General features: G+C 69.1%; 49 protein-coding genes and 2 pseudogenes (1 of these 51 cut by a window edge). 28 read left to right on the forward strand and 23 right to left on the reverse strand.

Annotation, left to right across the window (positions count from 1 at the left end):
• Window positions 1-523, reverse strand: a pseudogene (kgd, locus tag DMC64_RS16770) (multifunctional oxoglutarate decarboxylase/oxoglutarate dehydrogenase thiamine pyrophosphate-binding subunit/dihydrolipoyllysine-residue succinyltransferase subunit); the annotation flags it as partial.
• Window positions 524-895: 372 nt separating this feature from the next.
• Here kgd and DMC64_RS16775 point away from each other — a divergent pair.
• Window positions 896-1162 carry a hypothetical protein gene (locus tag DMC64_RS16775; RefSeq protein WP_037341106.1) on the forward strand — a complete coding sequence of 89 codons (267 nt, stop codon included), beginning with the start codon at window positions 896-898 and terminating at the stop codon, window positions 1160-1162.
• Here the strand turns inward: DMC64_RS16775 and DMC64_RS16780 are convergent.
• Entirely contained in the window at window positions 1159-1728 is a 570-nt protein-coding gene (locus DMC64_RS16780) for a DUF4291 domain-containing protein (protein ID WP_125734298.1), read from the reverse strand. The genes DMC64_RS16775 and DMC64_RS16780 overlap by 4 nt on opposite strands.
• Window positions 1729-1802: 74 nt before the next feature.
• Here DMC64_RS16780 and DMC64_RS16785 point away from each other — a divergent pair, with 74 nt between their 5' ends.
• The gene (locus tag DMC64_RS16785) at window positions 1803-2114 is read left to right on the forward strand and encodes a hypothetical protein (protein ID WP_125734299.1); all 312 of its coding nucleotides are present in this window, start codon (window positions 1803-1805) and stop codon (window positions 2112-2114) included.
• A gap of 104 nt (window positions 2115-2218) precedes the next feature.
• On the opposite strand, the gene DMC64_RS16790 is transcribed toward DMC64_RS16785, so the two are convergent.
• From DMC64_RS16790 to DMC64_RS16800, 3 genes are all read right to left on the reverse strand, one after another.
• Window positions 2219-5884 carry an ABC transporter ATP-binding protein gene (locus tag DMC64_RS16790; RefSeq protein ID WP_199755000.1) on the reverse strand — a complete coding sequence of 1222 codons (3666 nt, stop codon included), beginning with the start codon at window positions 5882-5884 and terminating at the stop codon, window positions 2219-2221.
• Window positions 5885-6074: 190 nt separating this feature from the next.
• Entirely contained in the window at window positions 6075-6959 is an 885-nt protein-coding gene (locus DMC64_RS16795) for an ABC transporter permease subunit (protein ID WP_063272212.1), read from the reverse strand.
• The gene (locus tag DMC64_RS16800; protein ID WP_007033854.1) at window positions 6959-8122 is read right to left on the reverse strand and encodes an ABC transporter ATP-binding protein; all 1164 of its coding nucleotides are present in this window, start codon (window positions 8120-8122) and stop codon (window positions 6959-6961) included. The genes DMC64_RS16795 and DMC64_RS16800 overlap by 1 nt, the downstream gene beginning before the upstream one ends.
• Before the next feature lie 581 nt (window positions 8123-8703).
• Here DMC64_RS16800 and DMC64_RS16805 point away from each other — a divergent pair.
• The 4 genes from DMC64_RS16805 to DMC64_RS16820 are packed head-to-tail and all read left to right on the forward strand — an operon-like array spanning window position 8704 to window position 10346.
• Complete coding sequence (locus DMC64_RS16805; protein ID WP_125734301.1) at window positions 8704-9006, forward strand: YbaB/EbfC family nucleoid-associated protein; 303 nt, start codon at window positions 8704-8706, stop codon at window positions 9004-9006.
• Complete coding sequence (locus DMC64_RS16810; RefSeq protein WP_125734302.1) at window positions 9003-9272, forward strand: hypothetical protein; 270 nt, start codon at window positions 9003-9005, stop codon at window positions 9270-9272. Before DMC64_RS16805 ends, DMC64_RS16810 begins: the two co-directional genes overlap by 4 nt.
• Complete coding sequence (locus DMC64_RS16815; protein WP_125734303.1) at window positions 9272-9601, forward strand: hypothetical protein; 330 nt, start codon at window positions 9272-9274, stop codon at window positions 9599-9601. The genes DMC64_RS16810 and DMC64_RS16815 overlap by 1 nt, the downstream gene beginning before the upstream one ends.
• Window positions 9594-10346: a hypothetical protein gene (locus DMC64_RS16820; RefSeq protein WP_125734304.1), complete on the forward strand. Its 753-nt coding sequence runs from the start codon at window positions 9594-9596 to the stop codon at window positions 10344-10346. The genes DMC64_RS16815 and DMC64_RS16820 overlap by 8 nt, the downstream gene beginning before the upstream one ends.
• A 36-nt stretch (window positions 10347-10382) precedes the next feature.
• Here the strand turns inward: DMC64_RS16820 and DMC64_RS16825 are convergent, their stop codons facing one another.
• Together DMC64_RS16825 and ald are read right to left on the reverse strand one after the other, a co-directional pair.
• Window positions 10383-13121, reverse strand: a complete 2739-nt coding sequence (locus DMC64_RS16825; RefSeq protein ID WP_125734305.1) for a BTAD domain-containing putative transcriptional regulator — start codon at window positions 13119-13121, stop codon at window positions 10383-10385.
• Between the two features lie 124 nt (window positions 13122-13245).
• Window positions 13246-14361, reverse strand: a complete 1116-nt coding sequence (gene ald / locus DMC64_RS16830; RefSeq protein ID WP_016337037.1) for an alanine dehydrogenase — start codon at window positions 14359-14361, stop codon at window positions 13246-13248.
• 165 nt (window positions 14362-14526) lie between these two features.
• Here ald and DMC64_RS16835 point away from each other — a divergent pair.
• The 3 genes and pseudogenes from DMC64_RS16835 (at window position 14527) to DMC64_RS16845 (ending at window position 16231) form a co-directional block, all read left to right on the forward strand.
• Window positions 14527-15467 (forward strand): annotated as a pseudogene (locus DMC64_RS16835) (zinc-binding dehydrogenase).
• A complete protein-coding gene (locus tag DMC64_RS16840; RefSeq protein WP_125734306.1) occupies window positions 15467-15886 on the forward strand; it encodes a pyridoxamine 5'-phosphate oxidase family protein in 420 nt (139 codons plus the stop codon). Before DMC64_RS16835 ends, DMC64_RS16840 begins: the two are co-directional and overlap by 1 nt.
• Before the next feature lie 117 nt (window positions 15887-16003).
• Window positions 16004-16231 carry a hypothetical protein gene (locus DMC64_RS16845; RefSeq protein WP_007033850.1) on the forward strand — a complete coding sequence of 76 codons (228 nt, stop codon included), beginning with the start codon at window positions 16004-16006 and terminating at the stop codon, window positions 16229-16231.
• A 121-nt stretch (window positions 16232-16352) separates the two neighbouring features.
• On the opposite strand, the gene DMC64_RS16850 is transcribed toward DMC64_RS16845, so the two are convergent.
• Genes DMC64_RS16850 through DMC64_RS16860 form a run of 3 tightly spaced genes read right to left on the reverse strand, consistent with a single transcriptional unit; the run spans window position 16353 to window position 18727 of the window.
• Window positions 16353-17906 carry a CdaR family transcriptional regulator gene (locus DMC64_RS16850; protein ID WP_037341133.1) on the reverse strand — a complete coding sequence of 518 codons (1554 nt, stop codon included), beginning with the start codon at window positions 17904-17906 and terminating at the stop codon, window positions 16353-16355.
• A 36-nt stretch (window positions 17907-17942) separates the two neighbouring features.
• Window positions 17943-18380, reverse strand: coding sequence for a VOC family protein (locus DMC64_RS16855; protein ID WP_125734307.1), 438 nt, complete (start codon window positions 18378-18380; stop codon window positions 17943-17945).
• Window positions 18377-18727, reverse strand: coding sequence for a PadR family transcriptional regulator (locus tag DMC64_RS16860; RefSeq protein WP_125734308.1), 351 nt, complete (start codon window positions 18725-18727; stop codon window positions 18377-18379). Before DMC64_RS16860 ends, DMC64_RS16855 begins: the two co-directional genes overlap by 4 nt.
• Window positions 18728-18784: 57 nt before the next feature.
• Between DMC64_RS16860 and DMC64_RS16865 the strand changes: the two genes are divergently transcribed.
• The 3 genes from DMC64_RS16865 to DMC64_RS16875 all read left to right on the forward strand — a co-directional run bounded on the left by DMC64_RS16865 (window position 18785) and on the right by DMC64_RS16875 (window position 21655).
• Entirely contained in the window at window positions 18785-19183 is a 399-nt protein-coding gene (locus tag DMC64_RS16865; RefSeq protein ID WP_125734309.1) for a VOC family protein, read from the forward strand.
• Window positions 19184-19262: 79 nt separating this feature from the next.
• Window positions 19263-20564, forward strand: coding sequence for a bifunctional o-acetylhomoserine/o-acetylserine sulfhydrylase (locus DMC64_RS16870; protein ID WP_037341140.1), 1302 nt, complete (start codon window positions 19263-19265; stop codon window positions 20562-20564).
• Window positions 20561-21655 (forward strand): homoserine O-acetyltransferase, encoded by a 1095-nt coding sequence (locus tag DMC64_RS16875; protein WP_125734310.1) that lies wholly within the window; start codon window positions 20561-20563, stop codon window positions 21653-21655. Before DMC64_RS16870 ends, DMC64_RS16875 begins: the two co-directional genes overlap by 4 nt.
• Before the next feature lie 439 nt (window positions 21656-22094).
• Here the strand turns inward: DMC64_RS16875 and DMC64_RS16880 are convergent, their stop codons facing one another.
• Both DMC64_RS16880 and DMC64_RS16885 read right to left on the reverse strand, forming a co-directional pair.
• Entirely contained in the window at window positions 22095-22592 is a 498-nt protein-coding gene (locus DMC64_RS16880; RefSeq protein ID WP_016337027.1) for a hypothetical protein, read from the reverse strand.
• 57 nt (window positions 22593-22649) lie between these two features.
• The gene (locus DMC64_RS16885) at window positions 22650-23240 is read right to left on the reverse strand and encodes a TetR/AcrR family transcriptional regulator (protein WP_016337026.1); all 591 of its coding nucleotides are present in this window, start codon (window positions 23238-23240) and stop codon (window positions 22650-22652) included.
• A 151-nt stretch (window positions 23241-23391) separates the two neighbouring features.
• Here DMC64_RS16885 and DMC64_RS16890 point away from each other — a divergent pair, with 151 nt between their 5' ends.
• The 8 genes from DMC64_RS16890 (at window position 23392) to DMC64_RS16925 (ending at window position 32725) form a co-directional block, all read left to right on the forward strand.
• Window positions 23392-24201, forward strand: coding sequence for an SGNH/GDSL hydrolase family protein (locus DMC64_RS16890; protein ID WP_051972348.1), 810 nt, complete (start codon window positions 23392-23394; stop codon window positions 24199-24201).
• Window positions 24202-24349: 148 nt separating this feature from the next.
• Window positions 24350-25963, forward strand: coding sequence for a carboxyl transferase domain-containing protein (locus DMC64_RS16895; RefSeq protein ID WP_037341148.1), 1614 nt, complete (start codon window positions 24350-24352; stop codon window positions 25961-25963).
• A gap of 175 nt (window positions 25964-26138) precedes the next feature.
• A complete protein-coding gene (locus DMC64_RS16900; RefSeq protein ID WP_125734311.1) occupies window positions 26139-28124 on the forward strand; it encodes a biotin carboxylase N-terminal domain-containing protein in 1986 nt (661 codons plus the stop codon).
• The gene (locus tag DMC64_RS16905; protein ID WP_125734312.1) at window positions 28121-29275 is read left to right on the forward strand and encodes an acyl-CoA dehydrogenase family protein; all 1155 of its coding nucleotides are present in this window, start codon (window positions 28121-28123) and stop codon (window positions 29273-29275) included. Before DMC64_RS16900 ends, DMC64_RS16905 begins: the two co-directional genes overlap by 4 nt.
• Before the next feature lie 43 nt (window positions 29276-29318).
• The gene (gene map, locus DMC64_RS16910) at window positions 29319-30086 is read left to right on the forward strand and encodes a type I methionyl aminopeptidase (protein ID WP_125734313.1); all 768 of its coding nucleotides are present in this window, start codon (window positions 29319-29321) and stop codon (window positions 30084-30086) included.
• A gap of 9 nt (window positions 30087-30095) precedes the next feature.
• The gene (locus DMC64_RS16915; protein WP_037341155.1) at window positions 30096-30602 is read left to right on the forward strand and encodes a GNAT family N-acetyltransferase; all 507 of its coding nucleotides are present in this window, start codon (window positions 30096-30098) and stop codon (window positions 30600-30602) included.
• A gap of 86 nt (window positions 30603-30688) precedes the next feature.
• Window positions 30689-31552, forward strand: coding sequence for an SDR family oxidoreductase (locus tag DMC64_RS16920; RefSeq protein ID WP_125734314.1), 864 nt, complete (start codon window positions 30689-30691; stop codon window positions 31550-31552).
• A 117-nt stretch (window positions 31553-31669) separates the two neighbouring features.
• Window positions 31670-32725 (forward strand): alpha/beta fold hydrolase, encoded by a 1056-nt coding sequence (locus DMC64_RS16925; protein WP_125734315.1) that lies wholly within the window; start codon window positions 31670-31672, stop codon window positions 32723-32725.
• Here DMC64_RS16925 and DMC64_RS16930 read toward each other — a convergent pair.
• The 5 genes from DMC64_RS16930 to DMC64_RS16950 form a co-directional block, all read right to left on the reverse strand.
• Complete coding sequence (locus DMC64_RS16930) at window positions 32689-33696, reverse strand: MASE1 domain-containing protein (protein WP_125734316.1); 1008 nt, start codon at window positions 33694-33696, stop codon at window positions 32689-32691. The two genes, DMC64_RS16925 and DMC64_RS16930, sit on opposite strands and share 37 nt — an antisense overlap.
• A 135-nt stretch (window positions 33697-33831) precedes the next feature.
• Window positions 33832-35040 carry an acyl-CoA dehydrogenase family protein gene (locus DMC64_RS16935; protein WP_016337016.1) on the reverse strand — a complete coding sequence of 403 codons (1209 nt, stop codon included), beginning with the start codon at window positions 35038-35040 and terminating at the stop codon, window positions 33832-33834.
• 19 nt (window positions 35041-35059) lie between these two features.
• A complete protein-coding gene (locus DMC64_RS16940; RefSeq protein WP_037341167.1) occupies window positions 35060-36355 on the reverse strand; it encodes an acyl-CoA dehydrogenase family protein in 1296 nt (431 codons plus the stop codon).
• Window positions 36356-36465: 110 nt separating this feature from the next.
• Window positions 36466-37683, reverse strand: a complete 1218-nt coding sequence (locus DMC64_RS16945; protein WP_125734317.1) for a low temperature requirement protein A — start codon at window positions 37681-37683, stop codon at window positions 36466-36468.
• 45 nt (window positions 37684-37728) lie between these two features.
• The gene (locus DMC64_RS16950) at window positions 37729-38916 is read right to left on the reverse strand and encodes a TetR/AcrR family transcriptional regulator (RefSeq protein WP_125734318.1); all 1188 of its coding nucleotides are present in this window, start codon (window positions 38914-38916) and stop codon (window positions 37729-37731) included.
• A gap of 145 nt (window positions 38917-39061) precedes the next feature.
• Between DMC64_RS16950 and DMC64_RS16955 the strand changes: the two genes are divergently transcribed.
• Window positions 39062-40273, forward strand: coding sequence for an acetyl-CoA C-acetyltransferase (locus DMC64_RS16955; protein WP_016337012.1), 1212 nt, complete (start codon window positions 39062-39064; stop codon window positions 40271-40273).
• Window positions 40274-40283: 10 nt separating this feature from the next.
• Window positions 40284-42455 (forward strand): 3-hydroxyacyl-CoA dehydrogenase NAD-binding domain-containing protein, encoded by a 2172-nt coding sequence (locus tag DMC64_RS16960; protein ID WP_125734319.1) that lies wholly within the window; start codon window positions 40284-40286, stop codon window positions 42453-42455.
• An 85-nt stretch (window positions 42456-42540) separates the two neighbouring features.
• On the opposite strand, the gene DMC64_RS16965 is transcribed toward DMC64_RS16960, so the two are convergent.
• From DMC64_RS16965 to DMC64_RS16975, 3 genes are all read right to left on the reverse strand, one after another.
• A complete protein-coding gene (locus tag DMC64_RS16965) occupies window positions 42541-44640 on the reverse strand; it encodes an MMPL family transporter (RefSeq protein ID WP_125734320.1) in 2100 nt (699 codons plus the stop codon).
• Window positions 44641-44749: 109 nt separating this feature from the next.
• A complete protein-coding gene (locus DMC64_RS16970) occupies window positions 44750-45418 on the reverse strand; it encodes a response regulator transcription factor (protein WP_038508744.1) in 669 nt (222 codons plus the stop codon).
• Complete coding sequence (locus tag DMC64_RS16975) at window positions 45415-46491, reverse strand: sensor histidine kinase (protein ID WP_125734321.1); 1077 nt, start codon at window positions 46489-46491, stop codon at window positions 45415-45417. The genes DMC64_RS16970 and DMC64_RS16975 overlap by 4 nt, the downstream gene beginning before the upstream one ends.
• A gap of 84 nt (window positions 46492-46575) precedes the next feature.
• Here DMC64_RS16975 and DMC64_RS16980 point away from each other — a divergent pair, with 84 nt between their 5' ends.
• The 5 genes from DMC64_RS16980 (at window position 46576) to DMC64_RS17000 (ending at window position 50809) form a co-directional block, all read left to right on the forward strand.
• On the forward strand, window positions 46576-47133 hold the full coding sequence (locus tag DMC64_RS16980; RefSeq protein WP_125734322.1) for a transcriptional regulator: 558 nt from the start codon (window positions 46576-46578) through the stop codon (window positions 47131-47133).
• Entirely contained in the window at window positions 47120-48013 is an 894-nt protein-coding gene (locus tag DMC64_RS16985) for an SRPBCC domain-containing protein (protein ID WP_125734323.1), read from the forward strand. The genes DMC64_RS16980 and DMC64_RS16985 overlap by 14 nt, the downstream gene beginning before the upstream one ends.
• Before the next feature lie 9 nt (window positions 48014-48022).
• Entirely contained in the window at window positions 48023-48775 is a 753-nt protein-coding gene (locus tag DMC64_RS16990) for an SDR family NAD(P)-dependent oxidoreductase (RefSeq protein ID WP_125734324.1), read from the forward strand.
• A 72-nt stretch (window positions 48776-48847) separates the two neighbouring features.
• Window positions 48848-49324 carry a DUF3761 domain-containing protein gene (locus DMC64_RS16995; protein WP_233629684.1) on the forward strand — a complete coding sequence of 159 codons (477 nt, stop codon included), beginning with the start codon at window positions 48848-48850 and terminating at the stop codon, window positions 49322-49324.
• A gap of 57 nt (window positions 49325-49381) precedes the next feature.
• Window positions 49382-50809 carry an MFS transporter gene (locus DMC64_RS17000; RefSeq protein ID WP_125734325.1) on the forward strand — a complete coding sequence of 476 codons (1428 nt, stop codon included), beginning with the start codon at window positions 49382-49384 and terminating at the stop codon, window positions 50807-50809.
• Between the two features lie 52 nt (window positions 50810-50861).
• On the opposite strand, the gene DMC64_RS17005 is transcribed toward DMC64_RS17000, so the two are convergent.
• On the reverse strand, window positions 50862-52415 hold the full coding sequence (locus DMC64_RS17005) for an acetolactate synthase large subunit (protein ID WP_199755001.1): 1554 nt from the start codon (window positions 52413-52415) through the stop codon (window positions 50862-50864).
• Window positions 52416-52427: 12 nt separating this feature from the next.
• Entirely contained in the window at window positions 52428-53810 is a 1383-nt protein-coding gene (locus DMC64_RS17010) for an FAD-binding oxidoreductase (protein WP_125734327.1), read from the reverse strand.
• Between the two features lie 188 nt (window positions 53811-53998).
• Between DMC64_RS17010 and DMC64_RS17015 the strand changes: the two genes are divergently transcribed.
• A complete protein-coding gene (locus DMC64_RS17015; protein ID WP_125734328.1) occupies window positions 53999-54790 on the forward strand; it encodes a Calx-beta domain-containing protein in 792 nt (263 codons plus the stop codon).
• On the opposite strand, the gene DMC64_RS17020 is transcribed toward DMC64_RS17015, so the two are convergent.
• Window positions 54774-57406 carry the 3' portion of a BTAD domain-containing putative transcriptional regulator gene (locus tag DMC64_RS17020; RefSeq protein WP_125734807.1) on the reverse strand. 331 nt of this gene lie beyond the right edge of the window, so the window shows 2633 of its 2964 coding nt (coding positions 332-2964); its start codon lies off the right edge, out of view; its stop codon occupies window positions 54774-54776. The two genes, DMC64_RS17015 and DMC64_RS17020, sit on opposite strands and share 17 nt — an antisense overlap.

Below are 57406 nucleotides of genomic sequence, written 5' to 3' on the forward strand. Positions count from 1 at the left end.
GCGTGCGCTTGAGGTGGTTGTTGATGACGATGCGGTTGTCGGCCATCAGCTTCGCCGGGACGGCGCGCACACTCGTGGCCGTCGGCACGGACAGCGAGGCGTCCATGTTCTTCGCGATCGCCGCCGCGGCGCCGCGGAGCTGCTTCGACTCCGCCTCGGCGTCCTTCTCGGCCGGCTTGGCGGGGGCCTTCTCCGCAGCCTTGGGCGCCGCCGCCTTCGGGGCGGGCTTCGCCTCGGTCTTCGGGGCGGCCTTCGCCGGGGCTGTCTGCTTCGCGGTGGGCTCGGTCTTCGGGGCCGGCTTCGTGGCCTGGCCGTTGGAGGCCGCGCTCTCCTTGGCGGGAGCCGTGGGGGCCGGGCGTGCGCCTTCAGCCTTGGTCTTCGCGTCCTGCGTTGGCTTGAAATCCGCGAAGAAGTCGTGCCAGGCGGCATCGACTGAGCTGGGGTCGGCGAGGAACTGGTCGTACATTTCCTCGACCAGCCACTCGTTGGGGCCGAATTGTGACGCAGGGCTGCTGCTGGACACGGCTTGGACTCGCCTCTATCCGTCTCGAGATCTTGAACACCGCTGATGCGCCTACCAGGCTAACCCCCTCGGTCGCAGCCGTGTGATGGAACTGGCCTGTGTGAGGCGTGGCGCACTAGGTGATGGGTCACTGTCTCGATCAAGAGACCGAAAATAGGCCACCCGCCGCCCTCGTCCGCCGCCGCCCGGGGGAGCAAGGGACCTTTGCTACCACTTTCACCGTCCGTGCAGGTCAGGTCACTGTTTCGTCGATGAGGGTTGGCTGAGTCGTCGTGCCCGGACAGCCTGGAGTTCACGTCGGGGCGCTTCGCTGGGTGGAGGATGCGGCCGGTGTCGTGCCGGCCGCCGGTCCCCGCGAGGTGGTGGCGGCCCATGTGGCTGGACGAGTGCCCGTCGTTCTGGGACGAGGGGCGCGTGCGCCCGCTGGTCACCGAGTCCGGCAAGGTCGTCCTGATGTGCGACTCGTGCTCGGCGGTCTGGCCGACGCTCGCCGACTTCAAGGAGATGGAGCACGTCGAGCCCGACGAGCCGGACTGGACGGTGGCGGCAGGCGTGCACGTCCGGCCGGGGACCGTCCGGTGGGCATCGGTCCAGGACCTCGAGGTCGCCGGGATGGGCGGCCTCAAGTGGCGGCCTTAACCGGGGTACGGACGCTCCGCGGGTAGCAGCGCTTCGGCGTCTTCGATGCGGTTCGCCGCGACCAGGGCGCCGACCTCGCGCATGACCGGGGTGACGTCGGTGACCGCCGTGATCCATTTGTCGACATAGCGATCGACGGCCTCGCCGCTCAGTCCCATCTGGAGCGAACGGTGCTTCAGAGGGCCGAGCCGGATGCTGCGTTCCGGATCCCACTGGATACGGACCGGGCTGGTCTTGACCTCGTTCTGCCACGTCTTCCGGTCGGGATGGACATCTGGGTCGTAGTGGCTGAGCGCCGCGTGGTCGAGCGCCCAGGCGAAACCCTCGCGAGTGATGTCGAGGGCGAGTACGCGCTCTTGGCCGGGCTTCGCGGCCCAGCCGCAGCGGTACGCCATCCAGCGGAAGGACGGCTTGATCCAGGTCATGCGTTCGCGTTTGAACGGCGGCACGAAAGTGCCGGCCTTCAGCGCGGCGTCGGCGATGGCCGGGGCGTACGCCTGATAGACGCGGATCGTGGTTTCGGTGTACAGGGCGCGGATCTGCCGCGCCGGGATCTCTTCTTTCATTTCCCGGTCAGCGTGACAGGTGGGGTGGGCGCGCGCGACCGAAATTCCCTTGCCCATCGGGTCATGCTGAACGCATGGCATTGCTGCGCAAGGGATCGCGACGGATCGTCGTCGATGACACCGCTTACCGGTGGATCGTCCGGCGGAAGCCCACCTACGCACAGGACGGCGGGTATTTCCTTTCGTACGGGGTGGAATCGGAGGACGCGCGGGGTGCGGTGCTGGTGGTGCGGACGGATCACGCGCACCCGTTGAACTTCATGGGGGTGCCGTCGAAGGCCGTGCTGCCTTCGGATGTCGAACGGGCGATCCGGCTGGCGCTGGCGCGTGGGTGGGAGCCGGAGGCTCCGGGGGCGCAGTTCCAGCTCGACCTCGCGGCTGGGTGAGGGGCCACGGCGTCGTGAGTGGCGTTCGACGTGCTTGAAGGCGCGACTCGCGTGATTGGGGGCGTGACACGCGTGATTGGACGGACGACACGACCGCGGCACGGTCAGCCCAGGGACCAAAGGCGGGCGTAATGACCACCCGCGGCGACGAGTTCCGCGTGCGTGCCCTGTTCGACGATCCGGCCGTGGTCCAGCACGACGATCCGGTCCGCCTTGGCGGCGGTGGCGAGCCGGTGCGCGACCACGAACGTCGTGCGGCGGCGCGCGAGTTGTTCGGTCGCGCGCAGGACGGCGGCTTCGGTGGACGGGTCGAGTGCCGCGGTCGCCTCGTCGAGCAGGAGGACGTCCGGGTCCACGAGTTCGGCGCGGGCGAGGGCGACGAGTTGCCGTTGCCCGGCCGAAAGGGACCGTCCACGTTCACCGACGGGCTGGTGGAAACCGGCCGGGAGCGCGGCGACACCGTCGAGCGCGCCGACGGACCGGACCGCCTCCTCGACCTCCGCGTCCGTCGCGGAAGGCCTGCCGTAGCGCACATTGTCCGCGACGGTTCCCGAGAACAGATGCGCTTCCTGCGGTACCACGCCCATTCGCGTGCGCAGGGCGGCGAGGTCGTACTCGCGGATGTCGGTCCCGTCGATCCGGACCACGCCGCCTGTCGCGTCGTAGAAGCGCGCGACGAGCTTCACCGCCGTCGACTTCCCGGCGCCCGTCGCACCGACCAGTGCGACGGTCTCGCCGGGCGCGACTTCCAGTGAGAGCTGCGAAAGGGCTGGTTCGTCCGTTGCTGTGTAAGCGAAATCCACGTCCTTGAAGGAGACCTCGCCGCGCAGACGCTCCGGCATGGCGACCGGGTTTTCCGCCTGCGGAACGGAAGTCGGCGTGCGCAGGAGATCGCCGATCCGCGTCAGGCCGACCCGCGCCTGCTGGTAGCCGTCGAACACCGAGGACAGTTGCTGGATCGGCGAGAAGAACTGCCCCAGGTACAACAGGAACGCCACCAGCACACCGGCCGACAACGTGCCCGCCGCCACCCGGTTCGCGCCGACGATCAGCACGACGACCTCGGCCAGTCCGGAAAGCATTGCCGCGAAAGGGAAGTACGTCGCGACGAGACGCTGGGCGCGAAGCCGCGAGCGTCGGTATTCGTCGCTTCGGGACGCGAACTTCTCGGCAGTGCGCTCCTCGCGTGTGTACGCCTGCGCGACCCGCAGCCCGTTCACGTTCTCCTGCATGTCCGCGTTGACGACGCTGACCCGTTCCCGGGCTTCGGTGTACGCCTTGGACGACGCGCGGCGGAAGATCACGGTCGCCACGACGAGGATCGGCAGCACCGCGAGCGCGTACACGGCCAGGCCGATGTCGGTGATCATCAGCGCCGCCGCGATCCCGACCAGCGTCAGCGCGCTCACCACCGCTTGCGCGACACCGGTCTGCAGGAACGTCGAGAGCGCGTCGACGTCGGTGGTCATCCGGGTCATGATCTTCCCGGACAGTTCGCGTTCGTAGAAGTCGAGCCCGAGCCGTTGCAGATGGGCGTAACTGCGCACGCGCAGCGAGTACAGCACCGTCTCGCCGACCCGCGCCGTCATCTTCGTCTGGAGGTACACCACCAGCCAGTCGGTGAGGATCACCAGCGCGCCGATCCCGGCGGCCAGCCAGATCACCGCCTCCGCGCCGGCGCGCACCCCGTTGTCGATGCCGTGCTGATACAGCGCGGGCATCGCGATGGTGGCCAGCGCGTCCGCCGCGACCAGACCGATCACCAAGGCGAGCGGGCCGCGCACCGGTTTCAGCAGGCGGCCGAGGCGGAACTTCGGTTCGGGCGCGGTGACGTCCGTGCCCGGCAGCCGCGGGACATCAGTGGCGGGCGGCAGTTTCCGGACGCCTTCGATGAGCTCCTGGCTCGGCGGCAGGTCGACGTCCCATTCGCCGCCCGAGCCCTTCCGCTCGCCCGCCAGCTCGTCGGCCTTGTCCTGCTCCGGCCACAGCGCGGGGGTGATCCCGGCGGGACCGCAGTCGAGACCCTCGCAGCGATGCGGCTCCTCGACGTCGTCACCCGGACCCGCGACGAGTTCGCGGAACAGCGGGCAGCGGGCGAGGAGTTCTTCCTCGGTGCCGACGTCGACGACGCGGCCCTTGTCGAGCACGGCGATCCGGTCGGCGAGGGCGAGGGTGGAACGGCGGTGCGCGATGAGCAGGGTCGTCCGGCTCGCGGTGACCGAACGCAGCGTGTCGTGGATCGCCGCCTCGGTGACCGTGTCGATGGCGGAGGTCGCGTCGTCGAGGACCAGCACGCGCGGATCGGTCATCAGCGCCCTGGCGAGGCCGAGCCGTTGCCGTTGACCGCCCGACAACGTGAGTCCGCGCTCGCCGACGAGTGTGTCGTAGCCGTCGGGGAGGCGCTGGATGAACTCGTCCGCCTCCGCCGCCCGTGCGGCCGCGCGGATCTCTTCGTCGCTCGCGTCCGGCCTGCCGTAGGCGATGTTGTCGCGGACCGACGACGAGAAGAGGAACGCCTCTTCGAAGACCACGCCGATCGCGCCGCGCAGATCGTGCTGCCGGACGTCGCGGACGTCGAGGTCGCCGACCTGGACCGAGCCGCTGTGCACGTCGTAGAACCGGGGCAGCAGCAAGGAGATCGTCGATTTGCCCGAACCGGCCGTGCCGACCAGCGCGAGTGTTTCGCCCGGCCGCGCCTCCAGGGTGAGCCCGTCGAGCACGGGATCCGACCGGGTGTAGCCGAAGGAGACGTCCTCCAGCCGGACACCGAGCGGGCCGTCGGGCAACGGCCGCGCGTCCGGGCTGTCGACGACGTCGGGCTGCGCGTCGATGAGTTCGTTGACCCGTTCCGCGCCCGCCCTGGTCAGCTGGGCCTGCACGACGAGGCTGGAGATCATCCGGGCCGGGCCGATCAGGATGGACAGATAGGTCGCGAACGCCAGGAAGGTGCCGAGGCTGACCTCGCCCTTCAACGCCAGGATGCCACCGACCGCCAGCACCGCGACCTGTCCCGCGGCGGGGAGGGCCGCCGTCGTGGCCGTCGGCAAGGACGAGAGCCGGGCCGCGCGCATACGTTCCGCGAAGAGCTTCTTCGCCGTCTTCTCCAGCTTCGCGACTTCGCGCGCTTCCTGGCCGAAGCCCTTCACGACGCGTACGCCGGTGACGGTCTCCTCGACCTGCTGCGCGACGTCGGCCGCGCGCTGCTGGGCCGCCCAGGTCGCGGGGAAGAGCCGTTTCCGGCTCACCGCCATGATGATCGCGATCGCCGGGGTGACCACCATCGCGATCAGGGTCAGCGTCGGCGACATCCACAGCATCGCGCCGAGCGACAGCAGCGCGAAGATCACCGAACCCGCCGAAAGCGGCACCTGCATCAGGACCGAAGTGACCAGCTGCAGATCCGAGATCGCGCGCGAGGCGACCTGGCCGGTGCGCAACGCGTCCTGCTTGCCGCCGTCGAGCCGCGAGACCGCGCCGAACACCTGGCGGCGCAGGTCGTGCTGGACGTCGAGTGCCAGCCGTCCGCCGACGTACCGGCGGGCGAACGCGTTGCCGAAGGTCAGCACCTGCAGCACCGCCATCACGGTGGCGAGCAGACCGAGGCGGGAGGTGTCGCCCGCGACGGCGTCGTCCAGCGCCTCGCGGATCAGCAGCGGACCGGCGGCCTGGAGCCCGACGCCGATGATCGCCGCGCCCAGCGAGAGCACGACGAGCCACGGATGTTTCCAGCACGAAGCGGCCAGGCGGCGGATCCAGCCTCCGGTGGGCACCGGGGCCGTCTCACGTGCCGGACTGGCTTGACGGGGACGAGGTGGAGCAGTAGTCACCCCGCAAGCCTAGGCGTGCGCACCGACATGATCGGCCGGTTCGCGCAGGGCCGAATGCTATGAACGGTCCGTTCCTTGCAAATTTTGCAAGGAACGGACCGTTCATAGCGTGTGTGCGGCGGGAGGGTGTGACCTACGTGATGTCCTTCTTCTGGTTCACGGCCCAGCCGGCGAGGAAGAAGATCATCGTCCAGCCGAAGAAGATGAGCGCCGAGGCCCACCACGAGAACGCGCCGGGCGCACCGGCCGCGTACTGCAGCGCCCACGCCGTCTCGTCCTGCAGACCGGGCACCTTCACACCGGCGGCGCCGAACGCCTCCGCGCCGATGGCGCCCACGATGCCGTTGACCGTGCCGTTCGGCAGGACGCCGCCCAGCCAGGTGATGTCCGCGGCCCCGAACATGACGAACACCAGCACGTTCTCGACCACCAGCATCCAGATGGTCAGCGTGATGATGCTGCCGACCACGCTGCGCCAGACCGCGCCGACCCCGATGCCGAACAGGGTCGCCAGGATCGTCGCGAGGACACCCGCGCCCAGTACGCCCAGCCACTGGCCCGCCGTCGGCAGGCGCTGGCTGTCGACCGTGATCACGGTGCCGAGGCTCGCCGCGCCCACGATGATCACGCCGTAGATCGCGCCCCAGACGATGTAGGTGATCATCTTCGCGCTCAACGCCGAAACCCGGTTCGGGGCGGTGAGGAACGTCGTCGTGATCGTCTTCTTCGTGTACTCGCCGGCGAGGGCGAAGACACCGAAGATGATCGGGATCATCGTGCCGATGTTGATGCCGTGCCCGAGGGCGAGCAGACCGACCGGCAGCTCACCGGTGGAGATGCCGAGCGCCTCGGTCAGCTCACGGGTGTCCGAGCGGCCGAGGAAATCGCTGAAGTCGTTGGTGACCATGCCCCAGAACAGGGCGAACGCGAAAGCGAAGACCACCGCGGGGATCATCAGCGCCCACCACGCCTTGAGCGTGAGCGTCTTGCGGAACTCCGCCTTGATCAGGTTGCCCATCAGCCCTGGCCTCCCCAGCCCTCGTTCTGGCCCTGCTGCTGCGCCTGCTGCTGAGGCGGCGCCTGCTGGTACTGCGGTTGCTGCGGCGGCTGACCCTGCTGCTGGAACTGCTGCGGCGGCGCGAAACCGGGCGGCGGAGTGTTCTGCGGCGCGTAGCCGGGCGGCGGCCCCTGATAACCGGGCGGCGGGCCCTGATAACCCGGAGGCGGACCCTGGTAGCCCGGCGGCGGGCCCTGCTGGAAACCGGGCGGCGGCGCCGCGTACTGGCCCTGCGTCAGCTGGAAGAACATGCGTTCCAGATCCGCGGTCTCCTCCTGCATGCCGTAGACGGCGATACTCGCCTTCGCGGAGACGTCACCGATCTGCTGCACCGTCGCGCCCGAGACCGCGACCCGGCCGTCCGGCATCGGCGAGACCTGCGTGATCCCCGCCTCCTGCAACGCGGAGACGAGACCGCTCGCGTCGGCCGACTGCACCAGCACCCGGGACTGGTTGCTCTTGCGCAACTGGTCCAGCGAGCCGTTGTAGCGCGTCATGCCCTGGCTGATGATCACGACCTGGTCGATCGTCTGCTCCACCTCGTTCAGAAGGTGGCTCGAGACCAATACCGTGCGCCCCTCACGCGCGTACGCGCGCAGGAAGTTCCGAAGCCACAGGATGCCTTCGGGGTCGAGCCCGTTCGTCGGCTCGTCCAGCACCAGCACCTGCGGATTCCCCAGCAACGCCGTCGCCAGCGCCAGCCGCTGCCGCATACCGAGCGAGAACCCGCCCGCCTTGCGGTCCGCCGCCGACGAAAGACCCACCAGCCCCAGGACCTCGTCCACCCGCTGATCCGGCATCCCGATCGCCGCCGAGTACACGCGCAGATGATTCCGCGCCGTGCGACCCGGGTGGAAACCCTCGTTCTCCAGCACCGAACCGACGACCCGCGCCGGATTCCCCAGCTGGTCGTGCGGGCGCCCGTTGATGGTCGCCGTGCCGTTCGTGGGCGTCACCAGCCCGAGCAGCATCCTCAGCGTCGTCGTCTTCCCGGCCCCGTTGGGCCCCAGGAAGCCGGTCACCGAACCGGGCTCCACCGTGAAGCTCAGATTCTGGACCGCGTTGACCGCACCGAACTGCTTGCTCAGGTTCTGCACCGCGATGCGGCCACTGCCGTCGTGCATACCGTCCCCTTTTGTTGACGAAGGCCGATCACGCGACATCCTGCCTCACAGGGTGAGGCCGCACCCGAGGAAGGGGTCAATCCGCCGAAAGCGACCTTCGTCACGTTCGACCGGGTGACGAATCCGTCCACCAGGGCACCCGCCGCTGCGCCGAATGGCCGCTGACTACCGGATATACGACGCAGAGCGCGGAAAATCACCGACCCCGCCAGAGGTTCGTGAAGAAATAATTCGGAAGACATGGCAACCCCATGCAGCGCGACGGCGACTTATTACCTACGATGTAGGAGGCGGCCCGCTCCCAGTGACCCCCAGGCTGGTCGAGCGGGCCGCCCTCAGCCCCTTTGCCCCACCCTGGTTGGTGCTTGCGCACCTTCCCCGAGGTGGGGCTTCGTCGTATCACCCGGGGGGCCGAGCCCCCGGACCCCCGCGGTGCGGTCGGCGCCGGTTCGCGAGGGGTGGCCGACGGCGCAGAGCGCCGTGGCCGGGTGAGAGCGCGTAGGGCGCGGAGCGCGGGAAAGGTTCGGGAAAGGTCGGGGTCGGATCCTGTCGTCGAGAAGGTGACGAGGGGAGAGTGACCGGTGGAGACCGATCCGGTACGGAAGATCAGAGAGTTCGCGGAACTAGTCGCGAGGGACGGGGCCGCGCTTGTGCGGGCCGAGGGGGAGCTGGCGGGGCGGCGCTACACGGCGTCGGCGCGTGGGGGGCTTGTTCGGGCGGAGGTGGATCATCGGGCGCGGCTCGTCGGGATCCACATCGACCGGGCCGCGGTGGCCCGCAGCCGTGGTGGAGAGCTTGGCGCGTACATCGTCGAGGTGGTCGGTCAGGCGCGTGAAGAGGCCCGCGCCGAATACCGGCGACTGGCCCGGGCGGGTGTCCGATGAACGGCCTGTTGCGGCTTCACGACCTTGACGCGGAAGACGACAGGCGGCCGGTCTCCCGGCGGGACGACCATTTCGCCGGTGCGGACATCGACGCCGGTCTCGGCAGGGTCCACGTCGACGAGGCGGGTGACCTGGTCGCCGTCGACCTCGACGAGCGGGCATTGCGCACGATGAACCCGGCCGCGCTCGGCGGCCATCTCTTGGCGGCGATCGAGCGGGCCGAACAGGCCGCCAGGGCCGAGCGGATCGAACGGAGAAGGCTCTGATGGCAGAGGGAACCGGCTACGAGGTCGTCCCGGAATCGCTCGCGGACATGGCGACGGAGTTCCAGACCGCGGCCGACTCGTGGACCACGCTCAAGGACACGGTCGGCGGACTGACGATGCAACCGGGCGACCTCGGCCTGCTCGCCACCAGCGTGGGATACATCGAGGCGTACAACGCGGCGTGCACGCTCATCGTCGAGAAGCTCGGCGAAGCGATCAAGAGCTTCGAGGACACCGAGTCCGCGCTCGTCACCGTCGCCAACACGTATGCCGCGCAAGACGCCGAGTACTACGAGCAGTTCGGCTACCTGGGGAGCGACGATGACTGAACCGGCCCCGTTCCCGGAGGAAGACGCGGCGGCCGTGATAGACGCCGCGAAGGCCATCGACGCCGTGACCCTGGGCACGAACGCGGTGGCGGTCACCGCCGTCTTCGACAGTATTCTCCAGCTACTCGGCGATCCCGGGATTCCCTCGTCGCGCGCCACCCAATGGGGCGAAGCGCAGAAGACGCCGAGCACCGTGGCCGACGGGCTGAACACGAAACTCGGGTCTCTGGACGCGTATTGGCAGGGAGGCGCGTTCGACGCGTTCAAGACCCATACCGATCGGATCATCGTGGAGTGCGACCTGACGGCCGCGAAACTGGGGGAAGTGGGCACCCTCCTCGCCGAAGCGATCGCCTTCGTGCACGAGACGTGGGGGATGGCCATCGGGTTCATCACGAGGGCGGCCGCCAGCTGTATCAGTCTTCTCGATATCGCCAACCCGTTCGCGGCCTACGAGGCGATCAAGGACCTGCTGAACAGTTACGCCGATCTCCTCGAGAGCGCCCTCGTGACGATGGGCGAGTTCGCGGCCAACGTGAAGGCCATCGAGATCTCCGCGCTCAGCTTCCCGGCGCCGGGAACGCTGCCGAGCGAAGTGAGCAACCCCGACAGATGGGTCATCGAACCGGCACCCGAACACCCGCCGGAGGACAAGAAGCTGCCTGCCGAAGCCGGGATGGGTGAATCGCAAGGCGGCGTCACCACTCCTGAGGAGCCGGACACGGCCGAAGCGGAACCCGCCTGACCCGGGGAAATCCCGGCCGCCTCGGCGCGTGAACCCTCACGCGCCGAGGCGGGCCCGGATCTTCTCGGCGATCGGGTCGCCGGTGGCCGTGCACAGCCCGAGTGCCTCGTGGAGATGGTCCCGGGCCTCGGTTTCGCGTCCGTCCGCCGCCGACAGGTCGGCGAGCTGGACGAGCAGCCGGGCGGAGCCCCACCGGTCGTCCAGTTCACGTGTGATCGCGAGCGCGTGCCGGTACTCCTCACTCGCCTGCTCCCGCAGTCCCTTGTCCCGGTACAGATCGCCGAGCGTGCGCAGGGTGAACCGCAGCGAAGTGCGATCGCCGCTGCTCCGCTGCAGTGCGACGGCGTCCCGCAGATGACGCAGGGAGTCGTCGAAGAGGCCCTGCTGACGGCGAAGATCGCCGAGGTTGTTCAGCGCGATGCCTTCGCCGTTGAGGTCGCGGTCCGCCTGGAACATTTCGAGCGCGGCCGTGTAACTCGCCGCAGCCTCGGCGAAGCGGCCCATGCTGTCCTGTGTCACGCCGAGGTTGTTCAACGTCCACGCCTGCCCGTGCCGGTTGCCGAGCTCGTGGAACACCTCCGCCGTGGTGCGGAAGTACTCGATCGCCTTCTCGAAGCCGCCGACGTCGTCGTGGGCGATCCCCAGGCCGAGCAGCAGGTAGGCCTCGTCGACGCGCCTTCCCGACCGCCGGGCCGCGGCCACCGCGATCTCGTGGGTGACCAGCCAGTCGTCCCAGTGTTTGGTCAGGTAGAACAACCGCATCAGCGCGGCGGCCAGCAGACAGCAGATGTCGTCGGCGCCCTGGTCCGCCGCGGTCCGCACCACCGCCACCAGGTTCGCGCGCTCGGCGGCGAACCAGGCGAGCGCGTCGTCGCGGGTGTGGAACGGCGCTTCGGTCCGCGTCTCCTCCAAACCGGTCAGGTCGATCACGCGGGCCTTCGGGTCGACGAGTGCGCGGGCCGCGAGCACTGTGCGCAGGAACCACACGAACAGGCGTCGCGTGGCCGCCTCACGGCAGGCGGGCTCGACCTGGCCGGCGAGTTCCCGTGCGTAGGCGCGGAGCAGATCGTGTGTCCGGTAGCGCCCGGCGAAGCCCTCCTCGACGAGGTGGGATCGGGTGAGCGCGTCGAGAGCCTTTCGCGTTGCACGCAGGTCTTCGCCGGAGACCGCGGCGAACGCGGACGCCGTGAGATCGTGCCCGGGATGGAGCCCCCACAGGACGAAGAGCCGCGCGGACGACGGCGGCAGGTGATGGAGGGACCGGGAGAACACCGAGCGGATCGCGGTGTGGGCGTCGCCGTCGGCGTCCATCAGGTCGAGGCGCCGGTGCTCGTCCGCCAGTTCGGCGGCGAGGTCGGCGACACTGATGTTGTCGCGGGCGCGGAAGATCTCCGCGGCGACCCGCAGGGCGAGCGGCAGCCGGACGCACTGCCGCACCACCTGGTCGATCGCGTCGGCGGCGTCGTCCGTCCGTTCGCCCGCGAGGCCGCGGAACAACTCCCGCGCGTCGGAAGACGGCAGCCGTCGCAGGACGATCCGGTTCGCGCCGTCGCGGGCCACCAGCCCGGCGAGTGAATCCCGGCTCGTCACGACGACCTGGCAGGACGAACTCATCGGCAGCAGGGGCCGGACCTGCTCACAGGTCCGCGCGTTGTCGAGCACGACGAGCAGACGGCGGCGCGCGGCCAGCGCCCGGAACCGGGCCGCCCGCGCCGGGAGGTCGCGGGGGATCGCCGGTCCTTCGACACCGAGTGCCTGGAGGAACCCTTCGAGCACGTTCGCGGCCGAAGGCGGTTGCTCCGGCCCGTAACCGCGGAGGTCGACGTACAGCTGGCCGTCGGGGAAGCGGGGGCGGACGCGGTTGCCCCAGCGGACCACCGTCGCGGTCTTGCCGACGCCCGCGGTACCCACCACGACGCACACCGGTGCCGAATCCCGGCCGGACAGGGCGAGCTGATCGTCCAATTCGGACAGTTCCGCCGCCCGGCCGACGAAGTTCCGTACCGTGCGGGGCAGTTCCGACGGTACGACCGCCGGTGCCGTCGAGCCCGCCGGCTCGATCGGTAGCCCGGCGAGGATGCGCCTTTCGGCTTCGCGAAGCTCCGGGCCCGGCTCGATCCCGAGTTCTTCGACGAACAGCCGTCGTGCCGCGCGGTAGACGGCCAAGGCCGCCGTGCGCCGCCCCACCCGGTACAGCGCGATCATCAGCAGTTCGTGCAGACGTTCCCGGAACGGGTGACGGCGGATCAGTTCGGTCAGCTCGTCCACCAGGGACGAAGGCCCGCCATCGGCGAGTTCGGCCTGGCACAGCGTTTCGATCGCGGCCAGCCGGCGCTCGGTGAGCCGCCGCGCCCGCTCGGCCAGCTCCGGCGAGTCGAGCCCGTCGTACGGCTCACCACGCCACAGTGCGAGCGCCTCACGCGACAATTCGGCGCACCGCCGCGGATCGCTCGCGACGGCTTCGTCCACGAGCGACTCGAACCGCTGGGCGTCGAGTTCCCCCGGCAGCACCCGCAGCTGGTAGCCGCCCTCCCCGCTCGCCAGCCGATCCGGTTCGCCGAGCAGCCGCCTCAGCTTGTGGATGTGCAGGTACAGCTTCGACGCGGAGTCGCCGGTTTCCCCCGGCCACAACACTTCGACGAGAGTGTTCGCCGGGACGTCGCGGTTGGCGTTCGCCAGCAGCGTCCCCAGCAGGAGCTTCTGCATACGTCCGGTGACGGTGACGGCACGGCCGGTGGAACGGACGCGGAGCGGCCCCAGTACCTCGAATTCCATCGAGTACCTCCCCGCGGACAGTGTGCCGCGATCGCGGGGAGCCGAGGGCCGGAAAGGCGCAAAAAGGAGCGAGGGACCTTTGCTCCCGGGCAAAGGTCCCTCGCGTGGGAATGTGGCGTGGGGGTCAGGCCAGGACGGCGGCCAGCTCCGTGGCGGGCAGGTCGTGCGCGGCCGCGACCGGGGCGTTGGTCAGCGCGCCCGCGTGCGTGTTGAGACCCTTCGCGAGCGAAGCGTCGGCCTGCAGCGCCTTCTGCCAGCCGTGGTCCGCCAGCTGGACGGCGTACGGCAGCGTCACGTTGGTCAGGCCGTAGGTCGAGGTGCGGGGCACCGCGCCCGGCATGTTCGCGACGCAGTAGAACACCGACTCGTGGACCTTGTAGGTCGGCTCGTCGTGCGTGGTCGGCCGCGAGTCGGCGAAGCAGCCGCCCTGGTCGATCGCGATGTCCACCAGCACGCTGCCGGGACGCATCCGCGACACGAGGTCGTTCGAGACCAGCTTCGGGGCCTTCGCGCCGGGCACGAGCACCGCGCCGATGACCATGTCGGCCTCCAGCACGGACTGCTCGACCGACAGCGCGTTCGAGGTCACCGTGCGGATGCGGCCGCCGAAGTCGTTGTCGATCTGGCGGAGGCGGTCGACGTTGGTGTCGAGGATCTCGACGTCCGAGCCGAGGCCGAGGGCGACCCGCGCCGCGTTGAGGCCGGCGACACCGCCGCCGATCACGACCACGCGCGCCGGGTGGACGCCGGGGATGCCGCCGGGCAGCACGCCGCGGCCACCGCTCGGCTTCATCAGGGAGAACGCGCCCACCTGCGGCGCCAGCCGTCCGGCGACCTCGGACATCGGCGCGAGCAGCGGCAGCGCGCGGTTCGGGGTCTGCACCGTCTCGTAGGCGATCGCGGTGGTGCCCGCGGCCAGCAGCGCGTCGGTCAGCGGCCGGTCCGCGGCGATGTGCAGGTAGGTGAACAGCACCTGGTCGGCGCGCAGCCGCGGGTACTCCTCGGCGATCGGCTCCTTGACCTTGAGCACGAGTTCGCCCTCGGACCAGGTCTCCTCGGCGGTGGCGAGGATCTTCGCGCCCGCGGCGACGTACTCGTCGTCGGAGATGGACGAGCCGACGCCCGCGCCGGTCTCGACGAAGACGTCGTGGCCGCGCCCGGTCAGTTCGTGCACGCCCGCCGGGGTGAGCGCCACCCGGTATTCATGCTTCTTGATCTCACGGGGGACGGCGATACGCACGGAAAGCCTCCTGGCGACGGTTCTGCGAACAAGGTGCTGCCACTCACGGTGAGCCACCCGGACGGCGGTGTCATCGTTCGCTGGAGACAGTGTTGAGAACCGATCATGGTTTTCGCGGCACAATCGCTTGACCTCCAGTCAACTGGAGCTTGCACCTTGGGTCACATGAGAGCCGTGTGGTTGAAAGAGTTCGGCGGGCCCGAAGTGCTCGTCGCGGGCGATGCCCCGGATCCGGTGCCGGCCGCGGGCCAGGTGCTGATCGAGGTGGCCTTCGCCAACATCACGTTCGTCGAGACGCAGTTCCGGGCGGGCGGGGGCGGGCCGTTCCGCGCCGAGCCGCCGTTGATCCCGGGCAACGGGGTCGGCGGCGTGATCAGCGCGGTCGGCGAAGGGACGGACCTCGGCCTGGTCGGCAAGCGCGTCGTGACCTCCACCGGCGGTTCCGGGGGCTACGCGGAACGGGTCGCGGTCGACGCCGCGGCGGTCTTCGAGGTGCCGGACGGCCTGGCCCTCGACGCCGCGGTGGCGATCCTCGCCGACGGCCGCACGGCGACCGCGCTGGTGACCGCCGCGCGGATCCGGCCGGGGGAGCGCGTGCTCGTCGAGGCGGCGGCCGGCGGGGTCGGCGGGCTGGTCGTCCAGCTCGCCAAGGCCGCCGGTGCCGAGGTCGTCGGCGCGGCGGGCGGTGCCGCGAAGACCGGGCACGTCCGGGAGCGGGGCGCCGATCTGGCGGTCGACTACCGCGAGCCGGGCTGGGCGGAGAAGGTGGGCGAGGTCGACGTCGTGTTCGACGGGGTCGGCGGTGAGATCGGGACGGCGGCGTTCGGTTTGCTGAAGCCGGGCGGCCGGATGCTGATCTACGGCCTGTCGAGTGGTTCGTGGACGGAGGTGTCCGAAGAGGACGCCGCCGCGCGCGGGGTCACGTGATCCGTGGCCTCGGTGGGCCCGAACAGATGCGGGCGTTCACCGAGTCCGCGCTCGCCGAAGCCGCCGCCGGACGGCTGGAACCCGTGATCGGCCAACGGTTCCCGCTCGCGCGGGCAGCGGACGCGCACGCGGTCATGCAGTCGCGGGGCACGCTCGGCAAGACGTTGCTCGAGGTCTGATGTTCGACGTCGACGAATTCCTCGCCGGTCCGCTGACGGCCAGGGTCGCCGCGGCCGGGCCGACCGTGCGCCCGGCCTGGTACCTCTGGGAGAAGAAGGCCTTCTGGATCCTCACCGGACCGTGGGCGCGGCTGGCCGGGCTGGTCCGTGAGTCGCCGTCGATCGCGGTGACCGTCGACGTGTGCGACGTCGGCACCGGTCTGGTGCGGCAGGTGCTCGCGCGCGGTGAGGCCGAGGTGCTGCCGTTCGACGTCCCTCGTGGACAGCGGCTGCTGAGCCGGTACCTCGGTCCCGACGAGCGCAAATGGGATGCGCGTTTTCGTTCTTACCTGCACGATGATCCCGAGGTGAAAGGGACCGTCTGGGTCCGGATGGTGCCGAAGAGATTCGTCGCCGAAGACCTCGGTTATCGGGTATGACGCACGGCCGCGTTCGCTGGGGGTGGGCGCGGTCGTGCAACCTGCGAAACGGTAAATGCAGCACGATCGAGTCAAGATGTTGATCTTACTGGCCGGTAAGCTGCCATTCTGTTCCGCATGACAAATCAGGACTGGCGGCGGGAGCGGCGTGTCCGCACCGTCGACACCGAAGGCAATCCGGCCGATGTCATCGTCGGCCTTGTCGAAACCCCCGGGCATGGATACGAAGCCGCGCTTCGGGTCGACGGTGGCCCCGGTGTTCTTTTGCCGCTTTACCCCGGTGCCGATCTGCTCGCCGCGGTACGGCAGACCATTGAGGACGGATATCGCGCCAGCGCGCACTGAACCGTCGAATGTCATGAAAGGGTCTTTCAAGACGTTTTCCGTCCTGAAAGACCCTTTCCTGACGTCCGGGTGCGGAATGTCGCGCTACAAAGTATTCGCCATCGAGCAGTTTGTAGTGGAATCAACTCCACCGCAGGGAAACGAGTTGCGTGATCAACGCCAGCCGGACGTCGGGATCGTCGAGATCCAGCGGGACGAGGTCGAGCAGCCGCCGCATCCGGTACCGCAGGGTGTTGGGATGGATCCGGAGTTCCTTCGCGGCCGCGCGCGGGTCTCCCGGATGCCGCAGCCACTGGTAGAGCGTGTCGACGTAGCCGCTCTCGTGGGCTTCGTCGTGCGCGCGCAGGAGGCCGAGCGGGCCGAGCTCGGCGACCTTCGAGGTGCTCGCCGCCGTCGCGCCGCGATGCAGCGAGAGGGCGGTCCACGCCTCGTCGAAGACCACGACGCGGCCGGGGACGAGCTTCGCGCGAAGCAGGCTCAGCGCCTCGTCGGCTTGAAGCCGTGAGGTCGCGAGCTCGCCGATTTCGCAGGCCGAGCCGGCGGCCGCCCGCGGCGTCCCGCCCTTCCGCGACGACGGGAGGGCTTCGAGGGCCGCCCGGAGTTCGTCCCAGCCGTCGCCGTCCGGGACGACGGCGTAGAGGACACCGCCGAGTTCGGTGGCCACCGGCCGTCTGCCGACACCCTGCGAGATCCGTTCGAGGAGTGCGAGCCGCAAGCCCTCGTCGTCGCGGCCGTCGCCGCCGGAGACCTCGATGACGACCACGCGGTGCGGCTCCTCGGACAGGTCGAGTTCCGCGATCGCCTTGCGCGGGCTGGCCTTCCCTTCGAGGAGCGCGCGCAGGAGCTCGGCCGAGACCCGGCGCTGCGAATCGGTGTGCGCGCGGCGGCGCAGCAGATGCAGCGCGACGACGGGGGCCGCGTCGGCGAACGCGGCCGCGCGTTCGTCGGAGACCGGGCCCGCGACGACCGCCCACATCGACCCCAGCAGTTCGCCGCCCATCCGGATCGGCACGATGAGCCGCGGCAGGGTGCCGTCGCGTTGCGCGGGCACGAAGATCGTCTGCCGCCCACGGGAAAGCTCGCGGAACACCCCTCGCGACCGGAACCGCGCGAGCACGTCGTCCGGAATGCGGCGGCCCATGATCGTGGACACGCGCGCCGAGTCGGTCAGGTCCTGCCGGGCCGAGTACGCGAGCACCCGCGAGTTGGTGTCTTCGATGGTGACGGGCGCGTCGACCACCGAGGCGACCGCGTCCGCGAGCCGGAACAGGTCGCCGGAACCGGGGCCGCCGCCGTCCTCCAGCGCGTCCGACTCGTCGGCCAGCGCGTCGAGAACCGTCCTGAGCAGCCAGACGAGCTGGGCCCACGACGTCGCGGAGCGCACCTCGATCAACGCGATGTCGGCCGATTTCGCCGCCCGTTTCACCGAGGGTTTCGCCGCGAGCGGGGGTTTCAGCAGGACGGCGGCGGCGCCTTTGGCCGCGCTGAGCTTGACGAGTTCCGCCGCGTCCGGGGTCTCGGTGATCGCGACGCCGAGGACGAGGTCCCCCGCGGCGAGGGTGTGGCCGGGCTCGGCGATGACGACGTCGCCGACCGCGGGGGACTCCTCGGGGACCTGGAGGGCGTGCAGCAGCGTCGGCCCCACCCGGTCGACGACAGTGCGCACCGAAACCATGGAGTGATTGTCCAGCAGGTGGGACCGCCGCACACGTCAGACCTCGCGGGGCGTCCTCGCGTCGATGTCCTCGGGCGTGAACCACTCGCGTTTCGTCGTCAACGCCCATCGGTGACCGTCGGGATCGACGATCCGGCCGTAGCGCTCGCCGAAGAACATCTCCTCGACCGGCGCCTCCACACTCGCGCCCGCGAACACCGCGCGCCGCACGAGATCGTCGGGATCCTCGGTCTCCAGCACCAAGAGCATCGGCGTGCCGCCCAGGGTCGACGGCGCGAGCGCGTCGAGCTGAGGGATCTCCTGGCTCACCAGCAGCCGCGCGTCGCCGACGGCGACCTCGACGAACAGCACGACGCCGTTCGGCAGCACGTTGCGGAACAGCTCCACCGCGCCGAACGCCTTGCCGTAGAAGGAAAGCGACTTGTCGACGTCCTTGACGAACAGATGCGGCGTCAAGCCGAGCGCCCGGCTCACGCCGACTCCGCGCGCTTGAGGAGCCCCGCCTGGTCGGCGACCGCGACGAGCCTGCTCAGGAACTCCGCCTCGCGGGCGGCGACTTCGCGGCCGGCGCGGGTCAGCCGGTAGTAGCGGCGGCGGGAGTCGTGCGGCTGGTCCTCGCTCGCGTCCGGGGCTTCTTCGACCAGGCCGTCGGCGACGAGCCTGGCGAGGGTCCGGTATAGCGTGCCCGGGCCGAGCTGAGCGAGGCCGCCGCTCACCTCGTCGACGAAACCCATGATCGCGTAGCCGTGCGCGCGACCTTTCGCGAGCGCCAGCAGGGTCTGGAACGCCGCGGGGGTGAGCTGCGGGTTGCCGTCGGCCATCCGCGAAGCATACACTCCGATCTCGTTATATCCATGTTGGATACAAAGGAGCCGGACGTGGCGATTCGAGGCGTGCACAAGATCGTGGTCGGCGTGCGGGATCAGGAGCGCGCGAAGCGGTTCTGGTCCGAAGTCGTCGGATTCGAGATCACCACCGACGTGCCGTACGACGACAACGGGAACCGGTGGGTCGAGGTCACTTCAGCCGATGGGGTGACGTCGCTCGTCCTGAGCACCGCGCCGGAGGACCTCAAGCGCTTCGAGGTGCGGGACGAACTCCCGACGGGCAATTTCTTCTTCTACGCCGACGACATCGAAAAGACGTACGAAGAGCTCTCGGCGAAGGGCGTCGAGTTCCCGGCCAAGCCGGAGAAGCAGCCCTGGGGCTGGTGGGCGATGTTCACCGATTCGGAGGGCAACAGGTTCGCTCTCCAGGAAAGGAATCCCACCCCCTGAGAGCGGTTGGGTGCTCCGTCCGGCGGAGCTAGCTTCGGTGCCAACAGCCGAAATCCCTTGAGCCGCTAGGAGAATCGCGATGAGCGCGGACGGATGGTCGTTCGAGACCAAGCAGATCCACGCGGGTGCGGCGCCGGACACCGCCACCGGCGCGCGGGCGACCCCGATCTACCAGACCACCTCGTACGTGTTCCGCGACAGCCAGCACGGTGCCGATCTATTCAGCCTCGCCGAGCCCGGCAACATCTACACGCGGATCAACAACCCCACGCAGGACGTGCTGGAGCAGCGGCTCGCCGCGCTCGAAGGCGGGGTCGCGGCGCTGGCGTTCGCCTCCGGGACCGCGGCCACCACGGCGGCCATCCTCAACCTCGCGAACGCCGGTGACCATTTCGTCTCCAGCCCGGCGCTTTACGGCGGCACGTACAACCTCTTCCACTACACGCTGCCGAAGCTCGGCATCGAGGTGTCGTTCGTCGAAGACCAGGACGACATCGAGCAGTGGAAGGCCGCCGTCCGGCCCAACACCAAGCTGTTCTTCGCCGAGACGCTGGCCAACCCGGGCAGCAACGTCCTCGACATCCGCAAGGTCGCCGACGCCGCGCACGAGTCCGGTGTCCCGCTGGTCGTGGACAACACCGTGCCGACGCCGTACCTCGTCCGCCCGATCGAGCACGGCGCCGACATCGTGGTCCACTCGGCGACGAAGTACCTCGGCGGGCACGGCACCACGGTCGCCGGGGTGCTGGTCGACGGCGGCACCTTCGACTTCGGCAAGGACCCGGCGCGGTTCCCCGGATTCAACGAAGCCGACCCGAGCTACCACGGTCTCAAGTACTGGGAGGCGCTCGGCCCGGGCGCGTTCGCCGCCAAGGCCCGGGTCCAGATCCTGCGGGACACGGGCGCCGCGATCGCGCCGCTCAACAGTTTCCTTATCCTACAAGGGATCGAGACACTTTCGCTGCGTTTGGAGCGGCACGTGTCCAACGCGCAGGCGCTGGCCGAATGGCTGGAGCAGCGCGACGAGGTCGAGAAGGTGTACTACGCCGGGCTGCCGTCGAGCCCGTATCACGAGGCCGCGAAGAAGTACCTGCCGAAGGGCGCCGGCGCGGTGCTGTCGTTCGATCTGCGCGGTGGCGTCGAAGCCGGACGGGCCTTCGTGGACGGCACGGAACTGCACAGCCAGCTGGTCAACATCGGCGACGTGCGCAGCCTGATCGTGCACCCGGCCTCGACGACGCACAGCCAGCTCACGCCGGAGGAGCAGCTGTCGAGCGGTGTCACGCCGGGCCTCGTGCGGCTCGCCGTCGGCCTGGAAGGGATCGAGGACCTCAAGGCCGACCTCGAGGCCGGATTCCGGGCGGCGAAGGCCGCTCTGTGACCGGTGCTTGGCGAGAGGGAGAGCCGCCTGGACGTCGCCGCTTCGTCGGCGGCGTCCAGGCGCTCGAAACCGGCGGGACGCTGCCCTTCACACTCGCCTACGAGACGTGGGGGACGCTGAATCCCAGCGCCTCCAACGCGATTCTCGTCGAGCACGCGCTGACCGGGGACAGTCACGCCGTCGGCCCCGTGGAGGAGGGCCACGTCAGCCCCGGCTGGTGGGACGGCCTGATCGGACCGGGCAAGGCGATCGACACGGACGAGTTCTTCGTCGTGGTGCCGAACGTGCTCGGCGGCTGCCAGGGCTCGACCGGCCCGTCCTCGGCGCACCCGGACGGAACGCCTTGGGGCAGCAGGTTTCCCGCCGTGACGGTCCGGGACCAGGTGGGCGCGGAGGTTGTCCTCGCCGACGCGCTCGGCGTCGGCCGGTGGGCCGCGGTGATCGGCGGTTCCATGGGCGGGATGCGTGCGCTGGAATGGGCGGTGAGCGAACCGGAGCGGGTCGCGGCGCTGCTCGTCCTCGCGTCGACCGCGCAGGCGTCGGCCGACCAGATCGCCTGGGCCGCACCGCAACTGCACGCCATCCGGTCCGATCCGGGCTGGCACGGCGGCGACTACTACGACGTCCCCGGTGGCGGTCCGGACTCCGGGCTCGGCATCGCGCGCCGCATCGCGCACGCGACTTACCGCAGCGAAGCCGAACTGGCGCAACGCTTCGGCCGTCGCCATCAGGACGGTGAAGACCCGCTGCGCGGCGGCCGGTTCGCCGTCGAGTCCTATTTGGACCATCACGCCGGGAAGCTGTCACGCCGGTTCGACGCGGGCAGCTACGTGGTGCTCACCGAATCGATGAACACCCACGACGTCGGCCGCGGGCGGGGCGGCGTCGCGAACGCGCTCGGCCGGATCACCGCGCGCACCGTCGCGGCCGGGGTGGACAGCGACCGGCTCTACCCGCTGTACCAGTCGCGGGCGATCGCGGACGGGGTCGCCGGGGCGGACTTCGCCGTCGTCGCGTCGCCTTACGGGCACGACTCGTTCCTGATCGAGACCGAGCAGATCGGGCGGCTGGTGAAGCTCCTGCTGGGTTAGCCGCGCCAGCCGCACGGCGCGACATGCCGTTGCGAAAGCCACTTTCGCAACGTTGAAGGTTGCGAAAGTGGCTTTCGCAACGGGTTTCCGCCGGATCGCCCGCCGCTCAGTGTTCCCCAACCGGCTCGATTCGCTGACTTGGCATGTCGCGAAAGCCACTTTCGGGACATCAGACGTCGCGAAAGTGGCTTTCGCGACACCCGGCGGCCGCAGGGTGCCGGACTAGTCGCCGCGTAGCGACGACTTGCATGACCAGCCGGACGACTCTCGTGATCAGGCGGACGACACGCGTGACCAGCCGGACGACACACGTGATCAGACGGCCGACTCTCGTGATCAGACGGACGACACGTGCGACGTCCGGCTGATCACGCGTGTCGTCCATCCAGACACGTGTGTCGTCCATCCAGTCACGCGAGGCGGCCACGAGCGCGGGCGGCTAGTCCGCGACGGCGTCCGAGATCCAGGGCGCCACCGGCAGGTCGCGGTCCAGGCATTCCGCCGACAGCCGGATCGTCCACCGCAGCGCCTGCAGCACAAGACTGTCCACCTCGTCCGGTGCGGCGTTGGCGAGCGCGATCTCGACCTGTTCCTGCGCGGCCTCGCTGTTGCCGTGTACCTCCGCCAGCAGCGTGCGGACGGCCGTCCGCACCGGCGGGTCCGCCTGGTCGATCGAGACCTCTTCGCCGTCCTCGTCGAACACCTGCACCTTGACCGGCGCACTTCCCCCATCACCCAGCGTCGACACCATGGCGCTGCATTCGCCGAACAGCATCATCACGAGCTCTTTGGTCTCGTCGGAGCGGGCCTGCGGCTCGGCGGCGGTCGGCATGAGCTCGTCGAGCGCCTCGGCGTCCTCCCCGAGGCTGATCGCCACGAGCGCACGCTGCGCCTTTTCGACGAGCCTCCGCTCGTACTCGCTCCTGTCCGGCTCCACGTGCCTATCAAACACCAGAGGACGGAAAAGTGGGGATAGGCCGAAACCCGGTCGTGGTCACTTGGCGGAGTGCAGTGCACCCAGCGCGAGACGGCAGAGCATCTCGGCCAGTTCGCTGTCACCGAGATGGCGGTTGTACGGCGTCGAGTTGATCAACCCGAACACCGCGTGCGCCGCCGAACGCGCCTGGCGCTCGCCGATCCCGGGGACGGCGTCGCTGATCGCCCGCACCCAGACCTCGACGTACTGGCGTTGCAGGGCGCGGACCTGCTTGCGGTCACTGTCGGTGAGATTGGCGAGGTTGCGTTCCTGGACGGTGATCAGCGCGGGATGCGTGAGCGCGAAGTCGACGTGAAAATCCACCAGTGCTTCGAGGACCTCACCCGGCTCGTCCCGCTGGCTCGCCCTGGCCGTCCCGCCGTCGAGGAGGTAGCGGCTGATCGAGTTCAGCATCTCGCCGAGGATGGCGTCCTTGCTGCGGAAATGCCGGTACAGCGCCGGGCCGGAGATGCCGACGGCCGCGCCGATGTCGTCGATGCCGACGCCGTGGAAACCGTGGTGGGCGAAGAGCTCGGCGGCGGCGGCCATGATCTGTTCACGCCTGTTCGCCTTCTCGCCGTTCACGAGTGGGGTGGGGTTCGCCGGCATCTGGCCATATTAAGGCCGCGTGTTAGCGAGCGCTAACACGCGGCCGTACTTCCAGCCTGAGCCAAGTGGGCTACCTGGGGAAATGACCCTGTCGTGTGGGGCTACCACCTGGTAATGCTGTCTCTCGTTAACTTGTCACAAAGGAGTGACCATGTCCGTCCCTGCTCGGATCAAAGCTCTTTCCTTCACTCGTTTAGGTGCGGCCCTGGGGGTCGCTGTCCTTGCCACCCTCGGTCTCGCGGGCACCGCCCAAGCGGCGACCAACTACGTGGCGCTCGGTGACTCGTACTCGTCCGGCGTCGGTGCCGGCAGTTACGGGAACTCGGGCGATTGCATGCGCAGTGCCAACGCCTATCCCCAGCTGTGGGCCAACGCCCACGCCGGGACCACCTTCAAGTTCGTCGCGTGCTCGGGGGCGCGCACCGGCGACGTGCTCAACCAGATCGCGAACGTCACCTCCAGCACGACGCTGGTGACGGTCTCGGTCGGCGGCAACGACGCCGGTTTCGCCGACGTCATGACCACCTGCACCACCGGCAGCGACCAGACCTGCATCAACCGGGTCAACACCGCGAAGACCTACGTGAACAACACGCTTCCCGGGCTGCTGAACAACGTTTACAGCAAGATCAAGGCGAAGGCGCCCGGCGCGAAGCTGGTCGTCCTCGGGTACCCGCGCTTCTACACGGTGCCGGGTTCGTGCTCGGTCGGACTGAGCGACACGAAGCGCACCGCGATCAACTCGGGCTCCGACGCGCTGGCGTCGGTGCTCTCGGCTCGTGCTTCGGCGAACGGTGCCAAGTTCGTCGACGTGCGGGGCGCGTTCACCGGGCACAACATCTGCTCGTCGGCCGACGACTATCTGCACAGCCTCACCTGGCCGATCGTGAACTCGTACCACCCGACGGCCACCGGCCAGCGGGGCGGCTACTACAACCCGCTGGTCTCCGCGATCGGCTGACCGTTTCGCGCGTGAAGGCCTCCTTCCCTCGGCTCAGCCGCGGGAAGGGGGCCTTCACGCGCTTCCGGGGGTGCGGTGGACAGAGAGGGTTAGTGGGCGTTAACCTGACGGCGCGAGTTAACGACGGCTAACTTGGCGACGAGGAGCCATGGACACACCCGTACTGAGCACTTCGGCCGATCCGGGCAGCGACGAGTACGCCCGCAGCGTCACCTCCCACGCCGAGCTGGTCGAAGACCTGCGCAAGCGGCTCGCCGCCGCCCGGCTCGGGGGCCCGGAGAAATCCCGCACCCGCCACGTCGAGCGGGGCAAACTCCTGCCACGCGACCGGGTCGACACCCTCCTCGACCCGGGTTCGCCGTTCCTGGAGCTGTCCCCGCTGGCCGCCACCGGACTGTACGACGACGAGGCGCCCTCGGCCGGGATCATCACCGGGATCGGGCGGGTCTCGGGTCGCGAATGCGTGATCGTCGCGAACGACGCGACGGTCAAGGGCGGCACGTACTACCCGATGACGGTCAAGAAGCACCTGCGCGCGCAAGAGGTCGCGCTGCACAACAACCTGCCGTGTATCTACCTGGTGGACTCCGGCGGCGCGTTCCTGCCGAGGCAGGACGAGGTCTTCCCGGATCGTGAGCATTTCGGCCGGATCTTCTACAACCAGGCCACGATGTCCGCGCGGGGCATCCCGCAGATCGCCGCGGTGCTCGGCTCCTGCACGGCGGGCGGCGCGTACGTCCCGGCGATGAGCGACGAAGCGGTCATCGTGCGGAACCAGGGCACCATCTTCCTCGGCGGCCCGCCGCTGGTGAAGGCCGCGACGGGCGAGGTCGTCACGGCCGAGGAGCTCGGCGGCGGCGACGTCCACTCGCGTCAGTCCGGCGTCACCGACCATCTGGCCGAAGACGACGCCGACGCCTTGCGCATCGTTCGCTCGATCGTGTCGACCTTGGGCCCGCGTACGCCGCGGCCGTGGGACGTCCTCCCGACGGAGGCCCCGGTCGCCGACCCGAACGAGCTGTACGGCGTCGTCCCGACCGACCCGCGCGTCCCCTACGACGTCCGCGAGGTCATCGCGCGGATCGTCGACGGCAGCCGGTTCGGCGAGTTCAAGAAGGAGTACGGCTCGACGCTGGTCACCGGGTTCGCCCGGATCCACGGCCACCCCGTCGGCATCATCGCGAACAACGGCGTGCTGTTCGCCGAGTCCGCGATGAAGGGCGCGCATTTCATCGAACTGTGCGACAAACGCTCGATCCCGCTGCTGTTCCTGCAGAACATCACCGGTTTCATGGTCGGCCGCGCCTACGAGGCGGGCGGTATCGCCAAGCATGGCGCGAAGATGGTCACCGCGGTGGCCTGCGCGCGGGTGCCGAAGCTGACCGTCGTCATCGGCGGCTCGTTCGGCGCCGGCAACTATTCGATGTGCGGCCGCGCGTACTCGCCGCGGTTCCTGTGGATGTGGCCGAACGCGCGGATCTCGGTGATGGGTGGCGAACAGGCGGCGTCGGTGCTGTCCACGGTCCGCCGCGACGCCATCGAGGCACGCGGCGGCGAATGGTCCACTGAGGACGAAGAAGCCTTCAAGGACCCGATCCGCGACCAGTACGAGGCGCAGGGGAGCCCGTACTACTCGACGGCGCGGCTCTGGGACGACGGTGTGATCGACCCGGCGGACACCCGCACGGTGCTCGGCCTCGCGCTGTCCGCGACGGCCAACGCGCCTTTGTCCGATGTCAACTACGGCGTCTTCAGGATGTGAGCGCGACGATGCAGTGGATCGCTCGACTCGGCCGAAGCCGGCGCGCATGCCGTCCGGAGGACTCGCGAACGTGGAGGCGGGCCGCCCTGGACACACGAATCGAGATCGACTCGCCAACGAGCGGCCTGGCTACGCGTTCGCGATCGCGCGCCGCCGGAAAACACAGGATGTGAGCATGTTCGACACGGTTCTGGTCGCCAACCGCGGGGAGATCGCGGTCCGCGTGATCCGCTCGCTGCAGGGGCTCGGCATCCGTTCGGTCGCGGTGTACAGCGACGCGGACGCCGACGCCCGGCACGTCCGGGAGGCGCATACGGCTGTCCGCATCGGCCCGGCCGAAGCGGCGAAGAGCTATCTGTCCATTCCCGCGATCGTCCAGGCGGCGCTCGACACGGGCGCGCAGGCGGTCCACCCCGGCTACGGCTTCCTCGCGGAGAACGCGGAATTCGCCCGTGCGTGCGCCGAGGCGGGGCTGGTCTTCATCGGTCCGCCGGTCGCGGCCATCGACGCGATGGGTGACAAGATCCGCGCCAAGGCCACGGTCTCCAAGGCCGGGGTCCCGGTCGTGCCCGGCGCGTCCGATGTGGACATTCCCGAGAGTGGTTTCTCGGCCGCAGCCGAGAAGGTCGGCTTCCCGCTGCTGCTCAAGCCGTCCGCCGGTGGCGGCGGCAAGGGGATGCGGCTGGTCACCGAACTGTCCGAATTGGACGCCGCCGTCGAGTCCGCTCGCCGTGAGGCCAAGGGTTCCTTCGGGGACGACACCCTGCTCATGGAGCGGTTCGTCACCACACCGCGCCATATCGAGATCCAGGTGCTCGCCGACACGCACGGCAACGTGATCCATCTCGGCGAACGTGAGTGCAGCCTGCAGCGACGGCACCAGAAGATCATCGAAGAGGCGCCGTCCGTGCTCCTCGACGAAGCCACGCGCGCGAAGATGGGCGCGTCCGCCGTCGAGGCCGCGCGTTCGGTCGGGTACGTCGGCGCCGGGACGGTCGAGTTCATCGTTTCGGCCACCGCGCCCGACGAGTTCTTCTTCATGGAGATGAACACCCGGCTGCAGGTCGAGCATCCGGTGACCGAGCTGGTGACCGGGCTCGATCTCGTGGAGTGGCAGGTCAAGATCGCCGCCGGCGACGTGCTCACCGTGGCGCAGGACGACGTCCGGCTGGACGGCCACGCCGTCGAAGCCCGGGTCTACGCCGAAGACCCCGCCCGCGGTTTCATCCCGACGGGTGGCACCGTGCTCGCGGTCCACGAGCCGTCCGGCGAGGGCGTGCGCGTCGACTCGTGGATGAGCGAGGGCGCCGTCATCGGCTCGAACTACGACCCGATGCTGGCCAAGGTCATCGCCTGGGGACCGGACCGCGCGGCCGCGTTGCACCGGCTCGATCTGGCGCTCGCGGACACCGCGCTGCTCGGCCTCGGCACCAACGTCGCCTTCCTGCGCGGGCTTCTGGCCGACGATGACGTCCGTGACGGCAAGCTCGACACCGGCCTCGTCGACCGTCGACTGTCCACTTTGGTCTCCGAAGAGGTGCCGCCGGAGTTCTTCGTGGCGGCGGCGCTCGACCGGCTGCTTTCCCTGCAGCCGCAGGGAGACGTCGTCGATCCGTGGGATGTCCCGGACGGCTGGCGGCTCGGTGGTTCGGGCGGGATCGACTTCGCGTTGAAGTCGGGCAGCTCCGAAGCCGTGGTGCGCGTGCAGGGCACTCCGGCGAACGCGCTCGTCAGTGTGGACGGCGCCGAGCCGGTGAGGGTTTCCGCGCGACGCCTCGGCGATCTGCTGGAAGTCCGGCATCCCACCGGTTTCCACCGTTACCGGCACTCGGCCGGGAGCGGGCGGACGGTGTGGCTCGCGCGTGACGGGCACAGCTTCGCCATCGGCGAGCGTGAACGGCTGCGTTCGGCCGCCGGTGCCGCGGGCGGCGCCGGACCGGTCACCAGCCCGATGCCCGGGACCGTGCTCGTGGTCAAGGCCGCCGCCGGTGACGTGGTGACCGCCGGGACCCCGCTCGTGGTCATCGAGGCGATGAAGATGGAGCACACGATCACCGCGCCGATCGACGGCGTGGTCAGCGAACTCCCCGTCCGCGCGGGCCAACAGGTCGCGCTGGACGAGACGGTAGCCGTGGTGACACCCCAAAAGGATGAGCGATGATCGACTTTCGGCTGGATGACGAGTACGAGGCGCTGCGCAAGACGGTCGAGGAGTTCGCGCGCTCCGAGGTCGCCCCGGTCATCGGCGACCTCTACGAACGGGAGGAGTTCCCGTACGAGATCGTCGCGAAGATGGCCGAGATGGGGCTGTTCGGCCTGCCGTTCCCCGAGGAGTACGGCGGCATGGGCGGAGACTACTTCGCGCTCTGCCTGACCCTGGAGGAATTGGCGCGCGTCGATTCCTCGGTCGCGATCACCGTCGAGGCGGGCGTTTCCCTGGGTGCCATGCCGATCTACCGGTTCGGCACCGAGGAACAGAAGGAGAAGTGGCTCCCGGAGTTGTGTGCCGGCATCGCGCTCGGCGCCTTCGGGCTCACCGAACCGGGCGGCGGCTCGGACGCGGGCGCCACCCGCACGCGCGCGAAACTGGACGGCGACACCTGGGTGATCAACGGCAGCAAGTCGTTCATCACGAACTCCGGCACCGACATCACGAAACTGGTCACGGTCACCGCCGTCACCGACGTGAAGGAGAACGGGCGCAAGGAGATCTCGGCGATCATCGTCCCGTCCGGCACGCCGGGCTTCGCCGTCGCGCCGAAGTACTCCAAGGTCGGCTGGAACTGCTCGGACACGCACGAGCTCTCGTTCGACGACGTCCGTGTCCCGGCGGAGAACCTGGTCGGTGAACGCGGCCGCGGCTACGCCCAGTTCCTGTCCATTTTGGACGAAGGCCGGGTCGCGATCGCCGCGCTGAGCGTCGGGCTCGCACAGGGCTGCGTCGACGAATGCCTGCGGTACGTCAAGGAACGCGAGGCGTTCGGGCACAAGATCGGCGAGTACCAGGCGATCCAGTTCAAGATCGCCGACATGGAGGTGCGCACGCACACGGCGCGGCTGGCGTACTACGCGGCGGCGTCGAAGATGCTGCGCGGTGAGCCGTTCAAGAAGGAGGCGTCGATCGCGAAGCTCGTCGCGTCGAACGCCGCCATGGACAACTCGCGCGACGCGACGCAGATCTTCGGCGGGTACGGCTTCATGAACGAGTTCCCGGTCAGCCGTTTCTACCGCGACGCGAAGATTCTGGAGATCGGGGAGGGAACCTCGGAGGTGCAGCGCATGCTGATCGCGCGGCACCTCGGCGTGGCCTGACACCCTTGACCATGCCGATAACTATACCGGTATAGTTATCGGCATGGTCGAGTTGAAATCCGCCGCCGAGCTGGACGCCATGCGTGAGTCCGGCCGTGTCGTGGCGCAGACGTTGCAAGCGGCGAAAGAGGCGTCGGCGATCGGCGTGAGCCTGAAGGAGCTGGACGAGATCGCCGCGCAGGTGATCAGGGACGCCGGCGCGAAGCCGTCGTTCCTCCACTATCGCCCGCATTCCGCGCCGACCCCGTTCCCCGCCGTGATCTGCGCGAGCGTCAACGACGCCGTGGTCCACGGCATCCCGTCGGACTATCGCCTGCGCGACGGCGACCTGGTCAGCATCGACGCCGGCGCCTACATCGACGGCTGGCACGGTGACGCGGCGATCAGTTACGTCGTCGGCGAGGCCGACCCCGCCGACCTCGAACTCATCGCGACCACCGAGCGCGCGCTGGCCGCGGGAATCGCCGCCGCGCAGGTGGGCGGCAAGATGGGCGACATCTCCCACGCCGTCGGCACTGTCGGTCGCGAAGCGGGCTACGGCCTCCTCGCGCATCACGGCGGCCACGGGATCGGGCGCAGCATGCACGAAGACCCGCACCTGCCGAACGAGGGCAAGCCGGGTCGCGGCATGCGTCTCCAGCCGGGGCTGGTGCTGGCGATCGAGCCGATGCTCATCGCCGACGGCCGCGACGCCTACCGGACCGACGACGACGGCTGGACGCTGCGCACCGTCCGCGGCGCCAGGGCCGCGCACGTCGAGCACACGGTCGCGATCACCACGGAAGGTCCGCGTGTCCTCACGATGTTGTAGAACGGAAGGATGAGCGACTTCATCATCCGCCAGGGTGGTTCTGGGGATTTCCAAACGTTGCTGGACATGTTCGACGAGGTCGTCGCGTGGCTCGCTTCGCGCGGCAGCGAAGGGCAGTGGGGAAGCGAGCCGTGGTCCACGATCCCGAAGCGGGTCGAGCGGGTGCGAGGGATGGCCGACGGGCCGGGGCTGTACCTCGCCGAGATCGACGGCGAGGTGGCCGGGGCGATCATCCTCGGTGACCGGTTCCCGCATGTCTCGCCGGTCGACGAGCCGGAGATCTACATCGGCCTGCTGCTGACCTCGCGCCGGTTCACCGGGCACCGGGTCGGCTCGCGGCTCATCGAGTTCGCGCTGGCGGAGGCGCGGGAACGCGGCATCGGGCTGGTGCGGGTCGACTGCTGGGCCGGCGGCGACGGCGACTTGCAGCGCTATTACGAAAGCCAGGGCTTCAAGCCGACGGAACGTTTCGACGTCAAGGGCTGGATCGGGCAGGTCTTCGAGCAACGTCCGTAGGACTGGCGTCGATGCGGCTTCGGGTGCACCATAGTTGACACATCGCCAACAGTGCCCCGGACAGTGAAGTCGCAGAGGAGACCGGCATGGCCAAGCGTGAACGTTCCCTGGCGGGCAAGGTCGTCGTGATCACCGGAGCGGCGCAGGGCATCGGGGCCAGTACCGCGACGGCGCTGTCCCGGCTCGGCGCGAAGGTGGTCATCGGCGACCTGGACCAGGTCCTCGCCGAGAAGACCGCGGCGGAGCTGGGCGCCGAGGCGCTGCCGCTCGACGTCACCGACACGAAGGGCTTCACCGAATTCCTCGACGAGGTCGAGCGGCGCGTCGGCCCGATCGACGTGCTGATCAACAACGCGGGCATCATGCCGCTCGCGCCGCTCGAAGAAGAGGACGACGCGGCGACCCGCAGGCTGCTCGAGATCAACCTGCACGCGGTCATCCACGGCACCAGGGAAGCCGTGAAACGGATGCGCCCACGTGGCACCGGCCACATCGTCAACATCGCCTCGATGGCGGGAAAGGCCGGATTCCCCGGCGCGGCGACCTACTGCGCGACGAAACACGCCGTCGTCGGTTTGTCGGAATCGGTGCATCTGGAATTGCACGGGACGGGCGTGCTCGTCTCCTGCGTGATGCCGGCGGTGGTGCGCACGGAACTGGCCAGCGGGCTCGGCGAGGCGAAGTTCTTCAAATCGGTGCAACCCGAAGATGTGGCGCAGGCCATTGTCGATGCGTTGCGCCGCCCCAAGTTCGACGTCTTCGTTCCCGCATCGTTGGACGCCATGGGCAGGATCACACGACTGCTTCCGCGTCGTCTCGGCGAAGGGCTGCTCCGTGCGCTCGGCGGAGACAGGATTCTGTCCTCCGCAACGCATTCCTCCGCCCGCGCGGAGTACGAATCGCGGGCGGCGCGGAGTGCGCCGGCGGCGGAAAAGGGCACCGATTCTTAACTCGGACGGCCTAGCGACTGTCCGAAATGGACGGCCTGTGACGGCGGCGGTGTTGAGTCGTGCGCTCCCAAGCGGCAAGATTACGTCTTACCGCGTTGATTCCCCAGGAGGCACACCATGGCCACACCCCCGGCACGGCTCGCCGCCGCCGCGTCGAACGTCGTCGGCAAGGTGCTGCACGGTGGTGTCGCGGATCTTCGCCCGGTGCCGCGCGTCCTGATCGATCAGGGGCCCAATCGCTCCCTCTACCGGCTGACCAACGGCAAAGGACCCCAGGAGGGCCCGCCGGTGCTGCTGGTGCCGCCGCTGGCCGCGCCCGCGCTGTGCTTCGACCTGCGCCGCGGCTGCAGCCTCGCCGAGCACCTGGTCGAGGGCGGCCGCAACACCTACCTCGTCGACTACGGGAACGTCGCCTTCTCCGACCGGCGCCTCGGCATCGAGCACTGGATCGAGGAGGTGCTCCCGCGTGCGATCCGCAAGGTCAGCGAGGACTCCGGCGGCCAGGGCGTGCACGTCGTCGCGTGGTGCCTCGGGGGGATCTTCTCCCTGCTGACCACCGCCGACCAGCCCGATCTGCCGATCGAGTCGATCGCGACCATCGCGTCGCCGTTCGACTTCACCGCGATCCCGCTGATCGCCCCGTTCCGCCCGTTGGTGGATCTCACCGGCGGCCACCTGCTGACCCCGTTCTACCGGGCGCTCGGCGGCGCACCGTCCTATTTGGTCAGCCGTGTCTTCCGGGCGACCGGGATCAGCAAGGAGATCACCAAACCCCTCGCCATCCTGAAGAATCTCGACGACCGGGACTATCTGGCGCAGATCGAGGCCGTCGATCACTTCATGGACAACATGATCGCCTACCCCGGGCGGACGTTCGGCCAGATCTACCACCGGTTCTTCCGCGCCAACGACCTCGCCGAGGGCACGGTCGACCTCAACGGCCGCATCATCGCGCTGTCCGGGGTCAAGGTGCCGACGCTGGTCATCGCCGGACAGAACGACACGATCGCCCCGCGCGCCGCCGTCGAACGGCTCACCGAACTGCTGGACAACTCGCCTTCGGTGACCTTCGAGACCGCGCCCGGCGGGCACCTGGGCGTCCTCACCGGCCGGAAGGCCCGCGGGACGACGTGGCGCTACCTCGACCGTTTCCTCGACGAACAGGCCGCCTGAGCCTCGTCCTCGTTGTGCTGGGTGATGGCGCTGCGCAACGACTGGCGTGGCGCGATCATGTCCACCATTTCGGTGATCTGGCGCCAGGCGTCGGTGATCTCGGCGGTCGCGCGGTCGCGTTGCAGGACGATCGTGGACAACGTCAGCGCGGTGAGCCCGACGGTGGCGTCGTAGGCCTGGACGTGCAGCATCCTGGTCGCCAGCTCGTAGGAACCGTAGGGCCCGAGCCCTCGGATCGCGGCGAAGATCGTGACCGTGCAGACGCACAAGGAACACAGCAGCGCTCCGGCTTGCCGGAAGCGCAGCGCCGCCCAGATGAGCACGGGGAAGACCACGAACAGCTTCGGCGTCGTCGTGGACGCGAGGGCGGCCGTGCCGAGACCGAAGAGCGCGAGCGCCGCCGCCTCACCCCAGCGGACGAGCGGAACCCGCTTGGGCAAACGGAACCTCGGCGCGAGAAGCAGGAGCGGCGTGATCGTCAGGACGCCCATCGCGTCGCCGGTCCACCACACGAGCGCGGTCGCCCAGAAGTCGCCGGTGCTCAGCGCGTCGCCGAGGACCAGCACGCCGGTGCCCAGTGCGGCGCTGAGGGCCGTGCCCCCGATCGCTCCGATCACCACCAGGAGGACGGCGTCGGGAAGCCGGTCGAGCTCGTTGCGGAAACCCAGCCGCCGCATGACCGCGTACGCCAGCATCGGGCCGGCCGTGTTGCCTGCGGAGATCACCAGGACCGTGCCCAGCGAAGGCCCGAGGGCGATGTTCGTCAGGAGCGAGCCGAGGAAGATGCCCGGCCAGAACCGCGGGCCCAACAGCATCGGCACCGCCAGCGCGACCCCCGCGGCGGGCCACAGCGGCGAGATCTGTTCCCGCACGATCGCCCACTGGATCCCGATCTGGGCGGTGGCGAAGTAGCAGATCGTGACACCGAGGACGATGAGACACCAGCGTGCCGCAGGGGGAAGCGGTCTCATCGCGACTCCGGCCTTCGCGGGCAAAGGAAAGTTCGAGAGTACCTCTGCCAGGTCACCACGAAGGTGTTGTCGAAATGGTGGAAATAAACGGGCTCGTGGGCGGCACGGACGGTTGCCACCCACGAGCCTCGCGCCTTACTTGAGCTCCGCGCTCGTCTTGCCCAGGATCCGGCGCGCCACGATCAGCTGCTGGATCTGTTGCGTGCCTTCGAAGATGTCCAGGATCTTCGCGTCCCGGCTCCACTTCTCCAGCAGCGATTCCTCGGTGTAGCCCAGGGTTCCGGCCAGCTCGACGCATTTCAGCGTGATCTCGACGACCGACCGGCCCGCCTTCGCCTTGGCCATCGAGGCCTGCAGCGAGTTCGGCTTGCGGTTGTCGGCCATCCACGCCGACTCCATGGTCAGCAGGTACGCCGACTCGTAGTCCGCCTCCAGCTGCAGGAACGTGGCGGCCGCCGCGTGCTGACTGTGGACGGGCTTGTCGTAGTCGATGGTCACCCCGGCGTCGGTGAGGATCTTCCGGGTCTCCTCCAGCGCCGCGCGGGCGACACCGATGGCCATCGCGGCGACCAGCGGGCGGGTGTTGTCGAAGGTCTGCATGACCCCCGCGAAACCCTTGGCGGTGTCGATCTCCGGCGTGCCGAGGAGATTCTCCTTCGGCACACGCACGTTCTCGAAGCGCAGAACGGCGGTGTCGGAGGCGCGGATGCCGAGTTTGTGCTCGACGCGCACCACCTCGAAGCCGGGGGTGCCCTTCTCGACGACGAACGACTTGATCGCCGCGCGGCCCTTCGTCTTGTCCAGGGTGGCCCAGACGACGACGGCGTCGGCGCGCTCGCCCGCGGTCACGAAGATCTTCTCGCCGTTGATCACGTACTCGTCGCCGTCGAGGCGCGCGGTCGCGGTGATCGCGGCGGAGTCCGAGCCGCAGTCCGGTTCGGTGATCGCCATCGCGGCCCACAGCCCGGAGAACTTCTTGAGCTGCTCGTCGGTGGCGACCGAGCCGATGGCGGCGTTGCCGAGTCCCTGTCGCGGCATGGACAGCAGCAGACCGACGTCGCCCCAGCACATCTCGATCGTGCCGAGCACGATGTTGAGGTTGGAACCGTTGCGGTTGCCCGGTTTCTCGTTCTTCTCGGACCGGCGGACCCCCGCCGCGCCCGCGCCGCCCTCGCCGGAGGAGTTCAGCCCGTCCAGCAGCGCGGCGAACATGTCGAGTTCGGCCGGGTAGGTGTGCTCGGCGCGGTCGTACTTGCGTGAGATCGGCCGGAACACCTCGGCCGCGGCCTGGTACGCCTGGTTGATCAGGGTGCCGGCCTTCTTCGGAACCTCAAGGTTGATCATGATTGCCTTTCGAAAAGTCCTAGAGAAGGACGGCGCCTTCCATGACGCCGATGGCCCGGAGGTCGCGGTACCAGCGCTCGACCGGGTGCTCCTTGACGAATCCGTGTCCGCCGAGCAGCTGCACCCCGGCGCTGCCGATCTGCATTCCCTTGTCGGCGGCCAGTTTCCGGGCCAGCGCGACCTCGCGGGCGTACGGCTTGCCCTGTTCGGCGCGAGAAGCGGCGCGCAACGTCACCAGCCGCAGCCCCTCCAGCTCGATGGCGATGTCGGCCACCGAGAACGCGACGGCCTGGCGGTGGCTCACCGGTTCGCCGAACGCCTTGCGCTCGTTGACATACGGCACCACGTAGTCGAGGACGGCCTTCGCGGTCCCGGCGGCCAGCGCGGCCCAGCCGAGGCGCGAGAGCCGGACGACCTCGGTGAAGACCTCGGCCTTGCCGCCGCCGAGCAGCGCTCCGGCGGGCAGGGCGACCTTCTCCAGGTGCAGTTTCCCGGTCGCCGCGCCGCGCAGGCCCATCGCCGGTTCGGACTCGATGGTGACACCGGAGTTCGAAGACTCGACGAGGAACAGCGCCGGACCACGGCCTTCGAGATCGGCCGACACGATGAACAGCTCGGCGTCCGCGGCCCGGGGGACCAGCGACTTCACGCCGTCGAGCTGGTAGCCCTTCGGCGTGCGGCGGGCCTTCGTGGCGGGCTTGAACGGGTCGAACAGCGCGGTGCGCTCCTGCAGCGCGAGCGCCGCGGCCGGGACGTTCTCGCCGACGAACGCGGGCAGGTAGTCCGCCTGCTGCTGCTCGTCGCCGTAGGACACCAGCGCGGTGCTGACCGCGGACGGCGCGAGCACCGCGACCGCGAGTCCCAGGTCGCCGTGCGCGAGGGCCTCGGCGACCAGCGCGTTCGTGACCACCGACCGCTCGGTGCCGACGCCGCCCAGCTCCTCGGGGATGCCGACGAGCGTGATGCCGAGTTCGGCGGCGCGGCTCAGCAGCCCCTCGGGGGCCTGGAGCTTCGCGTCGGCGTCGGCCGCGGCGGGCCGCAGCTGCTCGGCCGCGAACTCCGTCACGGTTTCGACGATGAGCTGCTGATCCTCACTCGGGGTGAGGTCGAACAGTCCCGTGTCCTCGGCCGGCGCGAGCCGCGCGGGCTTGCCGAGCTTCTTGGCGGATTTGAAGGTCCGTCCCGCCGCGCCCGCGACCCGGAAGCCGTTGCGCGTCCCGGCACTGACCAGGTTCTGCACGGGCTTCCGAAGTCCGGCCCGTTCAATGACCTTGCTCCCGGCCAGCCGGGTGAGCGCGGACAGGCCAAGGCCCATCGCGTCTCGTTTCCTAGGCGCACCCACGGTGAGTCTCCCTGCCTCGCTTACCTACTCGTGAGTAGGTTAACTCCCCTCGGGCGGATGCGCTACCACGGGGGAGGCGAACGTCACGCCGATGAGTGATTCCGGGGGTGGAGGAGTCCCGGATTACTCACAAGCTTGCGCCTCTCGAACAGCACCAGCGCCACTGCCGCCAATGCCACCACGCCGACCAGCACGATCGCCGGCACCAGCTCCAGCAACGGCGTCGCCGCCAGCAGGACCACCGCGAGCACCAGCCGTTGCGGGTTCCACGAGCCCAGGTTCCGCTTCCGCAGCCCGCTCAACGCGATCAGATAGAGCGCGAGCCCGCCGGTCAGCGCCCATATCGGCGTCCCGTGCAGACCGTCGGAAAGGCTGTGGTGGTCGGTGTCGGACACGTACAACAGCGACTTCTTCAGACCCAGCGCCACGAGCACGATCCCGGCGATGAGCGGAAGGTGCAGGAACGTGTAGGTGTCCGTCCCGATCTGCACTCGCTCGACGCCCTCGGCGCGTTTCAGGTTGTGTTCGGAAACGTGCGCGACGACGGCGAAGTACATCCACCACATCGCCGAAGCGAGCGTGAGCCCGAAGACGGCGGCCAGCGTGATCGGCCAGGACATCGGGTACGAGCTGATCCCGATGCCGATCGCCACGATGGACTCGCCGAGCGCGATGATCACGATCAGCCCGAATCGCTCGGCGAAATGGCCGGGCTGGTGCAGCCGCCAGTCCGAGGAGCGGGTCCGGAAGACGTTGACGTAGTCGGCGAGCAGCGCGACCGCCCAGATGCCGAGCTGCACCCAGCCCGAGAAGAACGCCGCGACGGTCAGCAGCGCGACGCTCGGCAGCAGCCCGACGAACATCTTCAGGACCACCTTGCGCAGCTCCGGATCGGTCCGGGCGGCGCCGAAGTACGCGGTGAGATGCAGCAGTCGCACGAGGAAGTAGCAGCCGACGAACATCAGCGGCGCGTACAGGCCGCCGGGCAGGTCGGTGAACGCCTCCGGGATGGTCAGCGAGACCAGGAACATCGTCCCCATCGCGGCGAACATCGCGAGCTGGGCGATACCGCGGTCGACGTGCAGGGTGTTGGCCAGCCAGGCGTAGGCGCACCAGCACCACCAGAGCACGGCGATCATCGCCACGCCCTGTCCGATGCCGAGCGGGCTGAGGTGATCGGCCATCAGCTGCGTGGTCTGGGTGATGGCGTAGACGAAGACCAGGTCGAAGAAGAGCTCCAGCGTGGTGACCTTGTGGTCTTCGTCCCGGGTCACCAGATGCAGGCCGCGTTTCGTGGGCACGCCGCATATCGTGCACCGCCGGCCTTCGCGGGACACGTGAGTTTGCTAAGAGCTGACTTTCAGGACGGCGTGCGTCAGCGCGGTCAGCTCGGCCTCGATGTTCGGGCGGCCGTTGACCCGCCGGGTGCGCGCGAGGTCGTTCGCGATGGTCAGCGCCGCGTGCACGGTGATCTTCACTTCGCGCAGGCTCAGTTCCGGGTGCACTTCCGACGTCAGCGCGATCCAGCGCGCGACGTAGTCACGCTGGACCCGGATCAGGTCCGCCTTGTCGCGTTCGGGCAGCTCCATCGGGCTGCCGGAGAAGGAAACCAGCAGTTCGGGCGTGCGCAGCAGGGTGTGCACATAGGACGCCGCCAGCCTGCGGAGCGCGTCGCGTTCGTCGTCGGTCCGCAGCGCGCGTTCCGCGGCGAGCGCCAGCCGGTCGGCCGCTCGATGCCCGATCGCCACCATCAGCGCGGCCTTGCTGGGGAAGTGCCGGTACACGCTGGGCCCGGCGATCCCGGCGGCCGCGCCGATCTCCTCCATGCTCACCGAGCGGAAGCCGCGTTGCCCGAACAGCTCGGTCGCCGCGGCGAGGATCTGCTCGCGGCGGGACGGCTCGCCGAGCGCCATCGACGGTGTCTCCTCCGCCGTCTCTTCGGGTTCGGGGAGTGTGACATGCAGCACCGATTCCGCCAGCTGCACCAGGATCTGCGCGAAGCGTTTCTTCGCCACGGACGTGTGATGCACGGAGACGCTGCCGAACACGCTCAGCCCCGCCCAGCACAGCAGCTCGGCGTCGTCGGCGGTCAGTTCCGGACGCAACGCGCGCAGTGCCTTGGACCACGCTTCGAGTACCGCGCCGGACCGGCGGCGGATCTCGCGCCGTTCCTCCCGGGGCAGATGCCTGCCCTCCCAGCGCCACAGCGCGGCGACCTCGCGCCGCTCCACCGCCTGCGCGGCGAGGGTGCCCAAGAGGGCGTTGACCTGGGCGGGAACGGGGAGACCGTCGGCGAGCGTCTCGGTGGTGGCCGCCTCCATGTCGTCGATGCCGGACAGCACGACGTAGGACAGCACGGCCTGCTTGTCCGCGAAATGCCGGTACAGCGCGGGCCCGGTGATCCCGGCCGCGGCGGCGATGTCGTTGATGCCGACGCCGTGGAACCCGCGGGCGCGAAAGAGCTCCGCGGCGAGGCCGGCCAGCTGGGCCTTGCGGTCGCGCGGTCGCGGGGAACGCTCGGTCGGGTGATCCATAGGTGAACCCACGATAGCGCCGGTTGCGTGCATCGCAACCCATTGACACCATGGGGTTATCGCGGTTTATGTTAATCGGCATTAGCATGGCTACTGGCCGGTACGTTTCATCCTGTTACAGCGCCGTACGCGGAGGAGTTTTTCTGTGAGTAGCGAGGCCTACATCTACGAGGCGATCCGTACGCCTCGCGGCAAGAACAAGGGCGGTGCCCTCCACGGCACCAAGCCGGTCGATCTCGTGGTCGGCCTCATCGAAGAACTGAAGGTCCGGCACCCGAACCTCGACCCCGCCGTGATCGACGACATCGTCCTCGGCGTCGTGTCCCCGGTCGGCGAGCAGGGCGCCGTGATCGCGCGCACCGCCGCCTTGAACGCGGGCCTTCCGGAGTCGGTAGCCGGTGTGCAGCTGAACCGCTTCTGCGCCTCCGGCCTCGAAGCCACCAACACCGCCGCGCAGAAGGTGCGCTCCGGCTGGGACCAGCTGATCATCGCCGGTGGTGTCGAGTCGATGTCGCGCGTGCCGATGGGCTCCGATGGCGGCGCGCTGTTCATGGACCCCGCCACCGCCTACGACAACTACATCGTCCCGCAGGGCACCGGCGCCGACCTGATCGCGACCATCGAGGGCTTCTCCCGCGAGGACGTCGACGCGTGGGCCGTGCGTTCGCAGGAGAAGGCCGAAGCGGCCTGGTCCGGCGGCTACTTCGCGAAGTCCGTCGTCCCGGTGAAGGACATCAACGGTGTCACGATCCTCGACCACGACGAGCACCGTCGCCCGGGTAGCACCATCGAGGGCCTCGGCAAGCTCAAGCCCGCCTTCGCCGGTATCGGCGAGCTGGGCGGCTTCGACGCCGTCGCGCTGCAGAAGTACCACTCGGTCGAGAAGATCGACCACGTTCACACCGGCGGAAACTCGTCCGGCATCGTCGACGGCGCCGCGCTGGTCCTCGTCGGCAACGAGCAGATCGGCAAGGACTTCGGCCTGACCCCGCGCGCCCGCATCGTGGCGACCGCGACCGTCGGCTCCGAGCCCACGATCATGCTCACCGGCCCGACCCCGGCCACCGAGAAGGTTCTCAAGATCGCCGGCCTCACCCCGGACGACATCGACCTGTGGGAGCTGAACGAGGCCTTCGCCTCGGTCGTCCTCAAGTGGATCAAGGACCTGCACCTCGACGAGGAGAAGGTCAACGTCAACGGCGGCGCCATCGCGATGGGGCACCCGCTGGGCGCCACCGGCGCGATGCTGGTCGGCACCGTCGTCGACGAGCTGGAGCGTCGTCAGGCGCGCCGCGCCCTGGTCACCCTGTGCATCGGCGGCGGCATGGGCGTCGCGACCATCATCGAGCGGGTCTGAGGAAGAGACAATGACTGAAGCGAAGACCATCCGCTGGGAGCAGGACGCCGACGGCATCGTCGTGCTCACCCTGGACGACCCGAAGCAGTCCGCCAACACGATGAACGCCGACTTCCGCGAGTCGCTCGGCGTGGTCGTCGACCGCTTGGAGGCGGAGAAGGACAACATCACCGGTGTCGTCCTGACCTCGGCCAAGAAGACCTTCTTCGCCGGTGGCGACCTCAACGACCTGATCCAGGCCAAGCCGGAGCACGCCGCCGAGATCACCCAGAGCAGCTCCCTGATGAAGGGCCAGATGCGCCGGCTCGAGCAGCTGGGCAAGCCGGTCGTGGCCGCCATCAACGGCGCCGCGCTCGGCGGCGGCCTCGAACTCGCGCTCGCGACGCACCACCGCATCGCGGCCGACGTCAAGGGCAGCCAGATCGGCCTCCCCGAGGTCACCCTCGGCCTGCTCCCCGGCGGCGGTGGCGTGGTCCGCACCGTGCGCCTGCTGGGCATCCAGAGCGCGCTGCTGAACGTGCTGCTGCAGGGCCAGCGGCACCGCCCGGCCAAGGCGCTCGAGCTCGGTCTCGTGCACGAGCTCGTCGGCACCGTCGAGGAACTGGTCCCCGCCGCGAAGGCGTGGATCAAGGCCAACCCCGAGGGCGGCGTGCAGCCGTGGGACGTCAAGGGCTACAAGATCCCGGGCGGCACCCCGTCGAACCCGAGCTTCGCGGCGAACCTGCCCGCGTTCCCGGCGAACCTGCGCAAGCAGATCAAGGGCGCCAACATGCCGGCCCCGCGGGCGATCCTGGCCGCGGCCATCGAGGGCTCGCAGGTCGACTTCGACACCGCGATCACCGTCGAGACCCGCTACTTCATCAGCCTCGCCACCGGCCAGGTCTCGAAGAACATGACGAAGGCGTTCTTCTTCGACCTGCAGAGCATCAACTCCGGCGGTTCGCGGCCGGAAGGCTTCGAGAAGTACACCGCCAAGAAGGTCGGCGTCGTCGGCGCGGGCATGATGGGCGCCGCGATCGCGTACGTCTCGGCGAAGGCCGGTATCGACGTCGTGCTCAAGGACGTCACCCTCGAAGGCGCCGAAAAGGGCAAGGGCTACGCGGTCAAGCTGGAGGAGAAGGCGCTCTCCCGCGGCAAGACCACGCAGGAGAAGTCCGACGCGCTGCTCGCCAGGATCAAGCCGACCGACAAGGCGGAGGACTTCGCCGGCGTCGACTTCGTGATCGAGGCCGTCTTCGAGAGCGTCGAGCTGAAGCACAAGGTGTTCCAGGAGATCGAGGGCATCGTCAACCCCGACGCCGTGCTCGGTTCCAACACCTCCACGCTGCCGATCACCGCGCTGGCCGAGGGCGTGCAGCGGACCGAGGACTTCATCGGGATCCACTTCTTCTCGCCGGTGGACAAGATGCCGCTGGTCGAGATCATCTGCGGTGAGAAGACCTCGCCCGCCACGCTGGCGAAGGTCTTCGACTACACCCTGCAGATCAAGAAGACCCCGATCGTCGTCAACGACAGCCGCGGCTTCTTCACCTCGCGCGTCATCGGCACGTTCCTCAACGAGGCCGTGGCCGCGCTGGGCGAGGGTGTCGAGCCGGCGTCGATCGAGCAGGCCGGTTCGCAGGCCGGGTACCCGGCCCCGCCGCTGCAGCTGATGGACGAGCTGACCCTGACGCTGCCGCGCAAGATCCGCAAGGAGACCCGCGAAGCGATCGAGGCCGCGGGCGGCACCTGGAACGCGCACGCGTCCGAGGGCGTCATCGACCGGATGGTGGAGGAGTTCGACCGCAAGGGTCGTTCCACCGGCTCGGGCTTCTACGACTACGACGAGTCGGGCAAGCGGACCGGTCTCTGGCCGGGCCTGCGCGACGCGTTCAAGTCGGGCAGCGCTGAGGTTCCCTTCGAGGACCTCAAGGAGCGCATGCTGTTCGCCGAGGCGCTCGAGACCGTGAAGTGCTTCGACGAAGGAGTGCTCACCACCGTCGCCGACGCCAACATCGGCTCGATCTTCGGTATCGGCTTCCCGGCGTGGACCGGCGGTGTCATCCAGTACATCAACCAGTACGAGGGTGGCCTGCAGGGCTTCGTCGACCGCGCGCGTGAGCTCGCGGAGCGCTACGGCGACCACTTCACCCCGCCCGCTTCGCTGGTCGAGAAGGCCGCGAAGGGCGAGATCTACGAATAAGCACGCTTCGCCCGCTTAACGTGCTAGGAACGGTCCTTTCCTTGCGAATTTCGCAAGGAAAGGACCGTTCATTGCATCCGGGGGACTAGCGCGACGCCGGTTCCAGCGCCACGTGCGGCAACCGCCGGTCCAGCCACCGCGGCAGCCACCAGGCGCGTTCCCCGAGCAGCCGCATCACCGCGGGCACCACGAGACAGCGGATCACGAACGCGTCCACCAGCACCGCCACCGCCAGCCCGAGACCGAACTGCGCCAGCATCCGGTCGGGATTGAGCAGGAACGCGCCGAACACCACGATCATGATCGCCGCCGCGGCCGTGATCACCCCACCGGTGGAGGCGAGCCCTTCGCGGACGGCATGGCGCGCGTCGCCGGTACGCCGCCACTCCTCGTGCATCCGGGACACCAGGAACACCTCGTAGTCCATGGAAAGCCCGAACACGATCGCGAAGATCAGCACCGGCACGAACGCTTCGATCGGTCCCGCCTGTGCTCCGAACAGGCCGTCGCCGAACACCGCCGTCATCACGCCGAGCGCGGCACCGATGCTCAGCAGGTTCAGCGCGGCCGCCTTGAGCGGGATCAGGATCGAGCGGAAGACGACCATCAGCAGCAACGCCGACAAACCGACGACCACCAGCACGAACAGCGGCAACCGGTCGCCGACGGCGTCCGCGAAGTCGACCGCGGCCGCCACACTTCCGCCGACCAGGTACTTGCCCGGCAGTCCCGGCAGAACCTCGGCGCGCAGCCGCTCGACCAGATCGGCGGTCGCGGAGTCCTGCGGCGAAGACGTGGGGAACGCGAGAACCGTCGTGACACCCTGGCCCATCGGCGGCGTCACCTTGGCGATTCCCGGTGTGGTCTCGAGTTTCCGTTGCAGCGCGACGCCGTCGCCGTTCTCGGTGACCACGATCAACGGCTCGCTGAACCCGGGGCCGAAACCCTCCGCCATCAGGTCGTAGGCCTGCCGGGTGGTCGACGTCTCCGGGTCGGTGCCCGCGTCGGCGAATCCGAGGCGCATTCCCAGCGCGGGCAAGGAAAGCCCGACGAGGACGAGCAGCCCGATCGCGAGCGGCACCATCGGCCGCCGCTGCACCGCGTCCCCGAGTTTGCCCCACGCCTTGCCGTGTTCGCGTTTCGCGGCGTGCTTGCGGATGCCCTTTTCCAGGCGTCGCCCGAAAAGCGAGAGCAGCGCGGGCAGCAGGGTGATCGAGGCGAGCATCGTCACGAGCACGGTCAGCGCGACCGCGAGAGCGACCCCGCGCAGCGATCCGAGGCCGAGCGCGAGCAGGCCGAGCAACGCGATGATCACCGTGCCACCGGCGAACAGCACCGACCGGCCCGCGGTGTCCAGCGCCCGCCGCGCCGCCTGTTCGCGGTCGAGGCCGCCGAGGATTTCGCCGCGATAGCGGGAAAAGATGAGCAGCGCGTAGTCCACGCCGACGCCGAACCCGACCAGCATCATCAGCGGCGCCGTGTAGCTCGCGATGTCGACGAACCTGCTGACGAGCACGATCACGCCGAGTGTGCTGCCGACGGCGAAGATCGCCGTGATCACCGGGAGCCCGGCGGCGAGGATCGAGCGGAACAGGAAGACGAGGATCACCAGCGCGGCGAGCAGCCCGACACCCTCCGACGGGCCACCGCCTCCGCTGGTCCGCTTGATCGGCTCGCCACCGAGTTCGATCTGGAGCGCGGTGGTCTCCGCCCTCTTCGCGGTGTCGACGACGCGCACGATGTCGTCGTACGGAAGGTCTTTCGACTCCAGGTCGAAAGCGACCGCCGCGTAACCGATCGTGCCCTCACGTGAGATGGCCGACGGGGTGTCGAAAGGACTCGTCACCGATTTCACGTGCGGCTGGTTCCGGACTTCGGCGAGCATCGTGTCGATCGGTCCGCGTGCGGTCGCGAGTCCGCCCTCGGTCTTGAACACGATTTCGGCCGTCGCACCGGTCTGCGCGGGGACCTGCGCTTTGAACAGGTCTGAGATCTGCTGGGATTCGGTACCCGGCAGGGAATGGTCGTCGTGGTAGGCGCTGCCCGCCAGCTGCGAGCCCAGCGTGACACCGACGAGGGTGAGCAGCCAGAGCGAAACGGCGAGCCAGCGGTGGCGTTGAGACCAGCCCGCCAGCTTCGAAAGGCCGCCCCCAGGCCGCCTCTCGGAAAGAGTGATGGTGTCCATGGCGGACAGCATCGGCTTTTCCCGGCCGCATATCGTCGGGCCCGGGCGGGCACTCGGGCCGCAACTTCTGGGTACCCCTAAGGCGCTTCCCGTACTACCGGGGTTGTGGTCACGGGGTCAACCAGCGCGGGGTGACCATGCCCGATTCGTAGGCCAGCACGACGAGCTGCGCGCGGTCACGGACGTCCACTTTGGTCATGATCCGGCTGACGTGTGTCTTCGCCGTCGCCGGGCTGAGCACCAGTTCCTTCGCGATCTCGTCGTTGGACAGTCCGGCCGCGACCAGGCTCATCACCTCGCGTTCCCGCTCGGTGAGCCGGTTCAGGGTGGGCGAGGGGGCGGGCCGGTCCACCCGGCCGGCGAATTCCGAGATCAGGCGGCGGGTGATCGACGGCGCGAGCAACGCGTCGCCCCTGGCGACCACGCGGACACCGTGGATCAGCTCCTCCGGTTCGGTGTCCTTGACCAGGAACCCGCTGGCACCCGCGCGCAAGGCGCCGTAGACGTCCTCGTCGAGGTCGAAGGTGGTGAGGATGACGACCTTGGTCCCGGCCCGCGCCGGATCTCCGAGCAGATGCCGGGTCGCGGTGAGCCCGTCCATCACCGGCATCCGGATGTCCATCAGGACGACGTCGGGTTCGTGTTCGCGCGCGGCTTCGAGGGATTCACGCCCGTCGGCCGCTTCGGCGACCACGCTGATGTCGTCTTCACCGTCCAAAATGGATTTGAACCCGGCGCGGACCAGCCGTTGATCGTCGACCAGCAGGACCCGGATCATTTCTTCACCCGCAGCGGAAGCCGGGCGCGCACGCGGAAGCCGCCGTCCTCGCGCGCGGCCGCGGTGAGCTCGCCACCGAGTGCCTCGGCCCGTTCGGTCATGCCGCGGATCCCGTTGCCGGGCTCCGCCGGGCCTCCCCGGCCGTCGTCGTCGATCTGCACGGACACATCATGGGGCGTGTAGCCGATCCGCACCACGACGGTGTTCGCGGCGGCGTGGCGCGCGACGTTGGTCAACGCCTCCTGGACGACGCGGAACGCGGCGTGTTCGACGTCGGGTGGCAGTTCCGTCGCCGTGCCGTCGATCTCGGTCCGGACGGTCAGCCCGTGCGCGCCCGCCGACTCGGCCAGTTCGGCGACCCTGGCCAGGCTCGGTGTGTCCGCCTGCCGCAACATGCCCAGGGTGGCGCGGAGTTCGCGCAAGGCCTCCTTGCTGGTCTTTTTGATCGTGGTCAGTGCCTCCTCGGCCTTCGCCGGATCCTTGCCGTGCAGGGCCGCGCCTGCCTGGACGTTGATGAGCGCCAGGTTGTGGCCGAGGACGTCGTGCAGTTCGCGCGCGATCCGGAGGCGTTCGTCGGTGGCCCTTCGCTGGGCCTCGGCCTCCTTGGTGCGCTCGGCCTCTCGGCGGTAGTACGTCACGGCGCCGACCGCGACCAGCGCGATGAACCAGCCCGCCATCAGCAGGAAGGCGAAGTTGTCCACCTGCCGTGAGGCGCCGGCCCCGAGTTCGCCGAGCGCGACGCCGCCCATCGAGGCCGCCGCGACGACCGCCGCGCTCCGGATCCGCCCGGTCGAGGCGTTGTTGTACAGCGCGAAGGCGAACGCGAGCAGGACGAACCCGTCCGGATCGGTCTGCGGGTAGTAGACCGCGCAACACACCGCGGTGAAGATCGTGACGGGGAGCGGGTACCGGCGGCGCAGGAACAACGCCGCGCAGGCGAGCGCCACGCAGACCCAGCCGGCGGCCGCGTTGCGCGGTGTCTCCGCGCCGTCCCCGAGCGAGACCACGACGGAACCCGCGATCACCGCCGCGGTGACCGCGATTTCCGCCGCGTACCGCCGCAGGATCGCCACACGACGAGGGTAGCGCGATCCGGGCCGATTGACAAAATGGATTTTTACGTTCAAACTGATTTTTGTGATCAAGGGTGTGACGCCGTGAAGGATGTGGAGTACCTCGATCGGCTGGAGCAGGCGGAGGCGTTGCTGAAACCGCAGCGGGTGGACGTCCTGCGGCAGCTGGCGGAGCCGCGGTCGTGCACCGAGGTGGCGACGGTGCTGGATCAGACTCCCCAGCGGGTCTATTACCACGTGAAGCGACTGGTGGAAGCCGGTCTCGTGAAGCAGGTGTCGGAGCGGAAGGTACGCGCCGTCAGTGAGGGCGTGTACCAGGCGACCGCCCGTTCGTACTGGCTGTCACCCGGACTGGTCGGACGGCTCGGCCCGCGGGTGGTGCGGGACGAGCTGAGCCTGGGCTACCTGGTGGACCTCATGGAGGAGGTCCAGGCGGACGTCGCCGCGCTCGACCGGGCCGCGCCGGAGCTGCCGTCGATCGGCGTTTCCGGCGAGATCCGGGTGGAGCCCGAGCGGCGCCAGGAGTTCCTCGACGAACTGAAGACGACTTTGCAGGACCTGTTCACCCGCTACGGCGGAGCGGAAGGCGACGCCTTCAAGCTCGCCGTGGCCTGTTACCCGAAGGGAGATGCCCGTGACTGAACCGACGAGGTTCCAGGTGCGCCTGCGCGCGCCGATCGCCGAGGTCTGGCACGCGCTGACCGATCCCGGGGCACTGCGCGAGTGGCTTTCCGAGTACGCGGAAGTCGATCTGCCGTCCCGGTACGAGTTCTGGGGCCGCTACACGCCGGACGGCGATCGTCCGCGCCAGCGATTGTTGCTGGCCGAGGACAACGTCCTGCGGTTCGCGTGGACCGTCGACGGCAAGGAGACCGTCGTCGAGATCGCGCTGACGGAAGACGGGGACGGCACGTCCTTGTCGTTCAGCCAGAGCGGTCTGCCGGACTACACCGCGATGCTCGCCGACCCGGATTCGTCACTCGGCATGATGTACACGTTCTGGGCGCTTTCCGTCTCGAACCTCGTCGACCACGTCGAAGGACGGCCGCTCACCGCCCGCTGCGACCTCACCTCCCCGCTGATGAGCGAAGAGGTGCGGATCGACGCGCCGCGCGGTGAGGTCTACTCCTCGATCGCCGATCCCGCCGTGTTCACGCGCTGGTTCGGCGCCCGGATCGAGGCGGAGACCGAGGTCGGCGGCCGCTGGGCGATGGGGTCACTGGAGAACGACCCGAATCCGGCGAAGATCGTCGACCTGGTGCCCGACGCGAAGATGTCGCTCGCGTACCAGGACGGCGTCGTCGCCACTTGGGAGCTCGAGGATTCCGGCGGCGGCACCAAGCTGACGTTCGTCCAAAGTGGATTCTCCGACGAGAAGCCGCCCTACGGCTCGTGGATGGGCTGGCTCAGCGGTTTGGCGGAATTGCGCCGGTTCCACGAGATCGACCCGTGGCTCCCACTGTGGGCCGACGTCCAACTGGAAGGAATGCCCGAAGGTCTCATCACACTGGATGGAAAGTAGGAGGAAGCGATGTTGCTCGAAGGCAGGAACGCGATCATCTACGGTGCTGCAGGTGGAATCGGGAGCGCGGTGGCCCGCGGCTTCGCGAGAGAGGGCGCGACCGTCCATCTCACCGGCCGCACCTTGAAGAAGCTCGACGCGCTGGCCGACGAAATCCGGGCGGCGGGCGGGAAAGCGGAAACGGCGGAATTCGACGCGCTGGACGAAACCGCCATCGTCGAGCATGCCGCTTCGGTGGCCTCGACGGCGGGCAGCGTCGACATCTCGATGAACGTGATCACGCACAACGACGTCCAAGGCACTCCGCTGGTCGAAATGTCGGTGGAGGACCTGGAAAGCCCGGTCCGGACGGCGGTACGGACGAACTTCCTGACCGCACGGGCGGCCGCCCGGCACATGATCGAGCAGGGATCCGGGGTGATCCTGATGTTCGGCGGCGACGGTGACCCGCTGCCGGGATATCACCTCGGTGGGCTCCAGGTCGCGTTCAGCGCGATGGAAGCGTTGCGGCGAGGGCTGGCGTGCGAGCTCGGACCGCAGGGCATCCGTGTCGTGACCCTGCGCACCGGCGGGATCCCGGAGACGATCCCGGCGGGTGCCGGGCTCGACGACGCCATCCGTGACATGGTCGACGCGACGATGCTCAAGCGGACGGCTTCACTTGAAGACGTCGCCCGGGTGGCCGCCTTCGCCGCGTCGGACCACGCGCGCAGCATGACGGCGACAGCGCTGAATATCAGTTGCGGCACGATGGTCGACTGACCCGCGGCCGCCGTTAACACCGGCGAACGATCTCCCGACTACGCGGCACTACCAGGTGCTGGGGAGGTTGTTATGCCGAAGAGCGCAACGAAGCTGGGCATGGCACTGGCGATCGGACTTCTGGTCGCCGGAGCCTGCGGGGTGGAGACCGTGCCCACCGGGCGGGTCACGCCGACGAGCAGTCGGATGTCGACGCCGGCGACCAGCACATGGACACCGCCGACGACCACGACCACGGCGACGCCCACGCCGACACCTCAACAGTTCGTTCCGACGACCACCGCCGCGGTCGAGGTACCGAAGCAGGTCGAGCCGAAACCGACGAAGACACGTCCGAAGACCACGCAGGCGACGCCGAAGGCGCCGAACCCGGCGGAATGCGGAAGCGACTACTACCGCAACACCGACGGTGTGTGCGTCCATCGGCCGGCGAGCGGCCCCGGCGCGGCCGACGGTGCGACCGCCCTCTGCAAGGACGGTTCGTACAGCTACAGCCAGAACCGCCGCGGCACCTGCTCCGGGCACGGCGGGGTCCGCACCTGGCTGTGATCCCGTCCGTTGTTCATTCACCGGGAAGGGTGGTGCTGTGTAAGGTCGGATCATGGGATGCGCATGGTGAAACCGGTCGGACGGGCACCTTCGCCCCGGATCTTCGTGGTCGTGCTCGCCACCTGCGGGCTGGTGGCCTCGTTCATGCAGACGCTGGTCGTCCCGCTCATCCCGGCGTTTCCCCGGCTGCTCGGCACGACCCCGTCGGACGCGTCGTGGGTGGTGACGGCGACCCTGATCGCCGGAGCCGTGGTGATGCCGGTGAGCGGCAGGCTCGGCGACCTCTACGGCAAACGCCGGTTGCTGCTGATCAGCCTGGGGTTCCTGGTCGCCGGTTCGGTGGTGTCGGCGCTGACGAGTTCGCTCGCGCTGATGGTCGTCGGCCGGGGGCTCCAGGGCTGCGCGATGGGCGCGATCCCGCTGGGCATCAGCATCATGCGCGACGAGCTCGCACCGGAACGGGTCGGTGCCGCGATCTCGGTGATGAGTTCGACGCTCGGTGTCGGCGGTGCCATCGGGCTCCCGGTGTCGGCGCTGGTCGCGCAGAACGCCGACTGGCACGTCCTCTTCTGGGCGTCGGCGGGGCTCGGGCTCGTTTGCGGCCTGCTGATCCTCTTCGTGGTGCCGGAATCACCGGTGAAGACACCGGCGCCGTTCGACTACCTCGGTGCCCTGGGGTTGACCGTCGGCCTGGTCTGCCTGCTGTTGCCGATCGTCAAGGGCGGCGAATGGGGCTGGGGCAGCGGCCGCACGCTGGCCTTCGGCGGGAGCGCGCTGGTGATCCTGCTGGTCTGGGGTGCCTACCAGCTGCGGCGCCGGGATCCGCTGGTGGATCTGCGGGTCTCCGCGCGGCGTCCGGTGTTGTTCACCAACCTCGCGTCGATCATGATCGGTTTCGCGCTGTACTCGATGGCGTTGTCGTTCCCGCAGCTGCTGCAGGCGCCCGCGTCGACCGGCTACGGCCTCGGCCTGACGATGGTGGAGGCCGGACTCTGCCTCGCGCCGAACGGTCTGGTCATGTTCATGCTGTCGCCGGTTTCGGCCCGGCTCATCGAGCGCTACGGACCACGTACGACGCTGATGGTCGGCGCCACCACCATCGCGACCGGGTACGTCTTCGCGACCGTGTTAATGGACAACGCTTTCGAGCTGATCACGGCGTCGATCATCATCGGCGGTGGGGTGGGCATCGCCTACGCGGCCATGCCCGCGCTGATCATGGGCTCGGTGCCGGTCACCGAAACCGCGTCCGCGAACGGGCTGAACTCGCTGATGCGCTCCGTCGGCACGTCGACGTCCAGCGCGGTCATGGCGTCCATGCTCGCGTCGCTGGCGATCACCGTCGGCGGGGTCTCCGTCCCGTCCGCGGCCGGATTCCGGCTGAGCTTCGTGGTCGCCGCCGGCGCGGCGCTCCTGGGGCTCGTCTTGACCGCTTTCGTCCCGAAGCAACGTCAACCCGAGCCGCTGGTCGCTCCGGTCCACTGACGCGCCTTGCGTTGCGATGAAAGGACTTCATCGCAACGCAAGGGCACTCCGCTCAGAACAGCGTCGGAACGATCGCGTCGATCAGGTGCGGTCCCGGCTCGGCGAGCGCGCGCTGGAACTGCTCGGCCAGCTCCTCCGCGGTCGTCGCCCTGGTCGCCGGGACACCCATGCCTTCGGCGATCTTGACGAAGTCCATGTCCGGCCGGGAAAGGTCGAGCAGTTCGTTCGCCTTGGGGCCGTTGGCGTCCGCGCCGACGCGCTGCAGCTCCAGCCGCAGGATCGCGTACGCGCGGTTGTTCAGCAGGACCGTGGTGACGTTGAGATTCTCCCGAGCCTGCGTCCACAGCGCCGAAATCGTGTACAGCGCGCTGCCGTCGGACTGCAGGTTGATCACCGGCCGGTCCGGTGCGGCGACGGCGGCCCCGGTCGCGACGGGCATGCCGTAGCCGATCGCGCCGCCGGTCAGGGTCAGCACGTCGTGCCGGGGCGCACCCGCGGTCGCGGCGGGCAGCAACAGCCCGGACGTGTTCGCTTCGTCGGCGATGATCGCGCGTTCCGGCAGCAGCGCACCGATCACCTCGACCCAGTTCTGCGGGGTCAGCGGCCCGGACGGCAACGCGGGCCGGGCGGCCTCCTGCAGTACCGGCTCGGTCTCGGCCGCGACCAGTTCCGCCACATCGGCCAGAGCCCGCGGCACGTCCTGCACGACTTCGGCCAGCACGTGGACCTGCGCGCCTTCGGGTACCAGGTTGCTCGCCTTGCCGGGATAGGCGAAGAACGAGACCGGAGCCTTCGTTCCGGCGACGATCACGTGCTTGATCCCGTCGAGCTGGTACGCGACCTGTTCGGCGAGATAGCCCAGCCGCTCGATCGTCGGCAGGCCCTCGCCGCGTTCGAGCCGGGCGGGGAAGGTCTCGACGAACGCCTTCACGCCGGTCGCGGCCGCGATCCGGCTGGTCGCGCGCAGTCCGGCCTCGCGGCAGCCGCCGCCGCCGACGAGCAGGGCGACCGGTTCACCACTGGTCAGCACTTCGGCGATGTTCTTCACCGTCGTCGCGTCTACGACCTGCGGGATCCGAGGCGGGATGGGTGCGCAGGTTTCGCCGCCCTCGCCCCAGGACGCGTCGGCGGGGAGGATCAGCGTCGCCACCTGTCCGGGGGCGTCCTGCGAGGCCGCGACCGCCGCCGCGGCGTCGGCACCGACGTCCTTCGTGTGCTCCGAGCGGCGGACCCAGCCTTCGAGCGAACCAGCTACGGCCTCGATATCCGATTCGAGCGGGGCGTCGTACTGCTTGTGGTAGGTCGCGTGATCACCGATCACGTTGACGATCGGGGTGTGGGCGCGGCGCGCGTTGTGCAGGTTCGCCAGTCCGTTCCCGAGCCCGGGGCCGAGGTGCAGCAGCGTCGCGGCCGGCTTGCCGGCGATACGCGCGTACCCGTCCGCGGCGCCGGTGACGACGCCCTCGAACAGGCCGAGCACGCCGCGCATCTCGGGCACGGAGTCGAGCGCGGCCACGAAGTGCATCTCCGAGGTGCCCGGATTCGAGAAGCACACGTCGACGCCCGCGTCGACGAGGGTGCGGATCAGGGACTGGGCGCCGTTCATCTCACTCACTTTTCAAGCCCTCTCAGCGAAAAGAACGCCGGGGTTGAGGATCCCGGCCGGGTCGAAGCTTTCCTTGATCCGGCGCATCAGCGCGATCTTCGCCGGGTCCTCCAGGTCGAGGAAGTAGCCTGCCTTGGCCCTCCCGAGGCCGTGTTCACCGGAGATCGCGCCGCCGAGTTCCATGCCCAGCGCGAAGATGTCGGTCAGCAGCTGCTTCCGCTTGTCCGTGTCCTTGCAGAAGATGGCGAGGTGGACGTTGCCGTCGCCGGCGTGTCCGCAGCCGAGCGCGCCCGCCTCGCGCGACATCGCCATCTCCCGCGCCTTGCGCAGGAACTCGGGCATGGCGGACCTCGGGACCACCACGTCGATGACGTCGTCGGCACCGGCCGCCTTGGCCGTCCAGAACGCCTTTTCCCGCGCCTCGATGAGCTTGCGTGCCGAAGGGCCTTCGAGCACGTACACGTCCATCGCGCCGAGATCTCCCAGCAGTCCGCCGAGCTCCTCGACGTCGGAGTGCAGCCGGTCGCTGTCGCGGTTTTCCAGCGCCACCACCAGATAAGCCTGCGCGGTGTCGCGGATCGAGTCCGGGACGCCGAGGCTGAGTTTCTCGTTGTAGCTGATCGCGGCGAGCGTCAGATTGTCGATGTACTCGAGGATGTGCGGCGCGAGCCCGCTGGAGATGATCTTCGGGACGACGGTCATCACCTCGTCGAAGGTCTCGAACGGGGCGAACACCGTGGCACCGTGCGGCAGGCGCGGATACAGCTTCACGATGACCTCGGTGGCGATCGCGAGGGTGCCTTCGGAGCCGATGATCAGCTGGGTCAGGTCGTAGCCCGTCGACACCTTCGAGGTCTTGCCGCCGGTCCGGATGATCTCGCCGGTCGGCAGTACGGCCTGCAGGCCCACGACGTTGTGCCGGGTGACGCCGTATTTGACCGCGCGCATGCCGCCCGCGTTCGTGCCGACGTTGCCACCGACACTCGCGCTCAGTTCCCCGGGATAGACGGTGTAGCCGAGTCCGGCCTTCGTGGTCTTTTCGTCCAAATCGGACAGTGTGACGCCGGGCTGGACGACGGCGACGTGGTTTTCGGTGTCGATCTCCAGTACGGCGTTCATGCGTTCGAAAGAGATCACCAGGCCGTCTTCGCGAGGCCGCGCACCACCCGACAGGCCGGTGCCCGACCCGCGCGCGGTGACCGGCACGCCGTGTTCACTGGCCGCCTTCAGCAGCTCCGCGACCTCCTCGGCGCTTCCCGGTTTCGCCAGGTGGGCGGGCCTCTGCGCCGAGGTGGTCAAAGCCTCGTCGTGTGCGTAGTCCTCGGGGATCGCCTCGCCTGACAGCAAGTTCGCGTCCCCGACGATCTCGGCGAACCGTGCCGCAACATCGCCCATCGACTGCCCTTCCTCACGCTTCTTTGCCTGGTTACCGAAGCGTAGTACGTCGTGGGCGGGGATGGCCATGAATCATTTTCATGTTTGCTTCCGCTGGTCACAACCTCACGACAACCTCACTCGGATACCCATGTCGCAGCGGGCCGCGGCGGCCCGCCGGAAGGGGTGGACGCTCGATGGGATCAAGGATGAGGCGGATCGCGGCGCTGGGGGCGTCGTTCGCGATCGCGTTCGGACTCGCGGTGCCGGCGGCAGAAGGCGCGGGAACGGGCTGCACCGCGCCCGTGGCGAACGTCAGCGGCGTCAGCCAGGCCGAGGGGACAAGCGCCGGCTACACCACCCTTCTCTTCACCGTTTCACTCGCCGATGGCGGTTGCGCGCCACAGGGCTCGGTCGAGTACCGGACGATCGAGGGCAACGGCTCGCCGGTCGATCCGGCGTTCGTCGCGAAGGAGAGCGTCGACTACCTGCCGCGTGCGGGCACGCTGACCTGGTCCGGGCGGGCGGATACGCAGACGGTCGCGGTCAAGGTCCGCGCCGATTCCTTCGTCGAGAACGACGAGATGTTCTCGCTGCGCCTGTACGGCGAGAAAGGCGTGCGGATCGGGCACAGTGTCGGCGTGGCCTGGGTGGCCGACGACGACAAGGTCAAGACCGTGCCGCTGGCCACCACGCAGGAAGGCGAGATCTGCTGGTCGCTCCCGCCCAACTTCGCGCAGGCCAGCAGCTGCAAGGTGCCACTCGTACTCTCCCGGCCGTGGCTCGCGGGACCGCTCACGGTCCGCTACCGCACCGAAGGCTCCGCCCACGAGCCGGTGAAGGACGGTGTCGTCACCTTCGAACGCGGTGAGACCAGGGGATACGCCGAACTCACGGTCCTGCCCGGGCAAACGGGGAAGGCGCGGGTCGAGTTCTTCGAGCCGTCGCAGGGCAGGCTCGTGTACGCGACCTCCACCGTGGTGATCAGCCCCGCCGGGTGACGAGGTCGGCGTCGGCCGTCGCGTTCGCCCGCCGGTACAGCTCGATCGCTCGAGCCCAGTGGGCGGCCGCGGCGGCCGTGTCACCGCACCGTGTCTCCAGGTCGCCGAGGTCGCGGTGCAGATGAGCCTCCTCGTACGGATCTGGGACACCCGCCCGGACGGCGACACCCCGCTCGAGGCTTTCCCTCGCCGACGCCAGATCGCCGAGCCCCAGGTGGGCGCGGCCGAGCCGGTCGAGGGCGGCCGCCTCGCTGTGCCGGTTCCCGACGTCCCGGCTGATCAGCAGCGCCTGGTCGAAGTCGTCCCGCGCGGCCCGGAAGTCCTTGCGGGCGAGGTGGACCTGGCCGGCGTGCAGCAGGGACTCCCACTCCTGCCAGCGGTCGCCGATCGCCCTGGACGCGGCCAGCGCCTTGCCGAGGTGGTCCAGCGCGACGTCGTGATCGCCGAGTTCCTCGTAGGCCTCGCCGAGGGTGTCCAGGGTGGCCGCTTCCAGCCGGGCGTTGCCGAGTTCGCGGAACGTCTCCAGCGCGGCCGTCAGCGGGCTGAGACCGTCCATCGGCTGGCCCCGGCGAATGTAGGCGTGGCCGAGGTTGCGCTGGGACAGGGCGCGCCCGAGCCGGTTGCCCGCCGAGGTGCACCGCTCCACCGCGAGCCGGTACGCGGTGATCGCCTCGTCGAACCGGCGAAGCGCGGCGTAGGCGTTCGCGGTGTTGTTGTAGATGTGCCCTTCGCCTTCGAGATCGCCGGCCGCACGGGCGGCCTGCAACGCGCGAGTGTTGGTTTCGAGCGCGTCCGTCAACCTGCGGGTCATGAAGTAAGCAGCGCCCAGCGCGCGCAGCATTTCCGCTTCCGCCAATGGATCGTCGAGCTCGGCGGCCGCCGCGGCCCCCTCGCGGCAGAGCCCGATCCGCTCGTTCCAGCCGCCCGTGGTGTCGTAGAAACTGGTGAGCAGGTAGGTGAGCTGCCAGGCGGCGGTGTTGCGGCCGTGTTCGCGCGCGAAGCGCACTACGGGCAGCAGATTCGGGCGCTCGGCCCCCAGGAACGCCAGCGCCGCACGTCTTTCCGCGGGGAACGGCCTTCCGGGTGCCGGGTGGCGCAAAGCCGGGACGACCAGATCGCGGTTCGGGTCGATGATCCGGTTCGCCTCGGCGGCGACGTGCAGATACCAGTCGATCAACCGGTCCGCGGCCTCGGCGCGGCTCGACGTCGTTTCGTCGGTGCGGGCGCACGCGACGGCGAACTCACGGATCAGGTCGTGGAGGCGATAGCGATCCGGGCCCGCCGGGGTGATCAGGTGCGCCGCGGAGAGTTCGGCGGCCGCGGCCCGGCCCGCGTCGGCGGGCACCCCGCACAGCGCGCCGCCGAGTGCCGCGCTGAACGACGTCCCCGGAATCAGCCCGGACAGCCGGAACAGTCGGGCCGGAGCATGTTCCAGTGGCAGGTACGCACTCGCGAGGACGGTTTTGACCGTCCGGGAATCCCCTTGCACCGCAAGGGTTTCCAACCGTCCGGCGCCGGTCAGCTCATGGGTGAGTTCCGCGATCGGACGGCTCGGTTCGCCGGTCAGGCGTGCGGCGGCGATCCGCAACGCCAACGGCATCCCGTCGCACAGCCTGGCCAGTCGTGCGGCCTGCGCGGGTTCGCGGGAGACCCGGTCGGCGCCCAGCACCCGGGTGAGCAGTGTCATCGATTCGGGATCGGCCAGCGCGTCGAGGGCGAACACCCGGACGGCGTGCCTGCTGCCGAGCGCCGCCAGCGTCTGCCTGCTGGTGACGATCAGCATCGCCTTCGCCGTACCGGGGACGAGGGGGAGGATCTGGTCGACGCCGCCCGCGTTGTCGGCGACGATCACGCAACGCCTGCCGTGCAGCAGTGAGCGGTAGAGCGCCGCGCGTTCGGCCGTCGCGTCGGGCAGCCGGTCGTCAGGGAGACCGAGACCCCGCGACAGATGCGCGAGCGCGTCGCCCGGCGAGAGCGCCTCGTTCGGGTCGTGCCCGGCGAGATCGAGGAAGAGCTGGCCATCGGGGAAACGGTCCGCGATGCGATGCGCCCACTGCACGGCGAGCGCGGACTTCCCCATTCCCGCCGCCCCGGAGATCACCACGACCGGCGGCTCGGCTTCGTCGAGGAGCTCGTCGAGTGAAGCGAGCTCCTGCTGCCGTCCGGTGAAGTGTCCGACACGGGCGGGGAGTTGCGCGGGCGCGGTGCCGCGGGCGGGTGCGTCGAGTTCGGGCGCGCGGCGCAGGATCGAAGTGTGCAGTTCGACCAGTTCCGGTCCGGGATCGACACCGAACTCGTCCGCCAGCCCTCTGCGCACGGCCTGGAACGTCTCCAGCGCCTCGGCATGTCTCCCGCAGCGATGCAGAGCGAGCATGTGCAGCGCGGCGAGCCGTTCGCGGTACGGCTGTTCGGCCCGGAGCCGCGGAAGCTCCCGGAGGACTTCTTCGTGTTCGCCGAGCCTGAGCTCGGCGTCCCAGAGTTCTTCCCAGGCGGACAGCCGTAGTTCCTGGAGCCGTTCGACCTCGCGCAGGCCCCAGCCGTCGAGTCCGGCGTCCGCGAAGGCTTCGCCGCGCCAGAGCCGCAACGCCTCGCGCAACGCCGTCACCGCCTGACCGG

This window comes from Amycolatopsis sp. WAC 04197 (genome assembly GCF_003947475.1).
Lineage (GTDB): Bacteria > Actinomycetota > Actinomycetes > Mycobacteriales > Pseudonocardiaceae > Amycolatopsis > Amycolatopsis japonica.

Coding starts and splice junctions, on each gene's coding strand:
- DMC64_RS16970 (WP_038508744.1), bottom strand. CDS start 45,418: ATGATCCGGGTCCTGCTGGTCGACGATCAACGGCTGGTCCGCGCCGGG.
- DMC64_RS16785 (WP_125734299.1), top strand. CDS start 1,803: ATGGCATTGCTGCGCAAGGGATCGCGACGGATCGTCGTCGATGACACC.
- DMC64_RS16965 (WP_125734320.1), bottom strand. CDS start 44,640: ATGGACACCATCACTCTTTCCGAGAGGCGGCCTGGGGGCGGCCTTTCG.
- DMC64_RS16825 (WP_125734305.1), bottom strand. CDS start 13,121: ATGGAATTCGAGGTACTGGGGCCGCTCCGCGTCCGTTCCACCGGCCGT.
- DMC64_RS17015 (WP_125734328.1), top strand. CDS start 53,999: ATGAGGCGGATCGCGGCGCTGGGGGCGTCGTTCGCGATCGCGTTCGGA.
- DMC64_RS16890 (WP_051972348.1), top strand. CDS start 23,392: ATGTCCGTCCCTGCTCGGATCAAAGCTCTTTCCTTCACTCGTTTAGGT.
- DMC64_RS16915 (WP_037341155.1), top strand. CDS start 30,096: ATGAGCGACTTCATCATCCGCCAGGGTGGTTCTGGGGATTTCCAAACG.
- DMC64_RS16850 (WP_037341133.1), bottom strand. CDS start 17,906: ATGGTTTCGGTGCGCACTGTCGTCGACCGGGTGGGGCCGACGCTGCTG.
- DMC64_RS16820 (WP_125734304.1), top strand. CDS start 9,594: ATGACTGAACCGGCCCCGTTCCCGGAGGAAGACGCGGCGGCCGTGATA.
- DMC64_RS16925 (WP_125734315.1), top strand. CDS start 31,670: ATGGCCACACCCCCGGCACGGCTCGCCGCCGCCGCGTCGAACGTCGTC.
- DMC64_RS16900 (WP_125734311.1), top strand. CDS start 26,139: ATGTTCGACACGGTTCTGGTCGCCAACCGCGGGGAGATCGCGGTCCGC.
- DMC64_RS16940 (WP_037341167.1), bottom strand. CDS start 36,355: ATGGGCCTTGGCCTGTCCGCGCTCACCCGGCTGGCCGGGAGCAAGGTC.
- DMC64_RS16840 (WP_125734306.1), top strand. CDS start 15,467: ATGTTCGACGTCGACGAATTCCTCGCCGGTCCGCTGACGGCCAGGGTC.
- DMC64_RS16960 (WP_125734319.1), top strand. CDS start 40,284: ATGACTGAAGCGAAGACCATCCGCTGGGAGCAGGACGCCGACGGCATC.
- DMC64_RS17005 (WP_199755001.1), bottom strand. CDS start 52,415: ATGAACGGCGCCCAGTCCCTGATCCGCACCCTCGTCGACGCGGGCGTC.
- DMC64_RS16920 (WP_125734314.1), top strand. CDS start 30,689: ATGGCCAAGCGTGAACGTTCCCTGGCGGGCAAGGTCGTCGTGATCACC.
- DMC64_RS16930 (WP_125734316.1), bottom strand. CDS start 33,696: ATGAGACCGCTTCCCCCTGCGGCACGCTGGTGTCTCATCGTCCTCGGT.
- DMC64_RS17010 (WP_125734327.1), bottom strand. CDS start 53,810: ATGGGCGATGTTGCGGCACGGTTCGCCGAGATCGTCGGGGACGCGAAC.
- DMC64_RS16870 (WP_037341140.1), top strand. CDS start 19,263: ATGAGCGCGGACGGATGGTCGTTCGAGACCAAGCAGATCCACGCGGGT.
- DMC64_RS16985 (WP_125734323.1), top strand. CDS start 47,120: ATGCCCGTGACTGAACCGACGAGGTTCCAGGTGCGCCTGCGCGCGCCG.
- map (WP_125734313.1), top strand. CDS start 29,319: ATGGTCGAGTTGAAATCCGCCGCCGAGCTGGACGCCATGCGTGAGTCC.
- DMC64_RS16845 (WP_007033850.1), top strand. CDS start 16,004: ATGACAAATCAGGACTGGCGGCGGGAGCGGCGTGTCCGCACCGTCGAC.
- DMC64_RS16935 (WP_016337016.1), bottom strand. CDS start 35,040: ATGATCAACCTTGAGGTTCCGAAGAAGGCCGGCACCCTGATCAACCAG.
- DMC64_RS16950 (WP_125734318.1), bottom strand. CDS start 38,916: ATGGATCACCCGACCGAGCGTTCCCCGCGACCGCGCGACCGCAAGGCC.
- DMC64_RS16795 (WP_063272212.1), bottom strand. CDS start 6,959: ATGGGCAACCTGATCAAGGCGGAGTTCCGCAAGACGCTCACGCTCAAG.
- DMC64_RS16895 (WP_037341148.1), top strand. CDS start 24,350: ATGGACACACCCGTACTGAGCACTTCGGCCGATCCGGGCAGCGACGAG.
- DMC64_RS16810 (WP_125734302.1), top strand. CDS start 9,003: ATGAACGGCCTGTTGCGGCTTCACGACCTTGACGCGGAAGACGACAGG.
- DMC64_RS16800 (WP_007033854.1), bottom strand. CDS start 8,122: ATGCACGACGGCAGTGGCCGCATCGCGGTGCAGAACCTGAGCAAGCAG.
- DMC64_RS16780 (WP_125734298.1), bottom strand. CDS start 1,728: ATGAAAGAAGAGATCCCGGCGCGGCAGATCCGCGCCCTGTACACCGAA.
- DMC64_RS16885 (WP_016337026.1), bottom strand. CDS start 23,240: ATGCCGGCGAACCCCACCCCACTCGTGAACGGCGAGAAGGCGAACAGG.
- DMC64_RS17000 (WP_125734325.1), top strand. CDS start 49,382: ATGCGCATGGTGAAACCGGTCGGACGGGCACCTTCGCCCCGGATCTTC.
- DMC64_RS16905 (WP_125734312.1), top strand. CDS start 28,121: ATGATCGACTTTCGGCTGGATGACGAGTACGAGGCGCTGCGCAAGACG.
- DMC64_RS16990 (WP_125734324.1), top strand. CDS start 48,023: ATGTTGCTCGAAGGCAGGAACGCGATCATCTACGGTGCTGCAGGTGGA.
- DMC64_RS16775 (WP_037341106.1), top strand. CDS start 896: ATGTGGCTGGACGAGTGCCCGTCGTTCTGGGACGAGGGGCGCGTGCGC.
- DMC64_RS16860 (WP_125734308.1), bottom strand. CDS start 18,727: ATGGCCGACGGCAACCCGCAGCTCACCCCCGCGGCGTTCCAGACCCTG.
- DMC64_RS16815 (WP_125734303.1), top strand. CDS start 9,272: ATGGCAGAGGGAACCGGCTACGAGGTCGTCCCGGAATCGCTCGCGGAC.
- DMC64_RS16995 (WP_233629684.1), top strand. CDS start 48,848: ATGCCGAAGAGCGCAACGAAGCTGGGCATGGCACTGGCGATCGGACTT.